The 57,671-nt window shown below is 63.7% G+C and carries 51 protein-coding genes and 1 riboswitch (1 of these 52 running past the window's edge); of the genes, 30 read left to right on the top strand and 21 right to left on the bottom strand.

The window, feature by feature from the left end:
* The 4 genes from LB551_RS27205 to LB551_RS27190 form a co-directional block, all read left to right on the top strand.
* Positions 1–1,382, top strand: the 3' portion of a protein-coding gene (locus LB551_RS27205) for an aspartate aminotransferase family protein (protein ID WP_224661122.1). 1 nt of this gene lie to the left of the window's left edge; 1,382 of the gene's 1,383 nt are visible here — the last part of the coding sequence; its start codon straddles the left edge of the window (only 2 of its three bases are visible, at positions 1–2); its stop codon occupies positions 1,380–1,382.
* 11 nt (positions 1,383–1,393) lie between these two features.
* Positions 1,394–2,794, top strand: a complete 1,401-nt coding sequence (locus LB551_RS27200) for a glutamine synthetase family protein (protein WP_224661121.1) — start codon at positions 1,394–1,396, stop codon at positions 2,792–2,794.
* Between the two features lie 87 nt (positions 2,795–2,881).
* Positions 2,882–4,114, top strand: a complete 1,233-nt coding sequence (locus LB551_RS27195) for a putative DNA modification/repair radical SAM protein (RefSeq protein ID WP_140550343.1) — start codon at positions 2,882–2,884, stop codon at positions 4,112–4,114.
* 2 nt (positions 4,115–4,116) lie between these two features.
* Positions 4,117–5,586, top strand: a complete 1,470-nt coding sequence (locus tag LB551_RS27190; RefSeq protein ID WP_224661120.1) for a UdgX family uracil-DNA binding protein — start codon at positions 4,117–4,119, stop codon at positions 5,584–5,586.
* A 9-nt stretch (positions 5,587–5,595) separates the two neighbouring features.
* Here LB551_RS27190 and LB551_RS27185 read toward each other — a convergent pair whose 3' ends face one another.
* From LB551_RS27185 to LB551_RS27170, 4 genes are all read right to left on the bottom strand, one after another.
* Positions 5,596–6,861 (bottom strand): glycerate kinase, encoded by a 1,266-nt coding sequence (locus LB551_RS27185; RefSeq protein WP_224661119.1) that lies wholly within the window; start codon positions 6,859–6,861, stop codon positions 5,596–5,598.
* A 169-nt stretch (positions 6,862–7,030) separates the two neighbouring features.
* Positions 7,031–7,537, bottom strand: coding sequence for a heme-degrading domain-containing protein (locus tag LB551_RS27180; RefSeq protein ID WP_224661118.1), 507 nt, complete (start codon positions 7,535–7,537; stop codon positions 7,031–7,033).
* Between the two features lie 74 nt (positions 7,538–7,611).
* A complete protein-coding gene (guaD, locus tag LB551_RS27175; protein ID WP_224661117.1) occupies positions 7,612–8,925 on the bottom strand; it encodes a guanine deaminase in 1,314 nt (437 codons plus the stop codon).
* A 2-nt stretch (positions 8,926–8,927) separates the two neighbouring features.
* Entirely contained in the window at positions 8,928–10,145 is a 1,218-nt protein-coding gene (locus tag LB551_RS27170; RefSeq protein ID WP_224629208.1) for a urate hydroxylase PuuD, read from the bottom strand.
* 138 nt (positions 10,146–10,283) lie between these two features.
* Between LB551_RS27170 and LB551_RS27165 the strand changes: the two genes are divergently transcribed.
* From LB551_RS27165 to LB551_RS27155, 3 genes are all read left to right on the top strand, one after another.
* Positions 10,284–11,204, top strand: coding sequence for a LysR family transcriptional regulator (locus tag LB551_RS27165; protein WP_140550348.1), 921 nt, complete (start codon positions 10,284–10,286; stop codon positions 11,202–11,204).
* A 108-nt stretch (positions 11,205–11,312) separates the two neighbouring features.
* Complete coding sequence (locus tag LB551_RS27160; protein WP_224661116.1) at positions 11,313–12,296, top strand: LLM class flavin-dependent oxidoreductase; 984 nt, start codon at positions 11,313–11,315, stop codon at positions 12,294–12,296.
* Complete coding sequence (locus LB551_RS27155; RefSeq protein WP_224661115.1) at positions 12,293–13,552, top strand: LLM class flavin-dependent oxidoreductase; 1,260 nt, start codon at positions 12,293–12,295, stop codon at positions 13,550–13,552. Before LB551_RS27160 ends, LB551_RS27155 begins: the two co-directional genes overlap by 4 nt.
* Positions 13,553–13,565: 13 nt before the next feature.
* On the opposite strand, the gene xdhC is transcribed toward LB551_RS27155, so the two are convergent.
* The 4 genes from xdhC to uraH form a co-directional block, all read right to left on the bottom strand.
* Positions 13,566–14,495: a xanthine dehydrogenase accessory protein XdhC gene (xdhC, locus tag LB551_RS27150; RefSeq protein WP_224661114.1), complete on the bottom strand. Its 930-nt coding sequence runs from the start codon at positions 14,493–14,495 to the stop codon at positions 13,566–13,568.
* 61 nt (positions 14,496–14,556) lie between these two features.
* On the bottom strand, positions 14,557–16,902 hold the full coding sequence (gene xdhB / locus LB551_RS27145) for a xanthine dehydrogenase molybdopterin binding subunit (protein ID WP_224661142.1): 2,346 nt from the start codon (positions 16,900–16,902) through the stop codon (positions 14,557–14,559).
* The gene (gene xdhA, locus LB551_RS27140) at positions 16,902–18,383 is read right to left on the bottom strand and encodes a xanthine dehydrogenase small subunit (protein ID WP_224661113.1); all 1,482 of its coding nucleotides are present in this window, start codon (positions 18,381–18,383) and stop codon (positions 16,902–16,904) included. The genes xdhB and xdhA overlap by 1 nt, the downstream gene beginning before the upstream one ends.
* 3 nt (positions 18,384–18,386) lie before the next feature.
* The gene (uraH, locus tag LB551_RS27135; protein ID WP_224661112.1) at positions 18,387–18,761 is read right to left on the bottom strand and encodes a hydroxyisourate hydrolase; all 375 of its coding nucleotides are present in this window, start codon (positions 18,759–18,761) and stop codon (positions 18,387–18,389) included.
* A 201-nt stretch (positions 18,762–18,962) separates the two neighbouring features.
* Between uraH and puuE the strand changes: the two genes are divergently transcribed.
* The 14 genes from puuE (at position 18,963) to LB551_RS27065 (ending at position 35,188) form a co-directional block, all read left to right on the top strand.
* A complete protein-coding gene (puuE, locus tag LB551_RS27130) occupies positions 18,963–20,387 on the top strand; it encodes an allantoinase PuuE (protein ID WP_224661111.1) in 1,425 nt (474 codons plus the stop codon).
* A gap of 10 nt (positions 20,388–20,397) precedes the next feature.
* A complete protein-coding gene (locus LB551_RS27125; RefSeq protein ID WP_224661110.1) occupies positions 20,398–21,261 on the top strand; it encodes a bifunctional allantoicase/(S)-ureidoglycine aminohydrolase in 864 nt (287 codons plus the stop codon).
* On the top strand, positions 21,258–21,764 hold the full coding sequence (locus LB551_RS27120) for an ureidoglycolate lyase (protein WP_224661109.1): 507 nt from the start codon (positions 21,258–21,260) through the stop codon (positions 21,762–21,764). Before LB551_RS27125 ends, LB551_RS27120 begins: the two co-directional genes overlap by 4 nt.
* A complete protein-coding gene (locus LB551_RS27115; RefSeq protein ID WP_224629228.1) occupies positions 21,761–22,354 on the top strand; it encodes a nucleoside deaminase in 594 nt (197 codons plus the stop codon). Before LB551_RS27120 ends, LB551_RS27115 begins: the two co-directional genes overlap by 4 nt.
* A gap of 93 nt (positions 22,355–22,447) precedes the next feature.
* Positions 22,448–24,433, top strand: coding sequence for a CocE/NonD family hydrolase (locus LB551_RS27110; protein ID WP_224661108.1), 1,986 nt, complete (start codon positions 22,448–22,450; stop codon positions 24,431–24,433).
* Between the two features lie 153 nt (positions 24,434–24,586).
* On the top strand, positions 24,587–26,173 hold the full coding sequence (locus LB551_RS27105) for an ABC transporter substrate-binding protein (RefSeq protein ID WP_140550359.1): 1,587 nt from the start codon (positions 24,587–24,589) through the stop codon (positions 26,171–26,173).
* Between the two features lie 15 nt (positions 26,174–26,188).
* Entirely contained in the window at positions 26,189–27,148 is a 960-nt protein-coding gene (locus tag LB551_RS27100; protein WP_140550360.1) for an ABC transporter permease, read from the top strand.
* Positions 27,149–27,159: 11 nt separating this feature from the next.
* On the top strand, positions 27,160–27,984 hold the full coding sequence (locus tag LB551_RS27095; RefSeq protein ID WP_140512801.1) for an ABC transporter permease: 825 nt from the start codon (positions 27,160–27,162) through the stop codon (positions 27,982–27,984).
* On the top strand, positions 27,984–29,639 hold the full coding sequence (locus LB551_RS27090; protein ID WP_224661107.1) for an ABC transporter ATP-binding protein: 1,656 nt from the start codon (positions 27,984–27,986) through the stop codon (positions 29,637–29,639). Before LB551_RS27095 ends, LB551_RS27090 begins: the two co-directional genes overlap by 1 nt.
* A gap of 114 nt (positions 29,640–29,753) precedes the next feature.
* Positions 29,754–31,337 carry an ABC transporter substrate-binding protein gene (locus tag LB551_RS27085; RefSeq protein WP_224661106.1) on the top strand — a complete coding sequence of 528 codons (1,584 nt, stop codon included), beginning with the start codon at positions 29,754–29,756 and terminating at the stop codon, positions 31,335–31,337.
* Positions 31,338–31,407: 70 nt separating this feature from the next.
* The gene (locus LB551_RS27080; RefSeq protein WP_224661105.1) at positions 31,408–32,259 is read left to right on the top strand and encodes an alkaline phosphatase family protein; all 852 of its coding nucleotides are present in this window, start codon (positions 31,408–31,410) and stop codon (positions 32,257–32,259) included.
* 274 nt (positions 32,260–32,533) lie between these two features.
* Positions 32,534–33,100: a sigma-70 family RNA polymerase sigma factor gene (locus LB551_RS27075; protein ID WP_140550364.1), complete on the top strand. Its 567-nt coding sequence runs from the start codon at positions 32,534–32,536 to the stop codon at positions 33,098–33,100.
* On the top strand, positions 33,097–33,765 hold the full coding sequence (locus tag LB551_RS27070; RefSeq protein ID WP_224661104.1) for an anti-sigma factor: 669 nt from the start codon (positions 33,097–33,099) through the stop codon (positions 33,763–33,765). Before LB551_RS27075 ends, LB551_RS27070 begins: the two co-directional genes overlap by 4 nt.
* Positions 33,755–35,188 carry a S8 family serine peptidase gene (locus LB551_RS27065; protein ID WP_224661103.1) on the top strand — a complete coding sequence of 478 codons (1,434 nt, stop codon included), beginning with the start codon at positions 33,755–33,757 and terminating at the stop codon, positions 35,186–35,188. Before LB551_RS27070 ends, LB551_RS27065 begins: the two co-directional genes overlap by 11 nt.
* Before the next feature lie 79 nt (positions 35,189–35,267).
* Here the strand turns inward: LB551_RS27065 and LB551_RS27060 are convergent, their stop codons facing one another.
* Both LB551_RS27060 and LB551_RS27055 read right to left on the bottom strand, forming a co-directional pair.
* Positions 35,268–36,614: an NAD(P)/FAD-dependent oxidoreductase gene (locus LB551_RS27060; RefSeq protein ID WP_224661102.1), complete on the bottom strand. Its 1,347-nt coding sequence runs from the start codon at positions 36,612–36,614 to the stop codon at positions 35,268–35,270.
* Positions 36,615–36,775: 161 nt separating this feature from the next.
* Positions 36,776–37,804 carry a LacI family DNA-binding transcriptional regulator gene (locus LB551_RS27055; protein WP_224661101.1) on the bottom strand — a complete coding sequence of 343 codons (1,029 nt, stop codon included), beginning with the start codon at positions 37,802–37,804 and terminating at the stop codon, positions 36,776–36,778.
* A gap of 363 nt (positions 37,805–38,167) precedes the next feature.
* On the opposite strand from LB551_RS27055, the gene LB551_RS27050 reads away from it, so the two are divergent.
* From LB551_RS27050 to LB551_RS27030, 5 genes are all read left to right on the top strand, one after another.
* Positions 38,168–39,523: an ABC transporter substrate-binding protein gene (locus LB551_RS27050; protein ID WP_224661100.1), complete on the top strand. Its 1,356-nt coding sequence runs from the start codon at positions 38,168–38,170 to the stop codon at positions 39,521–39,523.
* Between the two features lie 265 nt (positions 39,524–39,788).
* Positions 39,789–40,802: a carbohydrate ABC transporter permease gene (locus tag LB551_RS27045; RefSeq protein WP_224661099.1), complete on the top strand. Its 1,014-nt coding sequence runs from the start codon at positions 39,789–39,791 to the stop codon at positions 40,800–40,802.
* Between the two features lies 1 nt (position 40,803).
* Positions 40,804–41,958 (top strand): carbohydrate ABC transporter permease, encoded by a 1,155-nt coding sequence (locus LB551_RS27040; protein ID WP_224661098.1) that lies wholly within the window; start codon positions 40,804–40,806, stop codon positions 41,956–41,958.
* 4 nt (positions 41,959–41,962) lie between these two features.
* A complete protein-coding gene (locus tag LB551_RS27035) occupies positions 41,963–43,627 on the top strand; it encodes an alpha-glucosidase (protein ID WP_140550372.1) in 1,665 nt (554 codons plus the stop codon).
* A 25-nt stretch (positions 43,628–43,652) separates the two neighbouring features.
* Positions 43,653–44,765, top strand: a complete 1,113-nt coding sequence (locus tag LB551_RS27030; protein ID WP_224661097.1) for an ABC transporter ATP-binding protein — start codon at positions 43,653–43,655, stop codon at positions 44,763–44,765.
* Positions 44,766–44,861: 96 nt separating this feature from the next.
* On the opposite strand, the gene LB551_RS27025 is transcribed toward LB551_RS27030, so the two are convergent.
* The 4 genes from LB551_RS27025 to LB551_RS27010 form a co-directional block, all read right to left on the bottom strand.
* Positions 44,862–45,098 (bottom strand): DUF680 domain-containing protein, encoded by a 237-nt coding sequence (locus LB551_RS27025; RefSeq protein ID WP_140550374.1) that lies wholly within the window; start codon positions 45,096–45,098, stop codon positions 44,862–44,864.
* 71 nt (positions 45,099–45,169) lie between these two features.
* Positions 45,170–45,376: a DUF680 domain-containing protein gene (locus tag LB551_RS27020; RefSeq protein WP_140550375.1), complete on the bottom strand. Its 207-nt coding sequence runs from the start codon at positions 45,374–45,376 to the stop codon at positions 45,170–45,172.
* Between the two features lie 69 nt (positions 45,377–45,445).
* Entirely contained in the window at positions 45,446–45,652 is a 207-nt protein-coding gene (locus tag LB551_RS27015; RefSeq protein ID WP_140501222.1) for a DUF680 domain-containing protein, read from the bottom strand.
* 70 nt (positions 45,653–45,722) lie between these two features.
* Positions 45,723–45,920, bottom strand: a complete 198-nt coding sequence (locus LB551_RS27010) for a DUF680 domain-containing protein (protein ID WP_140643974.1) — start codon at positions 45,918–45,920, stop codon at positions 45,723–45,725.
* Positions 45,921–46,400: 480 nt separating this feature from the next.
* A riboswitch (cobalamin riboswitch) is annotated at positions 46,401–46,603 on the top strand.
* Positions 46,604–46,733: 130 nt separating this feature from the next.
* On the opposite strand from LB551_RS27010, the gene LB551_RS27005 reads away from it, so the two are divergent.
* Together LB551_RS27005 and LB551_RS27000 are read left to right on the top strand one after the other, a co-directional pair.
* Entirely contained in the window at positions 46,734–47,981 is a 1,248-nt protein-coding gene (locus tag LB551_RS27005; protein ID WP_224661096.1) for an aromatic ring-hydroxylating oxygenase subunit alpha, read from the top strand.
* Between the two features lie 19 nt (positions 47,982–48,000).
* Positions 48,001–49,101 (top strand): hybrid-cluster NAD(P)-dependent oxidoreductase, encoded by a 1,101-nt coding sequence (locus tag LB551_RS27000; protein ID WP_224661095.1) that lies wholly within the window; start codon positions 48,001–48,003, stop codon positions 49,099–49,101.
* Positions 49,102–49,224: 123 nt separating this feature from the next.
* Here LB551_RS27000 and LB551_RS26995 read toward each other — a convergent pair whose 3' ends face one another.
* The 6 genes from LB551_RS26995 to LB551_RS26970 form a co-directional block, all read right to left on the bottom strand.
* A complete protein-coding gene (locus LB551_RS26995) occupies positions 49,225–49,926 on the bottom strand; it encodes a ferredoxin reductase (RefSeq protein WP_224661141.1) in 702 nt (233 codons plus the stop codon).
* Between the two features lie 113 nt (positions 49,927–50,039).
* Complete coding sequence (locus LB551_RS26990) at positions 50,040–50,651, bottom strand: molybdopterin-dependent oxidoreductase (protein ID WP_224661094.1); 612 nt, start codon at positions 50,649–50,651, stop codon at positions 50,040–50,042.
* Positions 50,652–50,813: 162 nt separating this feature from the next.
* Entirely contained in the window at positions 50,814–52,361 is a 1,548-nt protein-coding gene (locus LB551_RS26985; protein WP_224661093.1) for a DegQ family serine endoprotease, read from the bottom strand.
* A 196-nt stretch (positions 52,362–52,557) separates the two neighbouring features.
* Complete coding sequence (locus tag LB551_RS26980; RefSeq protein WP_224661092.1) at positions 52,558–53,277, bottom strand: MBL fold metallo-hydrolase; 720 nt, start codon at positions 53,275–53,277, stop codon at positions 52,558–52,560.
* Positions 53,278–53,365: 88 nt separating this feature from the next.
* The gene (locus LB551_RS26975) at positions 53,366–54,532 is read right to left on the bottom strand and encodes a diphosphate--fructose-6-phosphate 1-phosphotransferase (protein WP_224661091.1); all 1,167 of its coding nucleotides are present in this window, start codon (positions 54,530–54,532) and stop codon (positions 53,366–53,368) included.
* Positions 54,533–54,642: 110 nt separating this feature from the next.
* A complete protein-coding gene (locus tag LB551_RS26970; RefSeq protein WP_224629275.1) occupies positions 54,643–55,410 on the bottom strand; it encodes a L,D-transpeptidase in 768 nt (255 codons plus the stop codon).
* On the opposite strand from LB551_RS26970, the gene LB551_RS26965 reads away from it, so the two are divergent.
* Both LB551_RS26965 and LB551_RS26960 read left to right on the top strand, forming a co-directional pair.
* A complete protein-coding gene (locus tag LB551_RS26965; protein WP_224661090.1) occupies positions 55,409–55,771 on the top strand; it encodes a hypothetical protein in 363 nt (120 codons plus the stop codon). The two genes, LB551_RS26970 and LB551_RS26965, sit on opposite strands and share 2 nt — an antisense overlap.
* Before the next feature lie 147 nt (positions 55,772–55,918).
* Positions 55,919–56,542, top strand: a complete 624-nt coding sequence (locus LB551_RS26960) for a LysE family translocator (RefSeq protein ID WP_224661089.1) — start codon at positions 55,919–55,921, stop codon at positions 56,540–56,542.
* A 111-nt stretch (positions 56,543–56,653) separates the two neighbouring features.
* Here the strand turns inward: LB551_RS26960 and LB551_RS26955 are convergent.
* Positions 56,654–57,671 (bottom strand): autotransporter outer membrane beta-barrel domain-containing protein (locus tag LB551_RS26955; RefSeq protein WP_224661088.1); only part of this gene is annotated, 1,018 nt, incomplete at its 5' end.

The following is a 57,671-nucleotide window of genomic DNA, read 5'->3' as shown; positions in this document are numbered from 1 at the left end:
TGCACAGCAGCGACACGTCGAAAACGTCCATTGGCGGCGTCAGCCGCGACCGCATTGCCGCATTGCGGGACACCGAAGGCGCCGCCTTCCGCAAGGCGCGGCCGAAATCGCAGGCCAAGGCCGGCAACGGCATGCCCGGCTTCTTCGGCGGGGTGCCGATGCACTGGATGAACGACTGGCCGACGCCGTTTCCGATCCTGGTCGAGAGCGCCAGAGGCGCTACGATCACCGACATCGACGGCAACAGGCTCGACGATTTCTGCCTCGGCGACACCGGATCGATGTTCGGCCATTCGCCGCCGGCGGTAGCGCGCGCCATTCGCCGGCAGGCTGGGCGCGGCCTGACATACATGCTGCCTTCGGAAGAAGCGCTCGCCATCGGACCGCTGTTGCAACAGCGCTTCGGCCTGCCGTTCTGGCAGATCGCCACGACGGCGACCGATGCGAACCGCTTCGCGCTGCGCGTTGCCCGCGCCGTCACCGGGCGGGAAAAGATCTTGGTCTTCAACGGCTGCTATCACGGCTCGGTCGACGAGACGATGGTGCGGCTGATCGACGGCAAGCCAGCCAACCGGCCGGGATTGGCCGGCGAATTCCGCGACCTGACCCGCACCGCCAAGGTCATCGAGTTCAACGACGTTGCCGCGCTGGAGGCGGCGCTCAGGGACCAGGATGTCGCCTGCGTCATCACCGAACCGGTGCTGACCAATTCCTGCATGGTGCTGGCCGATCCCGGTTTCCACGAGGCGTTGCGAAAGCTGACGCGCGCGGCGGGCACGCTGCTTCTGATCGACGAGACGCATACGATCTCGACCGGCCCAGGCGGCTATACCGAGAAATACGGACTGGAGCCGGATTTCTTCGTGCTGGGCAAGCCGATCGCCGGCGGCGTGCCGGCAAGCGTCTGGGGCATGAGCGACGAGGTCGCCTCGCGCTACGCCGACTACAACAGGGCGAAAGAGCCGGGTTATTCCGGCATGGGGACGACGCTCTCGGCCAACCCGTTGCAATTCGCGGCCATGCGCGCCGCCCTCGAAGAGGTAATGACCAAAGAAAATTATGACCGCATGGAGCATCTGGCGCGGCGGCTCGATGCCGGGCTGACCGCGGTCATCGACCGCTACCGCCTGCCATGGCATGTCGCTCGCGTCGGTGCCCGCGTCGAATTCATCTGCACGCCTGGCCCGCTGCGCAATGGTGCCGAAGCGGAAGCCGCGCATGCGCCGGAACTCGAAGCCGCCATCCATGTCGCGCTGGTCAATCGCGGCGTGCTGATTGCGCCCTTCCACAACATGATGCTGATCTCGCCGGCGACGTCAGGCGCCCAGGTCAACCGGCTGATCACCGCCTTCGGCGCAGTTGCGGCAGAGCTTGCGGCATGAGAAAAGCGGCCATGGATAGTGCCACCGTGACCTCACCTTCCGGCTCCTCGCCCACCGAAGCGCAGGCCTTTCTCGACGCCCATCCCGAGATCGAGGCCTTCGACATCGTGCTAACCGATGCCAACGGGGTCGGCCGTGGCAAGATCGTGCGCCGGCACGAGCTGAAAGCCATCTTCGAAGGCGGCCGACACATGCCGATCTCGATCCTCGGCCTCGACATCACCGGCGAGGACGTGCACGAAACCGGACTGATCTGGACCACCGGCGACGGCGATCTGCGCGCCTGGCCAATCCCGGGTACCCTGGTGCCGCTCCACGGCACCAACCCGCCGCGCGGCCAGGTATTGATGGCGATGTATCATCTCGACGGCGCACCGATGGCATCGGACCCACGGCTGGCGCTGGCAAGGCAGGTCGACATATTGGCGTCCAAGGGGCTGTACCCGGCCGGCGCCTTCGAGCTCGAATTTTTTCTCCTCGCCAACGAGCGCGACAGCGACGGCAAGGTGCAGCCGGCGCGCGCCGTGCTGGACGGCCGCGTCTCGGGCAAGACCGAGGTCTACTCGGTCGACCATCTGCACGGCATGGAGCCGCTGTTCTCCGACATCTATGCCGCGGCCAAGGCACAGGGCATTCCGGCGGAGACCGTGATCTCCGAATATGCGCCCGGCCAGTACGAGTTGACGCTCAACTACCGCAAGGATGTGATGCGGGCGGCTGACGACCTCGTCATGCTGAAACGGCTGGTGCGGGCGCAGGCGCGCCGCCATGGCGTCACCGCTTGCTTCATGGCCAAGCCGATCGAGAAATATGCCGGCTCCGGCATGCATTTCCACGTCTCGCTGCAGGACAAGGCCGGCCGAAACGTTTTTTCGGAGGCCGGCGGCGAGAGTTGGTCGCTGCCGCTGCTGCGCGGGCTGGGCGGCCTGATCCAGACCATGGCGGAATCGATGCTGGTGTTTGCGCCGCACGCCAATTCCTGGCGGCGCTTCGTCTCGCAATCCTATGCACCTGTGGCGCCGACCTGGGGCGTCAACAACCGGTCGGTGGCGCTGCGCGTGCCGGCGGGCGACGCCAGGAACCGGCGCATCGAGCATCGGCCTTCGGGCGTCGACGCCAATCCGTATCTGATTGCGGCAACCGTGCTTGCCGGCATCGTCAAAGGCCTCGACGAAGGCCTCGATCCTGGCCCCGAGACGACCGGAAACGGCTATGAGGCGGCGGTGACGCGCACGACTATGCCGGTCGACTGGCGCGCGGCGATCGAGGCGGCCAGAGCATCCAGCTTCCTCAAAGGTGCGCTTGGCGAGGATCTGCACCGCACCTTCGTGGCGATCAAGCAGTCCGAATACCTGCGCGTCGCGCGCACGGTCAGCGAGCTGGACTATCACCTCTATCTGCACGAGGTCTGATGCCATGATGATCGCGCGGCGATCACTTTTTCGCCGCCGCCCTCAAATTAGGTGGCGCAGCGCCGTTTTGGAACATATCATGAACGTATGAGCGCGCTCACCATCCGCGAAAAGCTTGCGATCCTGTCCGATGCGGCCAAATATGACGCTTCCTGCGCCTCATCAGGCGCGGCGAAAAAGGATTCGCTGAAATCCGGCGGCATCGGCTCCACCGAAGGCATGGGCATCTGCCATTCCTACGCACCCGATGGCCGCTGCATTTCGCTGTTGAAAGTCCTGCTCACCAATTTTTGCATCTATGATTGCAGCTATTGTATCAACCGCTCTTCCTCCAATGTGCGCCGCGCCCGCTTCAGCATCGACGAGGTGGTCAAGCTGACCATGGATTTCTACCGGCGCAACTATATCGAGGGCTTGTTCCTGTCCTCAGGCGTCATCCGCTCGCCTGATGAAACCATGGGCGAGATGGTCGAAGTGGCGCGGAAGCTGCGGCTGGAAGAGAAGTTCTCGGGTTATATTCACCTGAAAACCATCCCGGAGGCTTCGACGGAACTGATCGAGAAGGCAGGCCTCTATGCCGACCGACTGTCGATCAATGTCGAACTCCCCACCGATGAGGGTGTGAAGCGACTGGCGCCCGAAAAGAAGCCGGAAACCATCCGCCTTTCCATGGCCAGGCTGCGCCGGAAGATGGAAGAAAAAGCCGAGCCGACGCTGACGAAAAAGCACGAACGTTTCGCGCCGGGCGGCCAGTCGACGCAGATGATCATCGGCGCCGACAAGACCTCCGACGACGGCATCCTGCACACCAGCGCCCGGCTCTACGGCAGCTATCACCTGCGGCGGGTCTATTATTCGGCCTTCAGCCCGATCCCGGATTCCTCGTCGTCGCTGCCGCTGCAGAAGCCTCCGTTGATGCGCGAACACCGACTTTACCAGGCCGACTGGCTGATGCGGTTCTATGGGTTCTCGCAGCCCGAAATCCTGGCCGGCAGCCGCGACGGCATGCTTGACCTCACGATCGACCCGAAGCTTGCCTGGGCGCTGCGCAACCGAGGACGCTTTCCGGTCGACGTCAACCGCGCCGATCGCGAGTTGCTGCTGCGCGTTCCAGGTCTCGGCGCCAAGGTGGTCGCAAAAATCCTGGAGACGCGCCGCCACCGACGGCTGCGGCTCGAGGATGTCGGCCGGCTCTGCCATTCCATCGCCAAGCTCCGGCCCTTCATCGTCGCAGAAGGCTGGTCGCCAGGCGCGCTGACCGACAAGGCCGGCCTGCGCGGCAAGATCGTGCAATCCTGCGAACAACTGGCGCTGTTTTGACCATGCAGCCCGGTGAACTCGATCTCACCCGCCACAGCGTTTGGCTCGAAAGCGAGACCGACTTCGCCGGCTGGCGCGACGCGGCGCGACGGCTGGCACTGAACGAGGTCAGGCCCGAGGACATCAGCTGGCATGTCGCAGCCGGTTCCGATCGGCCCTTGAGCGATTTGCCAAACGTGCCGCAGGGCGCACAACTCGTGGTTCCGCGCGATTTCATCGGCCATGCCGAAACCGCCTTCTGCCATTCCGACCCCGGCCGGTTTGCCTTTCTCTACCGGCTGCTGTGGCGGTTGCGCACTGAACCCAAGCTTCTGGCGATTGCATCGGATCCCGACATCAGGCGGCTTGAGACCATGGAAAAGGCGGTGCGGCGCGACAGCCACAAGATGCATGCCTTCGTCCGCTTCCGAAAGATCGGTGATGGCGACGAAGAGCACTACGTCGCCTGGTTCGAGCCCGATCATTACATCGTCGAGCGCAATGCCGATTTCTTCGTGCGGCGTTTCACCGGCATGCACTGGACGATTCTGACGCCCTATGCATCCGCAGACTGGGATGGCGAGAGGCTCGCGATCGGGCCGGGGGCGGTCAAGGGCGATGCGCCCGCGCAGGACGACACCGAAGCCCTGTGGCGCACCTATTTCGAGAACATCTTCAACCCGGCGCGGCTCAAGGTGAAAGCCATGCAGAAGGAGATGCCGAAGAAATATTGGCGGAACCTTCCCGAGGCCTCGCTCATTCCTGATTTGATCGCAGGAGCGGACAAGGCCGCTATAGCCATGATTGCCAGAATGCCGACGGCACCCGCGCCGCACCACGCCAAGATTCAGGCGCGGCATTGGCCAAAGCGTCAGCCGGCCGGCCTCCCGGAGGATGACGACGCCAAGACGATTGCCGAACTGCGCGAAGCGGCGAAAGGCTGCCGTCGCTGTCCGCTCTGGCGGGACGCGACGCAGACCGTGTTCGGCGAAGGGCCGGACGGCGCCAAGGTGATTTTCGTCGGCGAGCAGCCCGGCGATCAGGAAGATCTCGCCGGCGCTCCTTTCGTCGGCCCGGCCGGAAGAGTGTTCGACGCCATACTGGACGACGCCGGAGTCGACCGCCAAAAAGTTTACGTCACCAACGCGGTCAAGCATTTCAAGTTCGAGCCGCGCGGCAAGCGTCGCATCCATTCCAAGCCGAACGCGGGTGAGGTTCAGGCGTGCCGCTGGTGGCTCGACCGGGAGTTCGGACTGATCAAACCGAACCTTGCCGTGGCGCTTGGCGCAACGGCGGCATTGTCGCTGCTGGGCAAGGCGATTCCGGTGACGAAGATCCGCGGCCAGGTGATCGAGCGGGAAGATGGCATGCGTGTGTTCATCACCATCCATCCCTCCTTCATCCTGCGCATCCGTGACCGTGCGGACAAGGAGGCCGAGCAAGAACGGTTCCTTGACGACATGAAGCAGGTGAAGCGGCTGATGGCTGCCTGATCCGAGCGATTAGCGGATCAGGATCGCCCGGAGATCGTTGACATTGGTGCCGGTCGGGCCAGGCACGAACAGATCGCCGACCTCGTTGAAAGCCGTCCAGGCGTTGTTGCCCGCCAGCATCGCCTTGGCGTCGATCCCGGCCGCGCGCATGCGCGAGACCGTGGAACCATCGGCGAAGGCGCCGGCATTGTCCTCCGAGCCGTCGATGCCGTCGGTGTCGGCGGCCAGGGCGTGAATGCCTTTGACATCATTGATGCCGATGGCGAAGGCGAGCAGGAATTCGGAGTTGCGGCCGCCTTTCCCCTTGGCACGCAGCGTCACCGTGGTCTCGCCGCCGGACAGGATCAGCACCGGCTTTGAGAAAGGCCGGTTGCGTGTCGCCACTTCGCGCGCGATGGCGGCGTGAACCCCGCCCACCTCGCGGGCTTCGCCTTCGATGGCATCTGAGAGAATGACAGCCTCGATGCCCTGTCGGCCCGCTTCCGCTGCGGCTGCTTCGAGCGACACGCCGGCGGAGGCGATCAGATGCACCTCGTTGCGCGAAAAGCGCTCATCCCCGGGAACTGGTGCATCGGCGGCCGGTGAATTGATATGCGCCATGACCGAGGCCGGCAGGTTCATGCCGTAGGCTGATATCGACGCCAGCGCATCCGCCCGGCTGCCGGTGTCGGGAACGGTCGGGCCGGAGGCGACCAGCGCCGGATTGTCGCCGGGAATATCGGAAACCACCAGCGACACCATTTTTGCCGGCCAGGCGGCGGCGGCCAGCCGGCCTCCCTTGATGGTGGAAAGATGCTTGCGGATGGTGTTCATCGCCGCGATCGGCGCGCCCGACGCCAGCAGCGCCTCGTTGACGGCGATCTCGTCGGCCAATGTCAGGCCGGTTGCGGGTGACGGCAGCAGCGCCGAACCGCCGCCGGAAATCAGCGCCACGACCAGATCGTCTGATGTCAGCCCTTGCACCTTCTCAAGCAGCCGCCGCGAAGCTTCGAGCCCGGCGGCGTCCGGCACCGGATGCGCCGCCTCGATGACCTCGATGCGCTCGCATTTCGCGCCATAGCCGTAGCGGGTGACGACCAGTCCTTCGATCGGGCCGTCCCATGCTTTCTCGAAGGCCGCCGCCATCTGCGCCGAGCCCTTGCCGGCGCCGATGACGATGGTGCGGCCCTTGGGCCTGACCGGCAAATGATCGCGGATGGTGCGCTCCGGATCGGCGGCGGCGACGGCCGCCTCGAAGATTGAAACGAGAAAGGATTTGGGGTCGAACAAGGTCATCCTTTGGCGCCATCGGCGTCTTTCGAATTGAGCAAATGTCGGCGCTGCCCCTCACCGTCTCCCCGTAAAGAGACGGGGAGAGGGGGTCGCCGGCGCTGGTGAGCATTCCTTCTCCCCGTCACTATACGGGGAGAAGGTGCCGTCAGGCGGATGAGGGGCGGCGTCAACGTCACGATTTTTCCTCGGGCGGCAGCGAAAACTCGCGCTTGTCGATGCCCAAATGATCACACAGAGCATCGACCACCACGCCATGATCCTCGCGCTCCGGCAGGCCAGAGACGGCGATTACGCCGATAACCCCGACGCCCTTGACCGTGATGGGAAAGCCGCCGCCGGCCAGGACGTAGTCGGCACTATCCAACCCCTCGCCGATCTTGAAGGTGCGGTCGGGGCGCTGCTGTTCCAGCACCATGCGATAAGTGCTTTTCAGGAACCGCCTGACGACATTGATCTTGCGCCGCGCCCAGTCGGGGTTGGAAGCGTTCGAGCCCGGCATTGCGGCATAGAACAGCGGCCGGTCGAAGGTCCTGATATCGACGATGATCGGGAGATTTTCGGCGAGCGCCCGGTCGCGGATCGCGGCGCCGATACTGAACGCGACCGCCTCGTCGAAGGCGGGAAAGACAAGGACTTCCTCCTGTCTCTTGATCAGAGCGATGTCTTCGGCAACGGCCATGTCGTTCCCCTGTCAACGTCGCCGCACGCTTTGACCGATGGTTGCCGCTGGGTCAAGGAACTTGTCGACACATCCTAAATCGCTATGTCGCTCTTGGCAGCCCGTCCCGACACATAGACTTCGCGCACGGCGCGGTCATCGCCCAGCGTCTGCAAAAGAAAGAGTTCCTGCGCCAGCGTCTCGGCGGTCTCCATCCTGAGCCGCATTGCAGGCGTCGCTCTGGCATCCAGCACAACGATATCGGCGTCGGTGCCTTCATCCAGCGTGCCAATCTTGTCGGCCACCGACAGCGCTTCGGCATTGCCGCGCGTGACCTGCCAGAAGGACTGGAACGGGTTCAGCTTCTCGCCGTTCAGCGCGATCACCTTGTAGCCCTCGTCCATGGTGCGCAGCATGGAATAGTTGGTGCCGCCGCCGACATCGGTGGCGGCGGCGATCCGGAGGGCTTTATCGCGGGTGCGGTAGCGCTGATAATCGAAGAGGCCGGAGCCGAGGAACAGGTTCGAGGTCGGGCAGAACACGGCCACCGAGCCGCTGTCCGAAAGCGCGTCCGCCTCCCGCTCCGACAGATGGATACAATGGCCGAGCAGGCTCTTTCTCCCCAAGAGCCCGTAATGCTCGTAGACGTCGGTGTAGTCGCGCGACCACGGATAAAGCTCCTGCGTGAAGGCGATCTCGGCATGGTTTTCCGACAGATGCGTCTGGATATGCAGGTCGGGATGTTCGCGGCATAACGCGCCGGCCATCTCCATCTGCTCCGGCGACGAGGTGATCGCGAAGCGAGGGGTGATGGCATAAAGTTGCCGGCCCTTGCCGTGCCACTCCCTGATCAGCGCCTTGCTGTCGTCATAGCCCGATTGCGGCGTGTCGAGCACGCCATCGGGCGCATTGCGATCCATCATCACCTTGCCGGCGATGTTGAGCATGTTGCGGTCATGCGATTCGGCGAAGAAGGCTTCGGCGGACGCCTTGTGCACCGAGCAGTAGGCGACCACCGTCGTCGTGCCGTGGCGCACCATCTCGTCGAGGAACAGCCGTGCGACGCGCCGGCCATGCTGCGCGTTGGCGAATTTCGTCTCTTCCGGGAAGGTGTAGGCGTTCAGCCAGTCGAGCAGTTCGGCGCCGTACGAGGCGATGATCTGCATCTGCGGGAAATGCACATGGGCATCGATGAAGCCCGGCAGCAGCAGATGCGGCCGGTGATCAATCCTTCTCGCTGCCTCGCCTGCCTGCCTTTCAACATCGACGTAAGCGCCGGCGGCGACGATCCTGCCGTCGCGGATCAGCAGGCCGCCATCCTCCTCGTAGCGCCAGGCGGAATGATCATCGATGGTTTCGGGCCAGCGCACGAAGGACAGCGTGCGGCCACGCAGAAGCGTCGATGTCATGCCTATTTCCCCGCGCCTTCGAACCAGGCCACCAGCAGCGCCCGTTCCTTGTCTGTGATCTGGCTGACATTGGCGGGCGGCATGGCATGGCTGCGGCCGGCCTGCAGATAGATCTCGCGGGCATGCTCGGCGATGTTGGCGTCGGTATCCAGCATCACGCCCTTGGGCGCATGGTAGATGCCCTCATAGACCGGCTCCTGGGCATGGCACATCGAGCAGCGGCCGAGCACGGTGTCGCGCACCGCCGGGAAATGGGCCGAGGCGACATAGATTTGCGCCGAGGCGGACGCCTTCGGTTCGCCGGTCAGCACCTTCGGCACGGTGGACAGCCAGACGATAACGAGGAACAGGACAAGGGCGCCGAGCCAGGTCCAATGCGGGTTGCCGGCGCGCTTGTGAACGGTGTTGAAGTAGTGGCGGATCAGCACGCCGATGATGAACACCAGAGAGGCGATGATCCAGTTGAACTCGGTGCCGAACGCCAGGGGATAATGGTTCGACAGCATCAGGAACAGCACCGGCAGCGTGAGATAGTTGTTGTGAAGCGAACGCTGCTTGGCGATCTTGCCGTATTTCGGATCCGGTTTGCGGCCGGCGATGAGGTCGGCGACGACGATCTTCTGGTTGGGGATGATGACCATGAAGACATTGGCCGACATGATCGTGGCGGTGATGGCGCCCAGATGCAGGAAAGCGGCGCGGCCGGTGAACAGATGGGTCAGCCCCCAGGCGATGAACACCAGCACGCAATAGAGCACCAGCATGAGGCCGGTATCGCTCTTGCCCAGCGGCGAACGGCAGAGCAGGTCATAGACCACCCAGCCGACGCCGATCGTCGCCATCGACAGGAGGATGCCGACCGGTACAGACATCGGCAGCACGTTGGGATCGATCAGGAACAGGTCGGCCCCGGCATAGTAGACCACGCACAGCATGGCGAAGCCGGACAGCCAGGTGGCGTAGGATTCCCATTTGAACCAGGTGAGGTGTTCCGGCATCTCGGCCGGCGCGACCAGGTATTTCTGGATGTGATAGAAGCCGCCGCCATGCACCTGCCACTCCTCGCCGAAGGCGCCGGCAGGCATGCCCGGTCGCTGGCGCAAACCGAGATCGAGCGCGACGAAATAGAAGGACGAGCCGATCCAGGCGATGCCGGTGATGACGTGCAGCCAGCGCACGGCAAAGCTCAGCCAGTCCCAGAAAATTGCGAAATCCATCATTGAAGTCGTCCCTGCCGATGAAGCGACTTTACGGTGTGGCGCGCAAACGGAAAGAGGCGAGGTGTGCGATGACTTTCAAAAAAAATTGGAAAATACTAGGTTGCTCGCACGCCGCTTGATTGAAAGCCACTGAACCGCATGGCCTATCTCGACAACATCGCCGTCTTCGTCCGCGTGGTCGAGCTCGGCAATCTGTCGGCGGCCGGGCGCGACATGCGCATTTCGCCGGCGGTTGCTTCCAACCGCATCAAGGAGTTGGAGAAGCACCTTGGTGTGCGGCTGTTCAACCGCACGACACGACAATTGATGCCGACCGAGCATGGCACGGTGTTCTACACCGGCGCCAAGCAGGTGCTGGAGGCGATCACCGAGGCGGAGGCCGCGGTCTCGGCCCTTTCCGGCCAGCCGCGCGGCACCATCCGCGTGACCGCGCCGCTCGGCCTCGGCCGCCGGCTGGTGGCCTCGGGCATTCCCGATTTCCACGACAAATATCCTGATATCGAGGTGCGGCTGAGGCTCTCGGACCACAATGTCGATATCATGAAAGAGGGCATCGACGTCGCCTTCCGGCTCGGCATCATCGAGGATTCCAGCCTCAGGATGCGCGGCATCATGGAATGCGAGCGGGTGCTGGTCGCAGCGCCCAAATATCTGGAGGCGCGCGGAGAGCCGGCCGAGCCGCAGGAACTGATCAGCAGGAAGCACGATTGCCTGATGCTGCGCTATTCCGGCGCGCGCGAATATGTCTGGACCTTGCAGACGCCGAACGGGCCGCAGAAATTCGAGGTGCACGGGCCTTATGATACGGACGATGGCGACGTGCTGACCGGCTGGGCGCTGTCGGGGCGCGGCATCATCAACAAGCCGCGCTTCGAGGTCGAGCCGTTCATCCGCGACCGGCGGCTGAAGATCATCCTGGCCGCCACGCCGCCGACGCCGGTGCAGTTCGCCGCCGTCTATCCGCACAAGAAGCTGCAGGACCCGAAGGTGCGCCTGCTGCTGGATTTCATGGCCGAGCGCTGCCAGCGGCTGATCAAGGATATACTGGCTGGCAAGTGAGCAGCTCCTGGCCCAGTCGAAAGGGTTGCCTTGCGCGAAGCCGAACTTAGGTTCGCGGATGCCGCCTCATGGTCGATGGGCTTTGCGCCGACTGACGAGCTAACCGCAATGCATCTCACCGTTTCGCTCAACATTGCCTCCACGGCCGGGCAGGCCGGCGCGCTCACCTTCAGCGACTTGGCCGGCTTCGCGCAGCGGGCGGAAGCGGCCGGGCTGGATATGATTGTTCTCGACGATACGGCGCCGGACAGTGGCGGGTCTGGCAGCTCGTTCGAAGCGACGACGCTGCTTGCCGCACTGGCGACGGTGACGAGCAGGATCGGGCTGGTCGCCACGGCCTCGACGGTTGCCCACCAGCCCTACAATCTGGCGCGCCGGTTCGCCTCGCTCGATATCATCAGCCACGGCCGAGCCGGTTGGAACGCGACGATGGCGCAGGCGCCGCGCGAGGCGGCCAATTTCAGCCGGCCGGATGGATTTCCCAGCGACGATTTTCGCCGCCGCTCCGAGGAATATATCGGCATCGTCCAGGGTTTGTGGAACGGCTGGGAGGCGGACGCGCTGCTGTTCGACAAGAACAGCGGCCGCTTCCACGATCCCGGGAAAATGCACCTGCTCGACCACAAGGGCGAATTCTTCGCCGTGCGCGGACCGCTGAACGTGGCGCGTTCGCCGCAAGACACGCCGGTGCTGGTCCTGTCCGGCCTGGCGGCAGGCGACTTCGACATTGCCGCGCGCACAGCCGATGTCATCCTGCTGGACGAAAGGCGGGCAGCGCCGCGCAAGGCACGCCATGACGAATTCAGGCGCCGCGTTTCCGCGTCCGGGCGCGAACCGGATGCCGTGAGGATATTGGCTGACATATCCCTCGCCGCCAATGGCGTCGGCGGGCTGGCCGACAGGATGGAGGAAGAATTCCGGGCGAACAATTGCGACGGATTCAATATCCGGCTGTCCGCGCATATTTCAGCGCTCGACGATTTCACCGATCGCGTTCTGCCGGAGCTGCGGCGGCGCGGTCTGTTTCGACAGAGCTATGGGGGCACAAAGCTGCGCTCGCATCTGGGACTCAGCGGGGGAGGCGACCGATGACCGCGCGCCAGATGAAGCTTGGCGCGTTTCTGTGGGCGACAGGCCACCATATAGCCGCCTGGCGGCACCCCAAGGCCCATGTGAAGGCCGGGATCGACATCGATCACTACATCGCGCTGGCGCGCACGGCGGAAGCGGCGAAATTCGACCTGCTGTTCTGCGAGGATGCGGCCGGCCTGCGCGAAGCGGACGTCAACATCGCCAGTCAGACCTCGCGCTCGATCGGCTTCGAGCCGATCAGCCTGCTTTCCGCACTCGCCGTCCAGACCAGTCGCATCGGCCTCGTCTCCACCGCTTCGACCAGCTACAACGAGCCTTACGGGCTGGCACGAGCCTTCCTGTCGCTCGATCATCTGAGCGGCGGGCGCGCCGGCTGGAACTTGGTCACGTCGGCCAGCCCGATCGAGGCCGCCAATTTCGGCGCGACTGGCTTGCGGCCGCATGCCGACCGCTACGAGCGCGCGCGTGAGTTCGCACGGGTGGTCACCGCGCTCTGGCGCGGTGCTCCCGGCGGAGCTTCCGGCCATGACGGCCAGAGCTTTTCGGTGCGCGACCCACTCGATTTGCCGCATTCGCCCCAGGGCGCGCCGGTCATGGTCCAGGCCGGCGCCTCGGATGTTGGGCGCGACCTCGCCGCCCGCACCGCCGATGTGGTGTTCACGGCCGCGCAGACTTTCGCGGAAGCGAAGGCTTTCTACGACGATCTCAAGGGCCGTCTGGCGGCCTACGGACGCGAACCGGACGACATTAAGATCATGCCCGGCGTCGCCCCGGTGGTGGCGCAAACTGAGGCCGAAGCGCGGACGAAATACGAGGAGCTGCAGGAGCTGATCCCCGACGACGTCGGCGTGGCTCTGCTGTCCAGCTATCTCAGCATCTCCGATCTTCGGCGCTATCCGCTCGACGGGCCACTGCCCGAACTGCCGGATAGCGAAGGCATGAAAAGCCGGCAGGCCCTGGTCATCGAGCAATCGCGCCGCGACGGCCTTTCCATCCGCGAGCTTGCTCGCCATTTCGCCGGTGCACGCGGCCATTGGCGCATCGTGGGCACGCCGGCCCAGGTCGCGGACGAGTTGCAGGCGCGGTTCGAGGGCGGTGCCGCCGACGGCTTCAACGTCATGCCGTCCTACTTCCCCGGCGAACTCGATGCCTTTGCCACGCTGGTCGTCCCGGAGCTGCAGCGGCGCGGCCTGTTCCGCAAGGATTACGAAGGCCGCACGCTGCGCGACCATCTGGGCTTGAAACGACCGGTGTAGGCACGACGTAGCCTTAGCCAGCCATGATCCTATCATGCGGCCGTTCGGCATTTGGCGCGGCGCCGCGATTGACCAGAGCGGTCATGATTTCGGCTGCCGCGAGCGCGGCAATGACAGGCGGGCGCTTGTCCTTGACGGCATCGCCGCCGATCGGCGAGATGAGGCGGGCAAATTCCGCCTCATTGCCGTCAGCCGATTTCAGGAACCAGTTCCTGAACGTCGCTTTCTTGGTCTTCGAGCCGATCATGCCGACATAGGCGGTGTCGCCACGCTTCAGAGCTTCGGCGACAATCAGGAAGTCCAGCGCATGATCATGGGTGAGGATGGCGAAGGCGCTGCCTGCGGGCGCGTTGCGCACCTCGGCTTCAGGCATCGGGGTCAGCCGCGTCTCGACGGCTTGCGGCATTCCTTCAAGCGCGTCGGCCCGTGTTTCGATGACGACGGCGCGCACAGGGAGAAGGACGAGCGCGGAGGCCAGCGCCTGGCCGACGTGACCACCTCCGAAAATGTAGACACGAGGCAGTTCAGCCTGCTCGACTTCCGCGGCCGAAATCAGTTCCTGTGCCAACGTCGCATCGACGAGGCGGATCGACACTTCGACGCGCCCGCCGCAGCATTGGCCGATCTCCGGGCCGAGCGCCACGTCGAGGATCACGCCGGCATCGGGGCGGGTCTCTTCACCCTCTCCCTTCTTGGGAGGGTCGGACGTCGTCGTCCGGGAGCCTGCGAAAGCCGCTCCCCCAGCCAGCATCTGCCGTGCCTTGTCGATGGCCATATATTCGAGCTGGCCGCCGCCGATCGTGCCTGATATCGCCGCTTGCGAGACGAGCATGAAGGCGCCCTTCTCGCGTGGCGTCGAGCCTTTGGTGCCGGCCACTTCAACCAGGGCGACCCGGCCAGCGCTGGCGAGAAAAGCTTTCAGGCTTTGCACTTTCGCGTTCATTTTCACATTCCCTGTCGGGAAATATAGGCTTTTTCGGCCCTTTTTACACGTTTTGCCGGATTCAGGCCTTCGCCTCGCTCTTCAGTCGCTCGATTGCCATCAGCACGCGTTCCGGTGTCGCAGGCGCATCGAGACGCGGGCAGATCTTGTGATCGGCAACGCTGGCCACCGCGTCTGACAGCGCATGCAGCACCGACATGCCGAGCGGGAAGGGCGGCTCGCCGACCGCCTTGGAGCGATGGATCGTCGGCTCACCGGCCTCCGGCCAGTCGGCCAGCGTTACGTTGAAGATCTTTGGCCGGTCCGACGCCAGCGGGATTTTGTAAGTCGATGGCGCATGCGTGCGCAGCCGGCCCTTGTCATCCCACCAGAGTTCCTCGGTCGTCAGCCAGCCCATGCCCTGGATAAAGCCGCCCTCGACCTGGCCGAGGTCGATGGCGCGGTTCAGCGAGCGGCCGGTCTCGTGCAGGATGTCGGTGCGCTCGACCACATATTCGCCGGTCAGCGTGTCGACCGAGACTTCCGAACACGAGGCGCCATAGGCGAAATAATAGAAGGGACGGCCCTCGCCCTTGTCGCGGTCCCAGTGGATCTTCGGCGTCTTGTAGAAGCCGGCCGCCGAAAGCTGGATGCGAGCCATATAGGCCTGCTTGACGAGGTCGGCGAAAGGTATCTCCTGGTTGCCGATGCGCACCCTGTTGGGCAGGAACAGCACCTGGTCGCGCGGCACCTGGTATTTCTCGGCGGCGAAATCGGTCAGCCGGTCCTTGATCTGGCGGGCGCCGTGCTGCGCCGCCATTCCGTTGAGGTCGGTGCCGGACGACGCGGCGGTGGCCGAGGTGTTCGGCACCTTGCCCGTGGTCGTCGCGGTGATCTTCACCTGGTCGAGATCGATCTGGAACTCTTGCGCCACCACTTGCGCCACCTTGACGTTGAGGCCCTGCCCCATCTCGGTGCCGCCATGGTTCAGATGCACCGAACCGTCGGTGTAGACATGCACCAGCGCGCCGGCCTGGTTGTAGTGGGTAGCGGTAAACGAGATGCCGAACTTGACCGGCGTCAGTGCGAGGCCACGCTTGATGAGGCGGCTGTTGTTGTTGAAGGCCGAGATCTCGCGCCGGCGCCTTGCATAGCTGGCGCTTTCTTCCAGTTCAGCGACGATGCGGTGGATGATGTTGTCCTCGACCACCTGATGGTAAGGCGTGACGTTGCGGTCGGTGGTGCCGTAGAAATTCCGCTTGCGGATGTCGAGCGGGTCCTTGCCTAGGGCGAACGCCACCTCTTCGATGATGCGCTCGGCGCCGACCATGCCTTGCGGGCCGCCGAAGCCGCGAAAGGCGGTGTTCGAGACCGTGTTGGTATAGAGCGGCGCCGACTGCGCATGCACCGCCGGCCAGAAATAAGTGTTGTCGCAGTGGAACAGCGCGCGGTCGGTAACAGGGCCGGAAAGGTCCGCAGAAAAGCCGCAGCGCGCCGCGAACATGAAGTCGACGCCGAGGATATTGCCCTCATCGTCGAAGCCGGCTTCATAGTCGATGAGGAAATCGTGCCGCTTGCCGGTGGCGATCATGTCGTCATCGCGATCCGGCCGGATTTTCACCGCCCGGTGATGCTTCTTGGCGGCGATCGCGGCCAGCGCTGCAAACTGGTTGCCCTGCGTTTCCTTGCCGCCGAAGCCGCCGCCCATGCGGCGCATTTCCACAGTAATGGCGTTGCTCGGCACGCCGAGGGCATGACCAACCATGTGCTGGACTTCGCTCGGATGCTGGGTCGAGGAATAGATGGTGACGTCCTGATCCTCACCCGGAACCGCCATCGCGATATGGCCTTCGAGGTAGAAATGCTCCTGGCCGCCGACGCGCATCTTTCCTTTCAGCCGGCGGGGGGCCTGACGGATCGCAGCAGCCGCGTCGCCGCGTTTCAGCGTCAGAGGCGGCGTGACGAGTTTGTCCTTGCTCGGATCGAGCGCGCCGATGTCGGTGACGAAAGGCAATTCCTCGTATTCGACCCTTGCCAGCCTCGTGGCGCGCCGCGCCTGCTCGCGCGTCTCGGCAATCACGCAGAAAATCGGCTGGCCGAAAAACTGCACCTTGCCGTCTGCGAGTATCGGCTCGTCATGGCGGCCGGTCGGCGAAATATCGTTCTCGCCCGGCACATCTTTTGCCGTCAGCACATCGACGACGCCCGGCGCGGCGCGCACCGCCGAAAGGTCCATCTGGACGATGGTGGCATGGGTCGCCGTGGAAAGGCCGAGGCAGCCATGCAGCGTGCCCGCCGGTTCGGGCATATCGTCGATATAGACGGCGCTGCCGCTGACATGCTTGTGCGCGGAATCATGGCGCTGGTCGGTGGCGACGCCGCCGACGATCTTCTCGGCCTTTAGATTTGATGCGGCGTGCTTGTTCATCATGCCGCCTCGTTGCGCGACACCTGGAATGGTGCCTTGGTGCCGGTGGTTTCGACAAAGAAACGCAACAACAGGTTTTTCGCCGCCAAAGCCCGATATTCAGCGCTTGCCCGCATGTCGGTGAGCGGCGTGAAATCCCTTACATATTCGGCCATCGCCGCTTCTACCGTTTCTTCGGTCCAGGGCTTGCCGAGCAGAGCCCTCTCGACCGCCGCCGCCCGCTTCGGCGTCGCCGCCATGCCGCCATAGGCGATGCGGATATCCGCAACCGTGCCGTCCTTGGCCAAGACCAGAAAGAACGCGCCGAGTGCGGCGGTGATATCCTCGTCGCGGCGCTTGGTGATCTTGTAGACGGCGAACTTCGTTTCGTTTGCCGGCACCGGTACATGCACGGCCTCGACGAACTCGCCGGGCTGCCGGTCCTGCTTGCCATAGGCGATGAGGAAATCCTCGAGCGGGAGCGTGCGCCGCTTGCTTCCACGGCGCAGCGTCAGCCGCGCGCCGAGCGCAATGAATGGCGGCGGCGTGTCGCCGATCGGCGAGCCGTTGGCGATGTTGCCGCCGATCGTGCCCATGTTGCGCACCTGTTCGCCGCCGATGCGATCGAACAATGGCCCGAGCGCCGGGATGCGTTTAGACAGCATCGCGAAGGCATCGGAATAGGTCACGCCGGCGCCGATCGAGATCACGCCGTTGTCCTCGGCGATGGCGCACAGCCCGTCGAGATTGCCGATGAAGATGACGGGCGAAATATCGCGCATGTGCTTGGTCACCCAGAGACCGACGTCGGTCGAGCCGGCGACGATGGTGGCGCCCGGTTCCTTGTCGAGCACGGCGGCGAAATCGTCCACGTCAGCCGGCACGACGAGCCGCGCCTTGCCGGCGCCGATCTCGATCCGTGCCCCGTCGCGCATCGCCTCCAGCCTGGCCGTGATCGACCGACGCTCCAACGCCAGCGGATCCTGCTGCGCTTTGCCGTAGCTGGAGATGGCGCGGGCCGCTCGCATGATCGCCTCATAGCCGGTGCAGCGGCAGAGATTGCCCTGCAAGGCCTTTTCGATAGCCGCGTCCGACGGGTCCGGCGATTTCATCCACAGGCCGTAGAGCGACATGACGAAGCCCGGCGTGCAGAAGCCGCATTGCGAGCCGTGGAAATCCACCATCGCCTGCTGCACCGGGTGCAACTGGCCCGGCGCTCCACGGAGATGCTCGACCGTCACGACATGAGTGCCGTCCAGAGAACCCAGGAAGCGGATGCAGGCGTTGACGCTTTCATAGACCAGTTCGCCGGCGGAAAGCCTGCCGACCAGCACGGTGCAAGCGCCGCAATCGCCCTCCGCGCAACCTTCCTTGGTGCCGCGCAGCGACCGGTCGAGCCGCAGCCAGTCGAGCAAGGTCGCGTCAGGCGCCACGGACGACAGTACGACCTCCCTGCCGTTGAGGATAAAGCGGATGTCGTTGCGGATCTTGACCTCGGCCACGTCTCAGCTCCCCCTGTAAGTCGAATAGCCATAGGGCGAGACGAGCAGCGGCACATGATAGTGCACGGCATCCGCCATGCCGAAGCGGATCGGCACGGTGTCGAGAAAGGCCGGCTCGGGCAGTTTCGTTCCCTGGCGCCGCAGATAGTCGCCAGCGGCGAAAACCAGCTCGTATTCGCCGGTCTGGAAATCCGCGCCGGCCAAAAGCGGTGCGTCGCAGCGGCCGTCGGCGTTGGTGGCGACCGTCTTCAGATGCGTCCTGGTAGAACCATCGATACGATAGAGCGCGATCGACAATCCCGCCGCGGGCTTGCCTGTCGCGGTGTCCAGGACATGGGTCGTCAGACGCCCCCCATCGGCTTTCGACGTTTCTGCCATTGCCCGCCTCCCATTCCAATACGAACAAACCGGCCGGTACAGCCAAACATTACTGATGAATTGTGCGCCAATTAAAGGCGATGCATAAGTCCCGGTCGAGCGGAGTGCGACAAAAACACTTTCAAAAATTTTCGGGGGAATGCGAGAAGCACCCTTTCGATATCCTGATCATACTTCGGGCGATGCCCCGCGGGAGGGACGATGCGTTACACCAGAGACATGCGCGGTTACGGAGCCAATCCGCCGGATCCGAAATGGCCCGGCGGCGCGCATGTGGCCGTGCAATTCGTCGTCAACTACGAAGAAGGCGGCGAGAACTGCGTCCTGCATGGCGACAAGGCTTCGGAAGCCTTCCTGTCGGAAATCGTCGGCGCGGCTCCCTGGGCCGGCCAACGCCATTGGAACATGGAATCGATCTACGAATATGGGGCGCGGGCCGGCTTCTGGCGGTTGCTTCGCCTGTTCACCGAGGCCGAGGTGCCGGTGACCTGTTACGGCGTCGCCACGGCACTCGCCCGCTCGCCCGACCAGGTGACGGCGATGCAGGATGCCGGCTGGGAGATCGCCTCGCACGGGCTGAAATGGATCGACTACCGCGACCACAGCGCCGAGGACGAGCGCCGCGACCTCAAGGAGGCGATCCGGCTGCACTACGAAGTGACAGGCGCGCGTCCGACAGGCTGGTACACCGGCCGGACGTCGGTCAACACTGTTCGGCTGGTGGCAGAGGAAGGCGGCTTCGACTACGTCTCCGACACTTATGACGACGAGCTGCCCTACTGGTTCGCGGATGAGGGGACCGACAGGCCGCAGCTCATCATCCCCTACACGCTCGATGCCAACGACATGCGCTTCGCCACGCCGCAGGGCTTCAATTCGGGCGACCAGTTCTTCGCCTATCTGAAGGACAGTTTCGACACGCTTTATGCCGAAGGCAAGGCTGGGCGGCCGCGCATGATGAATATCGGCCTGCACTGCCGCCTTGTCGGGCGGCCGGGGCGGGCGGCGGCGCTGAAGCGCTTCGTCGACTATGTGAAGTCGCACGACAGGGTCTGGCTGGCGCGGCGCATCGACATCGCCAGGCATTGGCGCGAGACCCATCCATACAAGCCGCCGGTGCTGCGCCCTTCGAGGATGGAATTCGAAGCCTTCGTGCATGCTTTCGGCGGCGTTTTCGAACATTCGCCGTGGATAGCCGAGCGCGCCTACGAGCTGGAACTTGGCCCGGCGCACGACAGCGTCGGCGGTCTGCACAATGCGCTCTGCCGCGTCTTCCGCGCCGCAAGCGAAACCGAGCGGCTCGGCGTGCTCAACGCCCATCCTGACCTTGCCGGGAAACTGGCAACGGCCAGGCGGCTCACGGCTGAATCGGCCAGGGAGCAGGCTTCGGCCGGCCTCGATGAGCTGACCGACAAGGAGCGCGAGCTGTTTTCCAAACTTAACGCCGCCTACGTCACCACCTTCGGCTTCCCGTTCATCGTCGCGGTGAAGGGCAAGACCAGGCAAGAAATCCTGGCGGAGTTCGAAAGGCGCATCGGCAACAGCCGCGGCGTCGAATTCGAGACCGCCTGCAAACAGGTCGAGCGCATCGCGCTCTTCCGCCTCAAGGACATGCTTCCGCAATAGGTTTGAACCCATGGATACGATCAGGATGCCCGAGCGAACCTATTATGCTCCACATGGCGGCCATTCCGGCCAGAGTGAGCTTCTGACCGGCCGCGCCGTCTTCACCGAGGCCTATGCCGTCATCCCCAAGGGCGTGATGCAGGACATCGTCACCAGCGCCCTGCCATTCTGGGACAAGACCCGCGTCTGGATATTGTCGAGGCCGCTGTCGGGCTTTGCCGAGACGTTTTCGCAGTACATCGTCGAGGTCGCGCCCGGCGGCGGCAGCGACCGGCCGGAACCCGATGCCGGCGCCGAGGGCGCCTTGTTCGTGGTCGAAGGCGAACTGACCGTCCTGCTTGCCGGCGAAAGACATGTGTTGCAGCCGGGCGGCTTCGCCTTCCTGCCGCCGTCGAGCGGCTGGACCGTTCGCAACGAGGCCAAGGCCGATGTCCGTTTCCACTGGATTCGCAAGGCCTACGAGGTAGTCGACGGTCTCGAGGTCCCGCAAGCCTTCTTCACCAACGAGCAGGACATCGGGCCGACGCCGATGCCCGGTACCGACGGCCGTTGGGCGACGACGCGCTTCGTCGATCCGGCCGACATGCGCCACGACATGCACATGACCATCGTCACCCTCGAACCTGGTGCGGTCATTCCCTTTGCCGAGACCCATGTCATGGAGCACGGGCTCTATGTGCTGGAAGGCAAGGCCGTCTACCGGCTCAACCAGGACTGGGTCGAGGTGGAAGCCGGCGACTATATGTGGCTGCGCGCCTTCTGTCCGCAGGCCTGCTATGCCGGCGGACCGGGAAAATTCCGCTATCTGCTCTACAAGGACGTCAACCGGCACGCCAAGCTCGGCGGTGCCGAGATCGCGGGGCGTGCGCCGTGACCCGCATCGTCGCGCGGCCGTTGACCCGCGAGGGCTTTGCCCCGTTCGGCGATGTCATCGACATGGGCGGCGACAACCATTACCCGATCAATGGCGGCAAGGCCGAGCGCTACCATGATCTGGCGACCGCCGAGGCGGTAGGGCCGAACGCCCGCGTGCTGATCTCGATGGTGCGCGGCACGCCTTACGGATTGCCGCTCACGCTGCGCATGGTCGAGCGTCACCCGCTCGGCAGCCAGGCCTTTATCCCGCTGTCGCCACGACCGTTCCTGGTCGTCGTCTGCCATGACGGCAAGGACGGTCCGGGGGAGCCGCATGCCTTCATCACCGCGCCCGGGCAGGGCATCAACTACCGCCGCAATCTCTGGCATGGCGTGCTGACGCCGATCGGCGAGCCCCAGGATTTCCTGATCGTCGACCGTGGCGGCGACGGCTCCAACCTCGAAGAATTCCATTTTTCGCACGCCTACGAGATTCATCTCGCCGACGAGACCCTGCGATGACCGACATTTCGTTGATCGACCGCCTGCTCGATGTTATCGAGCACGACATCGTGCCGAAGACGGAGGAAGGCGTCGCCCATGGCAACAAGCTGTTCGGCGCGGCGATCCTGAAGAAAGGCGACCGCTCGCTGGTGCTGGCCGAAACCAACAACGAGATCGAAAACCCGCTCTGGCATGGCGAAGTGCACTGCCTGAAACGCTTCTACGAAATGCCCAAAGCCGAACGTGTCGACACGAAGGACGCCATCTTCCTGGCCACGCACGAACCCTGCTCGCTCTGCCTGTCGGCGATCACCTGGACCGGCTTCGACAATTTCTACTACCTTTTCTCTCATGAGGACTCACGCGACAGCTTCGCCATCCCGCACGATCTGAAAATCCTGAAAGAGGTCTTCACCCTCGATCCCGGCGGCTACAATGCCGAGAACGCCTATTGGAAGAGTTTTTCCATACCCAGGCTGGTGCGGGCACTGCCCGAGGCGGAACGCGCGCGGCTGGAGGCGCGCATCGGCAAGATTGCAGCACTTTATGACGCGCTCTCTGGCGACTATCAGGCGAACAAGGCCGAGAATGACATTCCGCTGAACTGAGGGCACCAAGCAGCGGTACAGGTCGCATATTTCGCTGCTCCAGTCGCGAATGGCGATTGAAAATCGCCGCGTAGCGGGGCGTTATGCCAGCCCATGAAAACCGTCACCGAATTTCCCCGCAAGGTCGTCGAATTCCCCGATATGGGCATCGTCATGCCCGATGGCTGCCGGCTGTCGGCGCGGATTTGGATGCCCGAGGACGCCGGCGACGATCCGGTGCCTGTCATCCTCGAGCACCTGCCTTACCGCAAGCGTGACGGCACCATCTTTCGCGACCAGCTGACGCATCCCTATTTCGCCGGCCACGGCTATGCCTCGATCCGTGTCGACATGCGCGGCAATGGCGATTCCGAAGGGCTGATGGATGACGAATATTCCGAGCAGGAATTGCAGGATGCCTGCGACGTCATCGCCTGGGCGGCGGCCCAACCCTGGTGCAACGGCAATGTCGGCATGATGGGCATTTCCTGGGGCGGCTTCAACTGCCTGCAGGTGGCGGCCATGCAGCCGCCGGCGCTCAAGGCGGTGATCAGCCTGTGCTCGACCGTCGATCGCTACGCCGACGACATCCATTACAAGGGCGGCTGCCTGCTGCTGGAAAATTTCGGCTGGGCCTCGACGATGCTGTCCTATTCGTCACGGCCGCCGGACCCGCTGATCGCGGGCGACAACAGATGGCGCGACCTGTGGCTGACACGGCTTGAGAACCAGGCCTTCCTTTTGCCGCTGTGGCTCAGCCACCAGCACCGCGACGCCTACTGGAAACGCGGCTCGATCTGTGAGGACTTCTCCGCCGTCAAAGCCGCGGTGCTGTCGATCGGTGGCTGGCATGACGGTTACCGCAACACCATCTCGCATCTCGTCGCCAACATCGAGGCGCCGGTCAAAGGCATCGTCGGCCCGTGGATCCACAAATACCCGCATTATGCCGCGCCCCAGCCGGCAATCGGCTTCCTGCAGGAAGCGCTGCGCTGGTGGGATCGCTGGCTAAAGGGCATCGAGACCGGCGTCGAGGCCGACCCGGCCTACCGCGCCTATGTGATGGACAGCGTGCGGCCAGCGCGCTGGCACCCGGAACGGCCGGGCCGCTGGGTGGCGGAGCGGAAGTGGCCTTCGCCCGACATCAAGACGCAAACGATCGAATTGGTCCCGGCGGGCGGTAAATCCGCCACCATCGCTTCGCCGCAAAGCTGCGGGCTGGCCGGCGGTGAGTATTTCCCGTTCACCTTCGGCCCGGAATTGCCGGGCGACCAGCGCCCCGACGACGCGCTGTCGGTGTGTTTCGACCAGCCGGAACTCGCCGAGGCGATCGACATCGTCGGCGCGCCGGAAGTCGAGGTCCGGCTATCCTGCGACCGCCCGCAGGCCAACATCGCGGTGCGGCTTTGCGACGTGCATCCCGATGGCGCCTCCGAGCTGATCTCCTATGGCGTACTCAACCTCACGCATCGCCTCTCGCACGAATTCCCGCAAGCGCTTGTCCCCGGCGAGAGCGTTTCCGCACGCGTCGTGCTCGACCAGTGCGCCTATCGCGTGCCGGCCGGCCACCATTTGCGCATAGCCGTCTCGAACGCCTATTGGCCCATGATCTGGCCCTCGCCGGAGCCGGTCCGCCTAAGCCTGTCGGCGGCGACGCTGAAGCTGCCGCTGCGCCCGCTGGCGACAAGCGACGAGGTCACGTTCGCTGCGCCGGAGGCCGCTTCTCCCTGGGCAACCGAGACCATCCGCCCGGCCAATTCGGAACGCCGCGTCGACCGCGACGAGAAGACCGGCATCGTCACGCTTTCCATAGAAGACGATTTCGGCGAGGTGCGCGATCTTGCACATGGCCTGGCGAACGGCAGCATCGCCCGCGAGACCTGGACGATCCACCCGGACGATCCGTTGTCGGCCGGGGGACGCACGCATTGGACGCAAACCCTGTCGCGAAGCGGATGGTCGGTGCGCACCGAAACATCGGCCGAAATACGCTCGGACGCCAAAAACTTCATCGTAAGCGCCCGAATTGAAGCTTACGAAGGCGAAAAACTCGTCTTCGAACGCGATTTCGAACAGGCGGTTCCGCGCTCGCTTGTTTGAGCGGCAAGGCATTGGTCCAATTGCGACGTGCCATTTACGCCACGGCATGTCGCATTCGGTCTTGCTTACCGCTTTCCCTTGCGGTCATTATTCCCCTCACAAGAAACAAGAAAACGACCACTAAGGTCGAACCAACAGAGTGAGGAACTCAAAATGTCAAACGAACTGGAATTCCTTAGCCGACGTGTCGCTTCAGGCAAGCTCAGCCGTCGTGATTTTCTCGGCCGGGCGGCAGCGCTCGGCGTCACCGCGACCTTCGCCAACTCGCTGCTTTCGAGCGCGGCGCGAGCAGCCGGCCCGGTCAAGGGCGGCACGCTCAAGGCAGGCCTGGTTGGCGGCGAGTCCACCAACAGCCTGGATCCAGCCCTGTTCATGACGCAGGTGCCGTTCGCTTTCGGCAAGATGTGGGGCGAACTGATCGTCGAGCTTTCCCCCGAGGGCAAGCTCGAGAACCGCATCGCCGAGGAGATCGGCTCGTCCGACGATGCCAAGGTCTGGACGCTGAAGATCCGCGACGGCGTCGAATTCCACAATGGCAAGACGGTGACAGCCGAAGACGTCGCCGCCACGCTCGAGCGCCATTCGGACGAGAAGTCGAAGTCCGGCGCGCTCGGCTACATGAAAGGCATCGAAAGCATCAAGGCCAGCGGCAAGGAAGTGGTGCTGACGCTGAAGGAGGCCAATGCCGATCTGCCCTACCTGCTCAGCGACTACCACCTGATCGTCCAGCCCAATGGCGGCAAGGACAAGGCCGATGCCGGCATCTCGGCGGGCCCCTACAAGGTCACCACCAACGAGCCCGGCGTGCGCCATGGCGGCGAGCGCTTCGCCAATTACTGGCAGGGCGACAAGATGGGCCATGCCGACCAGATCGAGATCATCGTCATCAACGACGCCACGGCGCGTACGGCAGCCCTGCAGGGCGGCCAGGTCAACATGGTCAACCGCGTCGAGCCGAAGATCGTCGACCTGATCAAGCGCGTGCCTGGCGTCACCATCCGCAACCATGCGGGACCGGGCCACTACGTCTTCATCATGCACTGCAATACGGCGCCGTTCGACAACAACGACCTCAGGATGGCGCTAAAGCTGGCGATCGACCGCGAAGAAATGCTGAAGAAGGTGCTGCGCGGTTACGGTTCGCTCGGCAATGATTTCCCGATCAATGCCTCCTACCCGCTGTTCACCGAGATCGAGCAGCGCACATACGATCCGGACAAGGCCAAGTTCCACTACAAGAAGTCGGGGCATGACGGCACGGTGCTGCTCAGGACCTCCGACGTCGCCTTCCCCGGCGCCGTCGACGCGTCCCAGCTTTTCCAGCAGAGCGCCGCCAAGGCCGGTATCAAGATCGAGCTCAAGCGCGAGCCGGGCGACGGCTACTGGAACGAGGTCTGGAACAAGCAACCCTTCTGCGCCTCCTATTGGGGCGGACGCTCGACCCAGGACCAGATGTACTCGACCGCCTACCTGTCGACCGCCGACTGGAACGACACGCGTTTCAAGCGCCCGGATTTCGACAAGATGGTGCTGGCGGCGCGCGCCGAGCTAGACGAGGCCAAGCGCAAGGCGATGTATCACGACATGGCCGTCATGGTGCGCGACGAAGGCGGCCTGATCCTGCCGATGTTCAACCAGTTCATCGACGCCACCGGCGCCAAGGTGGGCGGCTGGGTGGACGATCCGCACCAGGAGTTGATGAATGGCTACGCCCTGGCAAAGTGCTGGCTCGAAGCCTGAGCCGGCCTTGCCCAGATGTCCTCACCTATCGTGAAACTGGTGGCCCAGCGCGTCGCGCTGGGCATCCTCCTTTTGTTGGCCGTCTCGGTCCTGATCTTCGCCGGCACACAGATCCTGCCCGGCGACGTCGCGCAAGCCATCCTGGGGCAGTCGGCGACACCGGAATCGCTCGCCAATCTGCGTGAGCAGCTTGGTCTCAACGACCCGGCCTATATCAGGTATTTCCGCTGGCTCGGCGGCGTTTTGACCGGCGATCTCGGGACCGCCATGTCGAGCGGACAGGACATCGCGACATCGATCAAAGGCCGGCTGTGGAACACGCTGTTCCTCGCCTTCTGGGCGGCGATCGTGGCCATTCCCCTAGCCTTAACGCTTGGCCTGATCGCGGTGCGCTACCGCAATGGCTGGGTCGACAAGCTGATCTCGGGACTGGCGCTCGCCTCGACCTCCTTCCCGGAATTCTTCATCGGCTACTTGCTGGTCTTCTACTTCGCGGTTCAGCATCAGTGGTTCCCCGCCATCTCGACCGTTTATGACGGCATGCCTTTCGGTGAACGCATGCAGGCGATCGCGCTGCCGGCGGCGGCGCTGACGCTGGTGGTGCTTGCCCATATGATGCGCATGACGCGCGCGGCGATCCTAAACGTCATGCAATCGGCCTATGTGGAGACCGCCGAGCTTAAGGGGCTCTCGGCTTTCGCGGTCATCCGCAAACATGCCTTCCCGAACGCCATCGCGCCGATCATCAACGTCGTCATGCTCAACCTCGCCTATCTGATCGTCGGCGTGGTCGTGGTCGAAGTGATCTTCGTCTATCCCGGCATGGGGCAGTATCTAGTCGATCACGTCACCAAGCGCGATGTGCCGGTGGTGCAGGCGGTCGGACTGATCTTTGCCGCCGTCTATATCGGCCTCAACATCGTCGCTGATATAGCGGCAATCGTCGCCAATCCGCGCCTGAGGCACCCCAAATGAAGAGGGCGGGCATGCTCGACATCAAACGCATCCCCGTGCCCGCACTGGTCGGCCTGGTGCTGACGGCCCTGTTCGTGTTGGCGGCCATCTTCGCGCCCTGGCTTGCGCCGCACGGCAATGGCGAGATCGTCGGGGACGTCTGGGAACCGATGTCGGCGGCGCATTGGCTGGGCACCGACAACCTTGGCCGCGATCTGCTGTCGCGCATGATCTATGGTGCGCGCATCACCCTGTTCATCGCAGTGCTCGCCACGGCGTTGTCCTTCTCGCTTGGCGCCATTCTCGGCTTTTCGGCGGCGGTGTTCGGCGGCTGGTTCGACACGCTGCTGTCGCGCCTCGTCGATCTCCTGATGTCGATCCCGACGCTGATCATGGGCCTTGTCGTGCTCTCGGTGCTGCCGACAAACCTGGTGACGCTGATCCTGGTGATGGGCATTCTCGACTCGACCCGCGTCTACCGCCTGTCGCGCGCGGTCGCAGTCGACATCAACGTCATGGACTATGTCGAAGCCGCCAAGCTGCGCGGCGAAGGCAGCGCCTGGATCATCTTCCGCGAGATCTTGCCCAATGCGCTGTCGCCGCTGGTCTCGGAACTCGGCTTGCGCTTCATCTATGCCGTACTGTTCCTGTCGACGCTCTCCTTCCTTGGCCTCGGCGTACAGCCGCCGGATGCCGACTGGGGCGGCATGGTCAAGGAAAACAAGGACGGCATCGTCTTCGGCATTGCCGCGGCGCTCATACCGGCGGCCGCGATCGCGGCGCTTGCGATCTCGGTCAATCTCGTCGCCGACTGGGTGCTCAACCGCACGACAAGCCTGAAAGGAGGACGCGGATGATGGCCGACAGCAAAGCGAAGTCCAGCCCGCTCCTCGATATCCGCAACCTGCGCATCGAGGCCATGGTCTATCCACCGGGGGAAGCGCCAAGGACCATCACGCTCGTCCATGACGTCTCGCTGACGCTGGAGAAGGGCAAGGTGCTCGGCCTGATCGGCGAATCCGGCGCCGGCAAGTCGACCATCGGCCTGTCTTCGATGGGTTATGGACGCGGCGGCGTGCGCATCACCGGCGGCGAGGTGCTCCTCAACGGCCGCGACATCCTCAAGGGCGGCAAGGAAGGTTTCCGCAAGCTGCGCGGCCGCGAGGTCTGCTATGTCGCGCAGTCGGCGGCAGCGGCTTTCAACCCGGCGCACAGGCTGATGGACCAGGTTGTCGAAGCCACCCTCCTGCACGGCAGGGCGACGCGCGCGGAGGCCGAGAAACGCGCCGTCGCGCTGTTCAAGAAGCTGAGCCTGCCCAATCCCGAAACCATCGGCGAGCGTTTCCCGCACCAGGTGTCCGGCGGCCAGCTGCAGCGTGTGATGACGGCGATGGCGCTGTGCTCGGAACCGGACCTGATCGTCTTCGACGAGCCGACGACCGCGCTCGACGTGACGACGCAGATCGACGTGCTGTCGGCGATCAAGGACGCCATCCGCGACACGCATGTGGCCGCGCTCTACATCACCCACGACCTCGCCGTCGTCGCCCAGGTGTCGGACGAGATCATGGTGCTGCGTCACGGCCGGCTGGTCGAATGGGGCGGCACCCGCCAGATCATCAAGGAACCGCGCCAGGAATACACCAACGCTCTGGTGTCCGTGCACGAGATCGAACACGCCGAGCAGAAACCCGGCGCCTCGCCATTCCTGTCCGTAAAGAACGTCACCGCCGCCTATGGCGGCGGCCATGTCAAGGTGCTGAAGAACGTCTCCGTTGATATCTATCCCGGCCAGACGCTGGCAGTGGTCGGCGAGTCCGGCTCCGGCAAGTCGACGCTGGCGCGCGCCATCACAGGGCTCCTGCCGCCTGAACAGGGCACGGTGACCTTCGACGGGCGCCCGCTTGCCAACCGGCTTGCCGACCGGCCGAAGGAGGACTTGCGGCAGCTGCAGATGATCTACCAGATGGCCGACGTGGCCATGAACCCGCGCCAGACCGTCGGCACCATCATCGGCCGGCCGCTCGAGTTCTATTTCGGCATGCGGGGACGTGAGCGAGATCGGCGCGTCGCCGAATTGCTCGACGAGATCGAGATGGGCAAAGGCTTCATCGACCGCTATCCGGCGGAGCTGTCGGGTGGCCAGAAGCAGCGCGTCTGCATCGCCCGCTCGCTCGCCGCCAAACCGAAGCTGATCATCTGCGACGAGGTGACCTCGGCGCTCGACCCGCTGGTGGCCAACGGCATTCTCAAGCTTTTGTTGAACCTGCAGCAGCATGAGAAGGTCGCATATCTCTTCATTACCCACGACCTTGCGACGGTAAGGTCGATCGCCGATTCGATCGCGGTGATGTATCGCGGCGAGGTGGTCCGTTACGGTTCCAAAAGCAAGGTGCTCACACCGCCTTTCGATGCCTATACCGACCTCCTGTTGTCCTCGGTTCCGGAAATGGAGATCGGCTGGCTGGAAAAGGCGATCAAGGGGCGACGCATGGCGAGCGCCGGGAACTAGCCAGCAGTTCGCCAGTCAAGGAGATGACGAACGTCATCCTCATGCAACACTGGAGGGCCACACGTCCTTCGGACGGCATCGCCTGTGTGCGGTTGTTTCAAAAAGGGGTAGGACATGAAGACTGAACTCGACCATCTCGCTGAACTCGCCGGCCAGGGCCGGATATCGCGGCGTGACTTTTTGGGCCGCACCGCGGCATTGGGCGTGTCGGCGGCGCTGGCAACGACGCTAGCCGGGAAAGCCTTCGCACAGACCCCGGTCAAGGGCGGCATTCTCAAGGCCGGCCTGCAGGGCGGCGAATCCACGAACAGCCTCGATCCGGCGCTGAACCTCAGCCAGGTCACCTTCAGCTTCGGCAAGCAGTGGGGCGAATATCTGGTCCGCCTCACCCCCGACAACAAATTGGTCAACCTGATCGCCGAGGACATCGGCGCTTCCCAAGATGCCAAGACCTGGACGATCAAGATCCGCGACGGCATCGAGTTCCACAATGGCAAGACGGTCGGCGCGGAGGATGTCGCGGCCACCATCGAGCGCCACGCCGACGAGAAGTCGAAGTCGGGCGCACTCGGCATTCTCAAGAACATCAAGGGCATCAAGGCCAGCGGCAAGGAGGTCGTCGTCACGCTCGCCGATGCCGATGCCGACTTCCCCTATCTGATGGCCGACTATCATCTCGTCATCCAGCCCAATGGCGGCAAGGACGATCCGAACGCGGGCATCAGCGCCGGCCCCTATAAGGTGACCGTCAACCAGCCGGGCGTGCGCCATGGCGGCGAGCGCTTCGCCAATTACTGGCAGGGCGACAAGGCGGGCCATGCCGACCAGGTCGAGATCGTCGTCATCAACGACGCAACGGCGCGGCTGGCGGCGCTGCAGGGCGGCCAGGTGCACATGATCAACCGCGTCGAGCCCAAGGTGGTCGATCTCGTCAAGCGCATCCCCGGCGTCAGCATCGAGAACGTTTCGGGCAAGGGCTATTACCCGTTCAACATGTTCTGCGACACCGCGCCCTTCGACAATGGCGATCTCAGGATGGCGCTCAAGCTCGCCATGGACCGCGACGAGATGCTGGAAAAGATCCTGCGCGGCTATGGTTCGGTCGGCAACGACTTCCCGATCAACGAGGCCTATCCGCTGTTTTCGGCCATAGAACAGCGCAAGTTCGACCCGGAAAAGGCTGCAGCGCTCTACAAGAAGTCGGGCCACAGCGGCTCGATCCTGCTGCGCACCTCCGACGTCGCCTTCCCCGGGGCCGTCGATGCGGCACAGCTCTATCAGCAGAGTGCCGCCAAGGCAGGCATCAAGATCGAGATCAAGCGCGAGCCGGGCGACGGCTATTGGTCGGAGGTCTGGAACAAGCAGCCTTTCTCGCTGTCTTACTGGGGCGGGCGTGCCACGCAGGACCAGATGTATTCCACCGGCTATGTGTCGAGCGCCGACTGGAACGACACGCGTTTCAAGCGGCCCGAGTTCGACAAGATGCTGTTTGCCGCGCGCGGGGAGCTCGACCAGGACAAGCGCAAGGCGATCTATCACGACATGGCCGTGCTGATGCGCGACGAAGGCGGATTGATCGTGCCTTTCTTCAACCAGTTCATCGACGCCGCCACCAACAAGGTCGGCGGCTTCGCCAAGAGCCCGATCGGCGAGATGATGGACGGCTACGCACTTGGCGAATGCTGGCTGAACGCCTGACGTCAGGTCCCTGCCGAAAGCGCCGCGCGTCCGTGCGACACGCGGCGCGCTCGTTTCACCCGACAATCGCATGGAGCAGCTCGTGGCGCTCAAGACCAAACTGTTGCTGATCATCCTCGACGGCGTGCCGTACCGAAACTGGCGCCGACTGATGGGCAATCTCGAAGGCTGGGTGCAGTCGGGCGAAGCGCGGGTATGGAAGATGCGTTCGGTGCTGCCGTCGACCTCGGCCTGCTGCTACGCCTCGATCCATACCGGGGTGCCGCCGCAGGCACATGGCATTCTTTCCAACGAGAACCGCTTCCGCGTGAGCCAGCCCGACATCTTCTCGGAGGTCACCAAGGCCGGCGGCACAACCGGCGCGGTCACCCACTCCTACTGGTCGGAGTTCTTCCGTTCCTACCCGTTCGACCTCGTCGAGGACATGGAGTATGACGAGCCGGGCGGGCCGATCACGCATGGCCGCTTCCACACCATGACCGGCTACAACGCGCGCAACCAGATGACGCCGAGCGACGTCGACCTGTTCGCCACGCTGACCATGCTGAGCAGCCGCCACGGCATCGACTACGGCATCCTGCACACTTGTACGCTGGACTCGATGGGCCACCGTTTCGGCCATGACTGTCATGAAATGGACCATGCCTGCTACGCGATGGACGGCATGCTGGCCGCTTTCCTGCCGCGCTGGCGCGATGCCGGTTATGAGGTGATCGTCACCGCCGATCATGGCCAGACCGACCGCGGCCACCATGGCGGCCATGATGACGAGATGCAGGATTTCGCGCTGTATTATTTCGGCGGCGGCACCGGACCGGATGCCGACACGCTGCTCGACCAATTGCAGGTGGCACCGACGGTTCTGAGCCGGCTTGGCGTGCCGGTGCCGGCGACGATGAAGGCGAAGCCTTTCCTGCGCTAGCTCCCCTTCTCCCCTTGTGGGAGAAGGTGTCGCCGCAGGCGACGGATGAGGGGTGCTCCAGAGAACACCAACGCCTCACTCCGCTGGAACACCCCTCATCCGTCTCGGCGCTAGCGCGCCGATCCACCTTCTCCCACAAGGGGAGAAGGAAAAAGCACACCTACTGGCAACGCTCATCTTCTTCGGTTAGCCTCCGCAAATTCCTTGGCGGAGGATGAACCTTTTTGGACCGATCAGCGACAGAGCAGGCAGGAGCCAGGCGGCTCGATCGGCCATGACGGCCGCGATGGAAACCGATCGCGCGCTTGTCGAGCGGGTCGCGAAGGGCGACCGGGCCGCCGTGCGGCTCCTGTTCATGCGCCACCACGCGCGGATATACCGCTTCGTGGCGCGCCAGACGGGATCGGAAATGATGGCTGACGATATCGCGAACGAGGTGTTCCTCGAACTGTGGCGCCAGGCGCCGGGTTTCGAGGGACGTTCCGAAGTCTCGACATGGCTGCTCGGCATCGCCCGCTTCAAGGCGCTGTCGCTGTTGCGCAAGAAGAAGGAAGACTGGATCGACGACGAGGCCGCCGCCGCGGTGCCCGACAGCGCCGATACACCCGAGATCGTTACCATGAAGGAGGACAAGAGCACCGCCCTGCGCCGCTTCATCGATGCCTTGCCGCATGAGCATCGTGTGGTCATCGATCTCGCCTATTATCAGGGGCAATCGGTGACCGAGATCGGCGAGGTGCTCGACATCCCGGTCGCGACCGTCAAGACGCGGATGTTTTATGCCCGCAAGAAGCTCGGCGAGGCCCTCAAGGCCGCCGGTTACGACAGGGGGTGGCCATGAGCGCCGCTGAAAAGATGTCGCGCCGCGATGAAATGGAAACGCTGCTGCCGTTCTACCTGAACGGTTCGCTGGAAGGCTCGGAGCTGGAGGCCGTCGAGGAATGGCTGGCCAACGATCCGGCGGCGATGGCGGCTCTTGGCGAGGCGGAGGCCGAATTCTCCAGCACCGCGGCCATCAATGAGGCGATCCGTCCGCCGGCCGATGCGCTGAGCCGCTTTTCCAGGGCGCTCGATGCCGAGGCTGGCCCGGCGCGCGCCGCCGCCGGTTCGTCCTGGCTGGCGCAGGTCTGGAGCCGCTTCATGGCACTGCCGGTCGGCGTCGCCTGGGCGGCGGCCGCGGCTCTGCTGGCGCTGGTCATGGTGCAGTCGTTCGTGCAGCCCGGCGGCAAGAGCGGCAATTTCGAGATCGCGGGTGCGCAGGACGAGATGGCGAAGATGCCGTTCGCGCTGGTCAAGTTCAAGCCCGACGCGAAAATGTCCGACATCGCCGCCTTTCTCGACAGCAGCGGACTGAAGATCCTGGACGGACCGGCCGCCGGGGGCGTGTTCCGGCTTGGCATTCCGGCCGCGAACGCGGCCGACTACGCCAGGCAACTCGGCCTTGTTGCCGCCCAGCCTTTCACCGACACCGTGATCGAGGGAAGGAAACCGGCCGATGGCGGCTGAGGCGGTCATTCGATTTGCGGCCATCCTTGCGGCGGCGATGACGATCGCCACCGGGCCTGCGTCGACGCAGGGCAACGACACCAATGCCAACCGGGGAAAGATCGACTGCCGCGACGGCGCCAATGCGGCAGGCCCCGACTGTGCCAAGGACGGCAATGCCGGCGGCAACAGTGGCGGCGCGGCGGACGCCGTGTTTCTTCCCGGCCTGATCGTCGATCTGTTCCCCAATCCGGCCGCTCCCGCGGCACCGGTGCCGACGCCACGGCCGGACCCGGCAACGCCGCCCGCCGGCACCCAGGCCGGACCGCCTTCGGGCGGGCCGATCGTCTCGCCGAGCGATCTCATCGCCGTTCAGCCGCCACGCGCCGTGGCCGGCGATTTCGTGCCCGACGAGGTGCTGGTCACCGTCGATGGCGATGCGGGCGCCGTGCAGCAGATCGCCGCTTCCTTCGGCCTCGATGTGCGCTCGCAGCGGCAATCGTTTCTGCTCGGCACCACACTTGTGCGCTTCGGCATTCCCGACGGCCGCCCGGTCGGCGTCGTGCTGGCGCAGCTTGCCGCCGACGGCCGCACGCAGCGGCGCGAGCCCAACCATATCTATTCGCTGCAGCAGGCGGCGGGTATCGTCAACTATGCGTTCGAGCGCATCGCGCTCGAACCCAGCCAGGCGAGCGGCGAGAACGTCCGCGTCGCTGTCATCGACACCGGCATCGACGAGACCAATCCGGCACTGGCCGGGGTCATCGCCGGCCAGTTCGACGCCATGCCCGACGTGGCGGTCGAAAAGCGCGATCACGGTACCTCGATCGACGGGCTGATCGCCGGCGTCGGCGCGCTCAAGGGCATGGCGCCCGGCGCCAGGATCTATCACGCACGTGCCTTCGAAGGCGGCAAGTCGACAATGGACGCCATCCTCGCTGCGCTCGACTGGGCGGCAAGCCAAGACGTTCGCATCATCAATATGAGTTTCGTCGGTCCGAAGAACGACCTGCTCGGCGTCGCCTGCCGCAATGCACGCGCGCTCGGCATGGTTCTTGTCGCCGCCGCCGGCAACAACGGGCCCAAGGCGCCCTATGGCTACCCGGCCGCCTTCGACGGCGTCATCGCGGTGACCGCGACCGATGCCAAAGACGGGCTGATGCCGCAGGCCAATCGCGGCGCCTATGTCTTCATCTCGGCGCCGGGCGTCGAGATGGTGGCGCCGAGCGGCGCGGGCTCGGATGTGGTCACCGGCACTTCTTTTGCGGCGGCGATCGTCAGTGGTGCCATCGCCAATCTCATCCACGCCGCGCCGGACCGCTCGGCCGACGCCATCGAAAAGGCACTTGCCGCAACGGCTCGGGATCTCGGTTCGAAAGGGCGGGACGATGATTTCGGCTACGGGCTGCTGGACATCAAGGCCGCCGAGACGGCGAAAGAATGATCCTTGGCGACACGCCCCTAAATTCAGTCGACGGCTATTGCGACGGTCGAGACGGGGCGAATGCTCGACTAAACATCATCTAGAGGGCCGGACCCAACCGAACGGCGCTTCCATCATAGAAGCGTGACAGCCGAAAGCGGCTGAGATCATGCCCACTCGCGTTACCCTGAATCAGGTCGGAAACGACGCGACCTATTCCAGGTCCGATACCGAATCCGTGACCACTCATTCCCGTCGCGACGAAAAGACCGACGACTGCCCGCGCGTGGTCCACGACGGGGACGACATCGGGCATGGCGTCAATCATGCCTCCCCACCCTGCCTTCAAGCGAACTGTTTCGAACTGTGGAAAGAGGCGTCTGAAATTGCGCTCTACAGAACGGAGACCGGAGCATTCAGCGGCCGGGTTGAGCACCCGCATCCTTTCGAAAGGACTCCGGGAATCCGGGGTCCAATCGCGCGGAATCGACCAGCTGTCAGGGTAACCCGATGGAGCGTACGGAAAGTAGCGGGTTCCGAGCGGATTGGCCATGAGGGCGGGAAGGTACTTGGTGGCGTGCCGGAATGCGTCAGGCCCCAGGTAAAGCAAATTACTGCCTCCCGGGGCGAGCGTGTATCCGCCATCCTGTCGGCGCCTGAAAGCGATGTGTTCGTCCGCTGCCGCACCTGCATAGATTTCAGGCATAGGCTCCGTTGCGGCTACGGTTACCCTGACGCTGAGTTGGGGGATGGAGACGCCGTGTCTTCTCAGGAAGAGGGACGACCAGGCGCCGCCCGCGACCAGTACGCTGGAGGTTTCAATGTATCCCGCCTCGGTCCACACTCCTCTGATCCTGCCAGCTGAGATTTCGAGGGTTCGCGCGGCACAATTCTCTATGATCTTGGCGCCTTTTCGGACGGCAAGACGAGCGAGCGCAGGCACCGCCAACCAAGGCTCCGCGCGCATGTCGGAGGGCGTCGTCATTGCGCCCTTGAACTTGCGCGACATGCCCTTGATGAGTTTCGCGGTTTCGTCCGCGTCCAGGAGGCGAGTGTCGAGCCCATGGATCTCGGCGATCTTCATGAACTCTTCGAAACCGGCCATGTCCTTGTCGGAGTTCGCCAGATAGGTCACACCTGTCTGATCCAGCCCGATGTCTTCGCCGCATTCCTCAGCCAGTTGCCGCCATAGGCGAAAAGCCTCGATGACAATTGGCAGTTCATCTGCGTCGCGCCCCTGCTTTCGAATCCAGCCCCAATTTCGGGACGATTGTTCGGCCGCAACGCGGCCTTTTTCCAGCAGCGTGACCGGAATGTTCCGCTTCGCCAGAAAAAGAGCCGTCGTTACGCCGATGATGCCGCCACCAATGATGACCACCTCCGAACGCTTCGGTGGTGGGCCAGGATGTTGGATTGGATCCATTTCGGAGAACGGGAATATCGGCAAGTGGGCACCCAGGAGAGCTGGTTGATGGCTTTGGCTTATTGGTTGCCACCCTCTAAAAGCCAAAGCAAGCGCGGTGCAGGCAGACCACTATCCATGACACTGCAACCGATTTTCCGGCAACGCCCGCAAGCGGTCTAACTCGGCCCCCGGAGCGACTGGCTCTATCCCAGGGCAGGCGCTCCGGCGACCGATCCCCTGACCACCAGATCGACCGGCCAGACCTCGCCGCGCGGGCCCTCCTCCAGCCCCGATATCCGTGCCGCCAGGCGCTCGGCGATGCGGGCGCCGGCGAGCCGGATCGAGGAGCGCGTCGTCGACAGCGGCACGGAAAAATTCTCCGGCTTCAACCAGGGAAAGACGTCGTCATGAGCGATCAGCGAGACGTCGCCGGGGATGCTCAGGCCGAGATCGCGCACAGCGCGCACGACGCCCAGCGCCATGATCAGGCTGGAGCAGGCGATCGCGGTGGGCGCGCCGTCCTGTTCGAGCAGGCGCCGGGCGGCGCGATAGCCGTTCTCCTCGGTCATGGCGACGGAACAGACATGGCGTTCGCCCAGGGTCAGGCCGCTCGCGGCGAGCGCCCGGCGCACGCCTCGCTCGCGATGTACGGCGAAGGTTTCGCGGTCATCGCCATTGATCAACGCCAGCCGCCGGTGGCCGAGTTGGACGAGCAGTCGCGCTGCCTCGTGAAAGGCGCCCTCATTGTCGATGTCGAGATAGGGATAGTCGAAATCGAAACCTTCGCTGCGGCCATGGATGATGAAGGGTATACCGAGCGTATTGACCAGCGCCACGCGCCGGTCGGCCGGCGTCGGCGAGGAGATGTAGACGGCGTCGACCTGGCGGTTGGCGACGATGCGCCGGTAAGTCGTCTCCTGGTCGTCGGCGTCGGCGGGAGACAGCACCAGGTCGAGCTCGTGCGAGCGCGCATAGTCGCCGAGGCCGGACAGGAATTCGACGAAGTGCGGGTCGATGTCGACGGCAGCACCCGTCGGCAAGACATAGCCGATCATTCCGGACTTGCCGGTCGCAAGCCGGCGCGCGCTCGGATTGGGGCGATAGCCATGGCGCTTGGCGGCGTCCATGACGCGCCGGCGCGTCTCCTCGTTGACCTCGGGATAGCCGTTCAGCGCCCGGCTTACCGTGGTCTGCGAAAGCGCCAGCATATGCGCGAGCTGCTTCAGGTTCACGAGAGGCCTCCATTCCTCAAAGCGCTTTTAAATTGAATCGACCCAAGTCTTGCAACAGGCTCGGCACATCATGACGACCATAGGCGGGCTTGGGGCAGGTTTGAAACATAAATTGCTGCTGCATTGCCAAAAAAGCGTGCTGCGGCGCGATATTCCAGGCAACGTATACCGGGATTAAATCGATTAACTTGTCACACCTCTTGACTTCAGGACGATTCAATGGCGAGATCGAAAAAGCCAAAGCGCTTTGGAAGACTCTTCGAAAGGTTGCGGTTCCTTTCCGACTGAGTCACAGTCCTGCGGCGTCGGTGGGCGGAATGGAGGTTCCGTCCGGTGTTTGTGACCCACTGGGAGGGAATACCGATGAAGAACATGCTTTTGCTGGGCGCCGCGCTTGCCGTGTTCGCCCTCGGCGCGCCCGCGCAGGCCGAACTGAAGTTCAAGCCGGGCGAGGACAAGCGTTTCAACTGGGCAAACTACGAAGAGCTCAAGAAAGTCGACCTCAAGGGCGAGACATTGTCGATCTTCGGGCCATGGCGCGGCGAGGACGAGGCCCTGGTTCGCGGCGTACTCGATTATTTCTCGGAAGCCACCGGTGCCGAGATCAAATATTCCTCCTCGGAAAATTACGAGCAGCAGATCGTCATCGATACGCAGGCCGGCAGCCCGCCCAACATCGCCGTGCTGCCGCAACCCGGCCTGATCCAGGATCTCGCTTCCAAGGGTCTCCTGACGCCGCTCGGCGATGACACCGCCAAATGGGTCAAGGACAATTACGGCGCCGGCCAGTCATGGGTCGATCTCGGCACCTTCAAGGACAAGGACGGCAAGCCGGGCTTCTTCGCCTTCCCCTACAAGGCCGACGTGAAATCGCTGGTCTGGTACTCGCCCGACAATTTCGAGGAAGCCGGCTACAAGGTGCCGAAAACGCAGGAAGAACTCGCCGACCTCGAGAAGAAGATCATCGCCGACGGCGGTACGCCATGGTGCATCGGGCTCGGATCGGGCGGCGCCACCGGCTGGCCGGCGACGGACTGGGTGGAAGACCTCATGCTGCGCACGCAGTCTCCGGAAACCTACGACAAATGGGTGAAGAACGAGATCCCGTTCAACGACCCGGCAGTGGTCAACGCAATCGATATCTTCGGCAAGATCGCGACCGACGACAAGATGGTCGATGGCGGCGCCAAGGCGGTTGCGGCGACCGATTTCCGCGACAGCCCCAAGGGCCTCTTCGCGGTGCCGCCGAAATGCTACCTGCACCATCAGGCGTCGTTCATCCCGACCTTCTTCCCGGAAGGCACGAAGATCGGCCAGGATGCGGATTTCTTCTACTTCCCGCCCTACGCGTCCAAGCCCGAACTGGGCACTCCCGTGCTCGGCGCCGGAACGCTGGCGATGATCACCAAGGACTCGAAGGCCGCCCGCGCCTTCATCGAATTCCTGAAGATGCCGCTCGCTCATGAGATCTGGATGGCCGAAGGCGGTTTCGTCACCCCGTTCAAGGCGGTCAACAAGGATGCCTATGCCAGCGATGCGCTGCGCAAGCAGGGCGAGATCCTGGCCAACGCCTCGACTTTCCGTTTCGACGGGTCGGACCTGATGCCGGGCAAGATCGGCGCCGGCGCCTTCTGGACCGGCATGATCGACCTGGTCGGCGGCAAGTCGGCGCAGGACGTCGCCACCGACATTCAGAAGAGCTGGGACGCGATCAAGTAAGAGCCGCACCCGCGGAGGCCTAGGCTTCCACCTCCCGAGCGGATCCGGGCCAAACTGGCCCGGATCCGACCGGCCCATCGCAACATCCCAGCCCGGCCGACCGGGACGGATCAGGTTCCAGTCGTGACGGCGTAGACATTCCGGCATGCGGCGGGCACGGAGCCACACGCTTCCCTGCCTGCTCGCGCTCAAACAACGAGATCGGCGCGCGGCGCAATCGCAAGGATCGTTTCCATCCTGGCGGGTCGTGCAGGGAGAGGGACCCATGGCGGCTCAGATTTTCTCGGCCATATTCGTCATCATCATCGGCGTCGGCGGCTGCGTCGCCTATTTCTGGGGCGCCAACAAACTGCTCGACGTCACCTTTCCCTCGCGCGGCGTCGCGGGGGCCGCCGCCGTCGACAATCTGCGCCGGCAGGGGCTGATCCGGCCCTGGCTGTTCGTCGGCCCGGCGATGATCATCCTGACCATCTATCTCATCTATCCGGTGGTCGAGACGCTGCGGCTGTCCTTCCTCGATCGCGGCGGCGTCAATTTCGTCGGCCTGGCCAACTATCAATGGGCCTTCGGCGACCGCGAGTTCCGCAATTCGATTCTCAACAATGTGCTCTGGCTGGCCGTAGTGCCCGCCGCCTGCACCTTCCTTGGCCTGATCATCGCCGTGCTTACGGACAAGATCTGGTGGGGCACGATCGCCAAGAGCCTGATCTTCCTGCCGCTGGCGATCTCCTTCGTCGGCGCCAGCGTCATCTGGAAATTCATCTATGAGTATCGCGGCGAGGGCCAGACGCAGATCGGCATCCTGAACGCCATCATCCAGCATTTCGGCGGCCAGCCGCAGGTCTGGATATCGCTGCCGTTCTGGAACAATTTCTTCCTGATGGTGATCCTGATCTGGATCCAGACCGGCTTTGCCATGGTCATCCTGTCTTCGGCGCTGCGCGGCATTCCGGAAGAGACGCTGGAAGCCGCCGTCATCGACGGCGCCAATCCGTTCCAGATCTTCTGGAAAATCATGGTGCCGCAGATCTGGGGCACCATCGCCGTGGTCTGGACCACAATCACCATCCTGGTGCTCAAGGTATTCGACATCGTGCTGACCATGACCAACGGCCAATGGAACAGCCAGGTGCTGGCCAATCTGATGTTCGACTGGATGTTCCGCGGCGGCGGTGATTTCGGCCGCGGCGCGACAATCGCCATCATCATCATGATCGCGGTCATTCCGATCATGGTCTGGAACATACGCCAGGCCAACAAAGAGACGGGAGGACATTGAGATGACCGTCGCGACCGGAAACTCCTTCGCCAGCCGCTTCGGCGTTCACATTGCCGTGCTGGTCTTCGTTGCGATCTGGACCATGCCGACGCTCGGCATTCTGGTATCGTCGCTGCGCGACAAGGACCAGATCATCGCCTCGGGCTGGTGGAACTCGTTCGCCAGTTCCAGCCAGACCGAAGCCGGACGCTTGCCGCCCGCCTCGGCGCAGGTCGAGAAGGATGGCAAGTTCGTCCTCCAGGGCAACATTTTCGGCGATCGCGCGGCGCGCGAGATCAGCGCCTTCGGCGTCAAGTCGGCGGCACCGACGCAATTTCCGGCCGGCACATCGGCCGATCTCGGCGAGGGCGTTACCTTGCAGCTCAATGCCGACGGCAGCTTCGTCATGACCTCGCCCAAGGCGTTCGAGGGCGACCGCGGCCAGCGCGTCTACTATGCCTCCTCGGCGCCGCCGAAATTCACCACCGACAACTACAGGACCGTGCTGTTTTCGGAAGGCATCGGCCGCTCCTTCATGAATTCGCTGACCGTCACTATCCCGGCGACCGTCATCCCGATCCTCATCGCCGCCTTTGCGGCTTACGCTCTGGCCTGGATGCGCTTTCCCGGGCGCGCGCTTCTGATCGCGGTCATCATCGGCCTCTTGGTGGTGCCGCTGCAGATGTCGCTGATCCCGCTGTTGAAGCTCTATAACGGCGTCGGCGCCTTCTTCGGCGTGCCCTCCAAGACCTATCTCGGCATCTGGCTGGCGCATACCGGCTTCGGGCTGCCCTTCGCCATCTATCTCTTGCGGAGCTACATTGCCGGCCTGCCGCGCGAGATCATGGAATCGGCGCGCATCGACGGCGCCAGCGATTTCGAGATCTTCGTCAAGATCGTGCTGCCGCTGTCATTTCCCGTGCTGGCGTCCTTCGCCATCTTCCAGTTCCTGTGGGTATGGAACGATCTCCTGGTGGCGATGGTTTTCCTTGGCACGGAGGCGGATCAGATCGTGCTGACCGCCAAGCTCAATGCCTTGCTCGGCTCGCGTGGCGGCGACTGGGAGATCCTGACGACGTCGGCTTTCGTGACCATCATCGTGCCGCTGATCGTGTTCTTCTCTTTGCAGCGCTATTTCGTCCGTGGGCTGCTCGCAGGCTCGGTGAAAGGAGGCTGAAACCATGCAATCCGCTTTGAAAGCCAGTTCGAGGCCCGATCTCGCCGTCGATAGCGACTGGTGGCGAGGTGCCGTGATCTACCAGATCTATCCACGCAGCTATCAGGACTCGAATGGCGACGGCATCGGCGACCTCAAGGGCATCATCGGCAGGCTTGCCTATATCGCCGCGCTCGGCGCGGACGCCATCTGGATCTCGCCCTTCTTCAAATCGCCGATGAAGGATTTCGGCTACGATGTCTCGGATTATTGCGACGTCGACCCGATGTTCGGCACGCTGGCCGATTTCGACGCGCTGACGGCGGAGGCGCACAGGCTGGGGCTGAAGGTGATGATCGACGAGGTGCTGTCGCACACCGCCGACATCCATCCCTGGTTCAGGGAAAGCCGATCGAATCGCAGCAATCCGAAAGCCGACTGGTATGTCTGGGCCGATCCCAGCCCGGACGGCACGCCGCCCAACAACTGGCTGTCGATCTTCGGCGGATCGGCCTGGCAATGGGACACCAGCCGCCAGCAATACTACCTGCACAACTTTCTCGCGGAACAGCCGGACCTCAATTTCCACAACGGTGAAGTCCAGGACGCGCTGCTCGACGTCACCCGCTTCTGGCTGGAGCGCGGTGTCGACGGGTTTCGCCTCGACACGATCAATTTCTACTTCCACAGCCAGGGGCTGGAAAACAACCCGCCGCTGCCGCCGGAACAGCGCAACGACCAGACCGCACCCGCGGTCAATCCCTACAACTACCAGGACCACATCTACGACAAGAGCCGTCCGGAGAACCTCGGCTTCCTCGAACGCTTCCGCGCCCTGCTCGACGAATATCCGGCAACGGCCGCGGTCGGCGAGGTTGGCGATTCACAGCGCGGGCTGGACGTTGTCGCGGCCTATACAGCCGGCGGCAAGCGCGTGCACATGTGCTATTCCTTCGATTTCCTGGCGCCGGAAAAGATCAGCGCCGCGAAGGTCCGTTCGGTGCTGGAGACCTTTGGCAAGGTTGCCAGCGACGGCTGGTCGTGTTGGGCCTTCTCCAATCACGACGTGATGCGCCCGGCTTCGCGCTGGGCCGCCAACGAAGCCGACCCGACCGCCTATCTCAAGGTTATCTCGGCATTGCTGATGTCCTTGCGCGGCTCGGTCTGCATCTATCAGGGCGAGGAATTGGGGCTCGGCGAAGCCGAATTGCGGTTCGAGGATCTGCAAGATCCCTACGGCATCCGCTTCTGGCCGGAATTCAAGGGCCGCGACGGCTGCCGCACGCCGATGGTGTGGGACGGCAACGCCAGGAATGGCGGCTTCTCCCAGGCAAAGCCGTGGCTGCCCGTGCCGGCCAAGCACCTGTCGCAAGCCGTCAATGTGCAGCAAGGCGACGAGCATTCGCTGCTCGAACACTACCGGCGTTTTCTCGGCTTCCGCCGCGCCCATCCGGCGCTGGCCAAGGGCGATATCAGCTTCATCGCAAGCCAGGGCGACACTGTCGCCTTCACGCGCCGCGCGGGCAACGAGCAGATCGTCTGCGTCTTCAACCTGGGATCGGGGCCGGCGGAGGTTGACCTTGGCGGCCGATCGCTGCAACCTTTGCCCGGACACGGATTTTCGGGACAGGCGAGCACCAGCTCCATCCGTCTCGGCGGCTACGGCGCCTGGTTCGGGCGTATCGACTGAATTCTAGGGACCACTGGAGAGAAACATGGCCGATGTCACGCTGAGGCAAGTGAAGAAATCATACGGCAATCTCAATATTCTGCACGGCATCGACCTCGACATCAAATCGGGCGAGTTCATCGTTTTCGTCGGTCCGTCGGGCTGCGGCAAGTCGACATTGCTGCGCTCGATCGCCGGGCTTGAGGAGATCACCTCGGGCGAGCTCAGAATTGCCGGCGAGGTCGTCAACGACGTGCCGCCGTCGAAGCGCGGCATCGCCATGGTGTTTCAGTCCTACGCGCTCTATCCGCATATGACGGTCTACGACAACATGGCGTTCTCGATGAAGATCGGCAAGGAAAGCAAGGCCGAGATCGACAAGCGCGTGCGCCAGGCGGCAGAGATCCTGCAGCTGACCAACTATCTCGACCGCCTGCCCAAGGCGATGTCGGGCGGCCAGCGCCAGCGCGTGGCCATCGGCCGCGCCATCGTGCGCAACCCGAAAGTGTTCCTGTTCGACGAACCGCTGTCGAACCTCGACGCCGCGCTGCGCGTCGCCACCCGCATCGAAATCGCCAAGCTCAAGGAATCGATGCCCAACACCACCATGATCTACGTCACGCACGATCAGGTGGAGGCGATGACGCTGGCCGACCGCATCGTGGTGCTGAAGGAGGGCCATATCGAGCAGGTCGGCACACCGATGGAGCTCTACAAGAAACCCGGCAATCTGTTCGTTGCCCAGTTCATCGGCTCGCCGGCCATGAACATCCTGCCGGCGACCATCGACAAATCAGGCAATCCGACCGTCATCAGTCATGTCGGCGGCCGCAAGGCTACGGTGCCGATCACGACGCCGGCCTCGGCCAAGGGCGCCTCGATGAGCTTCGGCGTGCGGCCGGAGGACCTGACGATCGCCAGCGGCACGGACTATCTCTTCGAAGGGACGGTGGACTATGTCGAGCAGCTCGGCGAGGTGCAACTCGTCTATGTCGACATCGGCCGCGCCGACCTACCGCTGGTGACCAAGCTGCCGGGCAATGTCGAGGTCAAGCGCGGGGCGACGCTGCGGCTGAGCGCCGACGCCGGAGACCTTCATATCTTCGACGCGGATGGGCGATCCTTCGCGCTGCACGAGACGGAAGCGAAGGCGGCCTGAGAGCAGGCCATGAATTGCATGAATTAATTGCCGGCCACGCAAAAACAGGAGCGGCGAGCAAAGCCCGCCGCTCCTGTTTGATATCAGCTTCGGCTGTTAGTGGCCGAAGAGATTCCGGTCACTGCCCTGAGGGGCGGACTTCTGTACGTCACCCGAGGAATTGAGCAGCTTGTAGACGGGCGAACCGCTGTCGCGGATCGAAGCCGTGTGCGACTTGTCGACCGAGGTGACGGCAGGCTGGTTGGCACCATTGGAGCCGTAATTGTCGCTGGCGGCCAAAGCGCTGCCGGAAACGGCCAGAACGGCGGCGGCGGCAAGGATGATCTTCTTCATTTCAAGTCTCCTGAATTCTCAAATTCCACCGCAGTGGCGGGCTTACCCGCCAGCTGCTGAAGGATCGGCTGTTAGTTGTTGCCGAAGAGGTTACGATCGGCACCCTGAACAGGGGCTTGAGCAGCCGGAGTCGACGTCCTGGTCGAAGCGGTGTACGAGCTGTCGGTCGACGTGGCCGCGGGCTGATTGGCGCCATTGGAGCCATAATTGTCGCTGCCGGCGAAAGCGCCGCCCGAAACAGCCAGAACGGCGGCGGCGGCAAGGATGATCTTCTTCATTTCAAGTCTCCTGAATTTTCGAATTTCGCCAGGACGGCGGAAGACCCGCCGTCAACTGGAGATCGGCTGTTAGTTGTTGCCGAAGAGGTTGCGGTCGGCACCCTGAACAGGCGCCTGGGCAGACGGCGCGGACTTCTGGACCGAAGCCGTGTGCGCGTTGTCGACCGAGGTGACGGCAGGCTGGTTGGCGCCATTGGAGCCATAGTTGTCGCTGCTGGCGAAAGCACTGCCCGAAACGGCCAGAACGGCGGCGGCAGCAAGAACGATCTTCTTCATTTCAAGTCTCCTGAATTCTCAAATTTCGCCAGGACGGCGGAAAAGCCCGCCGTCAACTGGAGATCGGCTATTAGTTGTTGCCGAAGAGGTTGCGATCGGCGCCCTGGACAGGCGTCTGGGCAGCCGGTTCCGACTTCTTGGTCGAAGCGGTGTACGAGCTGTCGACGGCGGTGGCCGCAGGGGCATTCGAACCATAGTGGTCGCTACCAGCGAAGGCGCTGCCGGAAACAGCCAGAAGGGCGGCGGCAGTGAGAATGATCTTTTTCATTTTTGATACTCCAGTATTTTTCCCGTCCGTCTAGCGGCGTGTCTTGGGAGGAAATCGCGTCGTTCGGACAGCCCCGATGTGGGAAAGCCATACCGCCATTTCCAATCACGAAGTTTTTCCGCGTGGACCAAGTTTCCACCACTTGAAATTGTGCCAGGGCCTTCTACATTCGTTTTTTTCCGTTTACTATCAGATAGTTAGGTAAACTGATCGTGCGATCACCAACTGTGTCGAAGGCGCAGTGTTCACACCGTCCTGCACGCATCGTCAACAGAAACGAACCGTTCGGTTCGATTTTAGAGGGCGCTAATAGTCACTTTTCGAAACCGTTAACCTTTTTTGGCTCCGCCACGAGTTGAATTCCGAGGCGGCGAGCCGAGCCTTTCTGCCCCTTCAACGACGGCCGCACCGTTTCCAATGCGTGTCGCGCGGCATTGATGCGATGTCGTTTTCATGCCGACGACAAGTCGGCGATCATGGTTAGATCCTGCCATCTCGGGTGCCGCCACGTGACGACGAGGCGGAGAATTGGGAAGCCGGTCAGAATCCGGCGCTGCCCCCGCAACGGTGGTGGAGTTCAGGTCGCGACGGGAGACCACTGGGCAAAGGCCTGGGAAGGTGTCGCGACAGTCCGCAAGGACAGCTCCAGAGCCCGGAAACCAGCCTGAGATGTTGGACTCGACTGATCGCGGCGGGCGGTCAAGAGGCGGATGGTGCATGTCCGGCGCAAGCCGGCGCGCGGCTTGATCCTTCCTCTCTCCCCTCCGTTCAGTCCTTCAATGCGAGGACAGGACTTCAATGCGAGGACAGGACATGGATGCGCGCAACGACATGCTGAAACGGCTGCAAGGCCGCAGGGACGGCTTCTCACTCGAGCAGCCCTTCTATACCGACGCCGAATACTTCAAGCTCGATATGGAGCTGATCTGGTACCGCGACTGGCTGTTCATCGGTCATGATTGCGAACTGCCCAGGCCCGGCAGCTTCATCACCGTGCAGATCGGCGACTATCCTGTGGTGCTGGTGCGCGACCAGAAGGGCAACATCAACGCCTTCCACAATTCTTGCCGCCATCGCGGCAGCCGCGTCTGCAACACCGACAAGGGCACGGCGGCGAAGCTCGTCTGCCCCTACCATCAGTGGACCTACGAACTGGACGGCAGGCTGCTGTTCGCCAGGCAGATGGCCGAGGGTTTCGACAAGAGCCAGTTCGGCCTGAAGCCGGTCGCCTACGAAAGCGTCGGCGGCTACATCTTCATTTGCCTCGCCGACGAGCCGGCGGATTTCGTGCCGATGCGGACGATGATCGAACCCTATTTGCTGCCGCATCGGCTGCGCGAAGCAAAGGTCGCCTTCGAGAGCACCATCGTCGAGAAGGGCAATTGGAAGCTGGTCTGGGAAAACAACCGCGAATGCTATCATTGCGCCGGCAACCATCCGGAGCTCTGCAAGACCTTTCCTGAGGCGCCGACCGTGACCGGCGTGCAAGGCGCCGACAGCGACCCGGAGATGCTGGCTCACTGGGCCAAATGCGAGGCCGCCGGCCTGCCGAGCAGATTCCGCATCGACCCGGCCGGGCAATACCGTGCCACCCGCGCGCCGCTGCTGCGCGATGCCGTCAGTTACACGCTGACGGGAAAACGCGCGGTCAAGAAGAACTTGTCCGACAGCGTTGCCACCGACCGCATCGGCTCGTTGCTGCTCTATCACTATCCGACGACCTGGAACCACATCCTCGGCGACCACGCAGTCACCTTCCGGGTGCTGCCGATCAGCGCCACCGAGACCGCGGTGACGACCAAATGGCTGGTTCACAAGGACGCGGTCGAGGGTGTCGACTACGATCTCGCCGAGCTCACCCATGTCTGGACCGAGACCAACGACCAAGACCGCCGCATCGTCGAGGAAAACGCCTTCGGCATCCTGTCGCCGGCCTATGAACCCGGCCCCTATTCCGAACTGCACGAAGGCGGCGTCATCCAGTTCGTGGACTGGTACGCGCGTTTCATCGGTCCGCGCCTCGCCGAAGGCGGCCGGCCGGCCCTGCGCAGCGTTGCTTGAGAGGTGAGGGATGAATGCGATGACGGATCTCGGCCTCTATCGCCATCTCGATCAGATGACGCCCTGGAACGACAGGCTCCAGGTGCTGGAAGTGATCGGCGTGAGCGATGAGGCGCCTGATGTAAAGACCTTCACCTTCCGCTCCGATAACCAGACCTGGTTCCGCTACAAGCCGGGCCAGTTCGTGACGCTGGAACTGCCGATAGCGGATGGGCCGCTGATGCGCACCTACACGCTGTCGTCTTCGCCCTCGCGGCCGTTCTCGATCGCGGTGACGGTGAAGGCGCAGGCCGGCAGCACCGGCACGCGCTGGATGTTCGACCATTTGAGGCCCGGTTCGCACGTCAAGGCCTATGGGCCGGCCGGAGACTTTTCGCTGCACAGCCACCCGGCAGCCAAATATCTGTTCATCTCGGCCGGCTCCGGCGTGACGCCGATGATGTCTATGCTGCGCTGGCTGAACGACTGCGCGCCATGGACCGATGTCGGCTTCGTCAATTGCGCGCGCCGGCCCGAAGAGATCATCTTCCGCAAGGAACTGGAATTGCTCGGCAGCCGCATGCCAGGCCTGTCGCTCGGCTTCATGATCGAGGAACGGTCGAGCCGGGAGGGTTGGTTCGGCCATATGGGCCGCATCGACGCCATCCGGCTGCCGCTCTTGGCGCCCGACTTCCGCGACCGGGAAATCTTCTGCTGCGGCCCCGACCCCTTCATGCGTGCCGTGCGCGGCATGCTCGAAGCCGCCGGCTTCGACATGGCGAAATACCATCAGGAAAGCTTTGCAGCGCCTCTGACGGAGGAAATTCCGGCGCCGTTCGCCTCGCCGGCTGGAGACGGCGCGGCCATTCCTGTCGAAGCCGCGACGCCGGTCCGGTTCTTGCTTTCGGATGTCGATGCCGCATGCGTCGCCGGCCAGACGGTGCTGCAGACGGCGCGCGCCTCGGGAGTCAGAATCCCCGCCGCGTGCGAATTCGGCCTGTGCGGAACCTGCAAGGTCAAGAAGGTCTCGGGCGACGTCGAGATGAGCCACAATGGCGGCATCCTCGATCACGAGATCGAGGATGGCTTCATCCTCGCCTGCTGCTCCAAGCCGCTTTCGGCGCTTGACATCGAGGCGTGACCGGCGGCGAAGCCGCTTCTTCTTGCCAGGAGGGTTTCGGATCCTCGCCGCTGCAAAGGCTGAGACGGGCGAGAATCCAGCCCGCGGGCAGCCGCAGCCAAGGAGCGGCGCCAGGCGGACATCTCAGACGCCGTAGCGTTCCGTCCGGATGACATCCGCCGGAACGCCGGCATCGATCAGCGCCTGGGCGGCGGCGGAGACGAATGCATTGGAGCCGCAGACAAAGGCGAGGCCGGGCGGCCGGCGCAGCCGCGCCATGGATCGCACCATCATGGCGACGTCGACCCGCCGGGAATAATCCGCCGGGCGGCGCGCAGCCTCACGCGTCAGGGTCAGCACAAGGTTGAAGCCGTTGCCGCGATCGTCGAGGCCGATCAATTCGTCACGAAAGATGACTTCGTCCCACACGCGCGCCGAAAAGACGAGGACGACGGGCACTGTCGATCGTCGCGCGGCGCGATGGCGGACCATCGACATCAACGGCACGACGCCGGAGCCGCCGCCGACCAGCAGGAGCGGTCCCTCATCGTCATCGGGCCAGATGAAATGTCCGCCGAGCGGGCCGCGCAGCTCGATCTCGTCGCCCACCGCGGCGACCTCGTGGAAGAAGGGCGAGACCTCGCCGTCCTCGAGCCTTTCGATCGCCAGTTCGATCACCGGACCGGCCTCCGGCGCGGAGGCGATGGAATAGGCGCGGCGCGCCTGATAGCCGTCGGGCGCGGTCAATCTGACATCGACATGCTGTCCGGCCCGGTAGGCAAACGGCCGCGACGGCTCGAAGAAAAAGCTGGTGACACGCGGCGTGCGCTTTTCGACGCGGACGATCCTGGCTGTCTGCCCAGGCGACCCCGTCTGCCCAGGCGACTCCGTCTGCCCAGGCGACTCCGTCTGCCCAGGCGACTCCGTCTGCCCAGGTGATTGTACCGATGGCACCTCGCTCATGGATCGTCCGTATAGCGCTGTTCGCGCCACGGGTCGCCATAGATGTGATAGCCGCGCAGTTCCCAGAAGCCGGGCTCGTCGCGTTCGGTGAATTGCAGGCCATTCAGCCATTTGGCCGATTTCCAGAAATAGAGATGCGGGACGAGCAGCCGCGCCGGGCCACCATGGTCCGGCGTGATCGGCTTGCCTTCATAAAGCAGCGCCACCATCGCCTTGCCCGCGGTGAGGTCCTTTGTCGGCACGTTGGTGGTGTAGCCGTCGAAGGACAGCGCCAGGGTGAAGGCGGTCGGCGGCTCGATGCCGGCATCGGCAAGGATATCGTCGACCAGGACGCCCTGCCAGGGCGTGTTGAACTTGGTCCACGCGGTCACGCAATGGATGTCGCGCGTCATCTTGCTCAGCGGCAAGGCGTTGAACTCGGCCCAATTCCACTTCTTGATCGGGCGCGGTCCGTGCTTCAGCGTGAACGACCAGTCCTCGGTGCGCAGGTGCGGCGTCGGTCCCGCCGACAGCACCGGAAATCCTTGCTCGAGATACTGGCCGGGCGGGATGCGCGCGTCGCCATCCGTCGGTGGACGCCGCCCTGAAAAGAAACCTCGCGTGACCATTGCGGCAATTCCCCTGCATCGTCGGATATCGAGCCTTGTGTCGGCCTTATGCAGTGTTCTCGAAGAAGCGGTGGCGGGCAACCTTTATCTTGATGGGCGCGGCAGGCTCGTCGAGGCGACGACCGAGCCTGCCGCCCCCGCCTTTACCTCAACGGCCATATTTCAGCCATTGGCGAAGGGCACGGCGACATAGATCTGGGCGTCGCCTCGTTCCACCAGCAGCAGCACCGATTTGCGGCCTGACTTGCCGGCCTGCGCGATCGCTTGGGTTACCTGTTTCGCGCTCTTGACCGGAGCCTGGTTGACGGCGACGATGACATCGCCCGGCTGGATGCCGGCAGCCGCTGCCGGCTTGTCGGGGTTGACGCTGGCGACCACCGCGCCATGCTCGTTGTCGGCGAGGTTCATCTGCTGGCGAATGTCGGGCGTGATGTCCATCAGGCCGAGGCCTATCGCCGGCGCGCGTCGGCCCTGCTCGGCGCCCAGCGCGCCGGAGTCGTCGGTCGATGCCGACTTCACATCGTCGCCGTTGCGCCCGACCTCGACGGAGATCTGCATGGCCTTGCCCTTGCGCCAGACCTCAAGCGATTCCTTGGCGCCGGGCGAGACGTCCGCCACCGCCCGTGACAGGTCCTTGGGATCCTTCACGTCCTGACCGGCGAAGCTGGTGATGACGTCGCCGGTTTCGATGCCGGCGCTTGCCGCGGGCGAGCCGTCATTGACTCGCGAAACAAGTGCGCCACCGGCATGGTCGAGGCCGATAGCATTGGCTACATCGGGCGTTACCGGCTGAATCTCGACGCCGAGATAGCCGTACTGGATGGAGCCGTCCTTCATCAACTTGGCGACCACCTTTTCGGCCTGGTCGGACGGAATGGCGAAGCCGACGCCGACGCTGCCGCCATTGGGCGAATAGATCGCCGTGTTGATGCCGACGACATGGCCGCTCACATCCACCAGCGGACCGCCGGAGTTGCCGTGGTTGATCGGTGCGTCGATCTGGATGAAATTGTCGAACGGTCCGCTGTGCAGATCGCGACCGCGGGCCGAAACGATGCCGGCGGTGACCGTGGTGCCGATGCCGAAAGGGTTACCGATCGCCAGCACCTGGTCGCCGGTCATCAGCCTGTCGGAATCACCCCATTTGATGGTCGGCAATGGCTTGCTCGCCTTGACCTTGAGCACGGCGAGATCGTTCTTGGCGTCGCGGCCGACGAGCTTGGCCGGAAGCTCGGTTCCGTCGTCGAGCGTCACCTTGATCGAGGAAGCGCCGTCGACGACGTGATTATTGGTGACGATGGTGCCATCGGCACTGACAATGAAGCCGGAGCCGAGCGCTTCGGACCTCGGTCCCTGCCGCTGCGGCGGCGTCTTTGGCATCGGCATGCCCTGATCGCCGAAGAACTGGCGGAAATAGTCGTCGAAGGGCGAGTTGCCATCGAAGGGCGAAGCGTCGCTCATTGCTTCCGACTGTGTTTTCATGACCGTGGTGACGGTCACGACAGCCGGCTTGGCCGTGGCCACGACCGGAGCGAACGAACCGTTGGGAGCCGTTATCCCGGGAACCGGGGTTTGGGTGGTCGCAACCGCGTTGCTCGTGGCGGCACCGCCGGAATTCTGAGCGAATGAGACGACAACGGGGGAGATGATCAGCGCGGCGCCCAGCAGGGCGGCGACGCGATGTCTGCGAAGAATATCGAGAGGTGACATGGTCGTTCTGTCCGGGCGAGAGTTGATCCTGGGCCGCGGATGGTTCTGGGAAACATCCGTCGGCTGTCGACAGCCGGATTGCCTGTCTCGCCGCGCATGGCAGCCGGCCGGATCGACAAACCAGCATCTAGGGTGCGGATTGGCTCGGATTTAGGGTTTTCGGGCGACCTTACGAAGATTTAATTTTAGAGCCGGCTTATGGACCAGCCGCTCGGCTGAGATAGGCCGAGGCGATCTCGCGCATGCGCTCGCCGTCGAAACTCGGGCCGTGACCGCCATGGCCGATGCGGATCGGCAGGTCGAGCAGCCGCCGCATGGTGAGGCGATAGACCGACTTGTCGGAGTCCGGCAGGTCGTCGATCAGCCGGTCGTCATAGATGGCGTCGCCGCTGAAGAACAAGCCGTCTGCTTCGTCGAACAGCGCGATCGAATCCGGCGAATGCCCGGGCAGATGCAGCACGCGGAATTGGCGGTCGCCGAGATCGACGACGTCGCCCTCATCGAGGGTGCGCGTCAGCGGCGCTGGCGGGATCTTGTAATCCGCAGCCTTCCAGCCCGGCGCCGGCAGTTGCGAGACGGCGCCGTCGAGGTCATGGAACATGTAGGCGTAGGTCGCCGCCTCATCCATGCTCTCGAATTGCGCGGCGCTCATCCTCGGTCCCGCGCGCAGCGGGAATTCATGCAGCGAGCCAACATGGTCGAGATGGATGTGGGTGGCGACGACGATGAGCGGTTTGCCGGCCCGGGTTTCGATCTCCGGCGCCAGCGGGCGGATGCCCATGCCGGTATCGACCAAAAGGTCGGCATCACGGCCGGTGAGGTGCCAGATGTTGGCGCGCACATAGGCATGCACGAACGGCTCGGTCAGCATGGTCGTCTTGTCGTCGACGATGCTCCTGCTGAACCAGTTCTCCATCAGAAGCTGGCCGGCATCAAGTGTGAGCCCGGCATCAAGTGTGAGCCTGGCATCAGGTGTGAGCCTGGCATCAGGTATGATCCCGGCATCAGACGAAGGGCTTTCCGACCTTGTATTTTTCCGGCACCAGCCGCTTCAGGTAAGCCATGCCGGCGTCGGACAAATGGTTGGCGTCCGGCTTCATGAAGTCATCGGGCATGTGACGGGTCTTGCCGGCCACGTTCTTTAGCGGCACCTTCTTCAGCACGGTTTTGGTGCCGTCATATTGCAGCGCCACGGAGCCGCCGCCCTGTTCGGCCACGGTGACCGCGAAAGCCCCCGCGTCGAACGCCTCTTGCGCGTCGACGGCGCTGATGGCGCCGACATAGCCGCGCGGCATGTAGCCCAGCGCATCGACGCGGGCCCGCTTGCCCGGCAGCCCTTCGGCGAGCGCCCGCTCGAGTGCTGCCGGCAGGTCGCTGCCCGACAGCTTGACGTTGCCATGCTGGTCGCGCTCCAGCTTTTCCGGTGGCACCAGGCTTTCAACCAGCGCCTTGCCGTCAGCGGTGCTGACTCCTTCCGAGACGGCGACGATGCAGCGCTTGTGACGGTCGAGCGTGGCGCGCACGTCCTCGATGAAGGCGGCGGCCGAGAACGGCCGCTCCGGCACGTAGACGAGATGCGGACCGCTGTCGGAATCGAGCTGCCAGGCCGCGGCCGCGGCCGTGAGGAAGCCGGCGTGCCGGCCCATGACGATGCCGACATAAATGCCGGGCAGAGCGCGGAAATCGAGATCGACGGACAGGAAAGCGCCGGCGACGAACTCGGCCGCCGAAATGAAGCCAGGCGTGTGGTCGTTCTCCTCTAGATCATTGTCGATGGTCTTGGGTGCATGGACGAAGGCGATCTTGCCGCCGGCGGCATCGGTCAGGATCTGCTGCGTGCCCGACGTGTCGTTGCCGCCGATATAGATGAAGGCATCCGCGCCGGCCTTCCTCAGGCCGTCGAGGACGACCTCGCAATAGGCTGCATCCGGCTTGTCGCGCGTCGAGCCAAGGGCCGCGCTCGGCGTTCCGGCGATCAGCCGCAGGCGGTCTTCCGGGACGGCGGAGAGATCGACATAATTGCCGTCGCGGATACCGCGCACGCCATGGATGGAGCCCAGGACCTTGGCGCCGGGATGCCGCTTGCGGATCTCCAGCGTCGCTCCGACCACGGTCTGGTTGATGACGGCCGTCGGGCCGCCGCCCTGCGCGATGACGAAAGTTCCGGCCATTGGTGAAATTCTCCCGGGCGATTGAATTTCAGGCACCTTCGCCTGTCTTTGGCCATCGCGCAACGGCAGAAACGACCGGCCACGCCGGCGGCCGGGAGGTGAGGCATTAGCTAGACGACGACGACCGGGTTCTTCTTGGAAACGCGGCTGTAGAGGTCGATGATGTCCTGGTTGATCAAGCGCACGCAGCCCGACGACATGGCCTGGCCAATGCTCCACCATTCGGGCGAACCATGGATGCGGTAGCCGGTGTCCTTGCCGTCCTGATAGATATAGAGCGCGCGCGCACCGAGTGGGTTGGTGAGGCCGCCGGGCTGGCCGCCCTGCCATTTTACCAATTCCGGTTTGCGGGCGATCATTTCCGGCGGCGGGGTCCAGGTCGGCCATTCCCTTCCGTACTGGATGTTGGCGCGGCCGGACCATCGGAAGCCGTCCTTGCCGATGCCGACCCCGTAGCGGATGGCATCGCCCCCCGGCTGGACAAGATAGAGCATGCGCTCGTTGAGATGAACGACAATGGTGCCGGGCGCTTCGCCCGTCTGGTCGACGACGATCTGGCGGCGGAATTCCGGCTTGATCTTGAGGTAGGGCACCTCGGGCACATTGAAGCCGCCGTCGCTCAGGGATGCGTACATGAGGTCGGGGCTGGTGATGTTCTTGTCGACGCTGATGCTCGGCCGGATCGGCCGCAGCGAACCGGTGACCGTGTCGTCGAGCTCGAGCGCCGGCAGGCCGCCGCCCGAAGTCGAGCAGCCGGCGGCGCCGAGCAAGGCCAATGCCCCCGCCCCGGATAAAACGGCGCGGCGGGAGAGAAGACTATCGGTTTCGATTGCTTCGCCGTTTCGCGGCGGCCTCAGACCTTGCGGCAACTCACGCATGTACCCAAACCCTACGCTGTCGGCGGGAAGCACCGTCCGGCCGAATGACGGGCATTTTCATCATTCATGGTTGATAAAGCGTGAAGGCCTTGCCCTGCCTGCATTTGCGGGCTGGCTGGACGCCGTTGCGCCCTTCCGTGATCGCCAACCAGCGTCGCCTGCACAAAATCACCTCGGTCGGGTCATAATCCCGGCACCGGTGCTTCCTACCTCTCCTGGTGACCAGCGAGGGGGCTCCATGTGCAAGACCTTAAAAACCGACATCAAGCTTTTTGCCGCGGCCATTGTCGCGGCTGCCACAGTTCTCGGTGCCAATGTCAGCCTTGCCGATGTCGTGGCCATGCTGGGCGGCGCGAAGTGACGCCGAGTTGCCATTGGCGGCATTGAATGCCGGCGGTTTCAGGAATATGCGAGGCGGTTCTCCGTCCGGCGTTGCGTGGAACAAACCTCTTTACATTCTCCCGGGCCCAAGGATTTATCCTCTTCTTTGAGCTCAAGGGAGACGAGCATGTCCTTCGAAAACTGGGCCGCCTTCGCTGCCGCCTCGACCATTCTCCTTGTCATTCCGGGACCGACCATCCTTCTGGTCGTGTCCTATGCGCTCGGCCAGGGCTGGCGCACCGCACTGCCGATGGCTGTCGGCGTGGCGCTGGGCGACTTCACGGCGATGACCTTGTCGATGCTGGGCATCGGCGCCCTGCTGGCGGCTTCGGCCACCGTCTTCACGATCCTGAAGCTGATCGGCGCGGCCTATCTGGTCTATCTCGGCGTAAAACTGTTCCGCGCCGGCGGCGCGCTCAAGGCCGAGCCGCGCACCGATGCCGTGTCCTCCGCCAGGATGACGGGTCATGCCTGGCTGGTCACCGCGCTCAACCCGAAAAGCATCACCTTCTTCGTCGCCTTCCTGCCGCAGTTCCTCGACCGGCACGCCGATTTTTGGACGCAGATGCTGATCTTCGAGACGACCTTCCTGGCGCTCGCCTTCGCCAATGCCTCCGGCTACGCGCTGATCGCGTCGCGGGCGCGCAACCTTGTGCGCAACCCCAGGGCGATCCGCGTCTTCAACCGCACAGGCGGCACGCTGCTGGTCGGCGCCGGCATCGCCACGGTGGCAATGCGTTCTGGGAGTTGAGATCGAGTTGGATTCGCACTGGCGCGGCGTGGGGGGGGCCCCTCACCTTCCTGCCGGCGGATGAGGGGCAGCGCCGACTTTACGCACGAAAACAGCGCGCAGCTTGGCGCCTCACCACTTGATGCTGACGCCGAGATTGCCTTCCAGGATGCGCCGCTTGTCGCCGCCGAGGTTGGTGGTGTAGTCGCCGGTGGCGAAGAGACTGACCTTGTTCGTCACCTTGGCGATCACGCCGCCGCCGAATTCGAACGAGGTCGAACGGCTTTCGGTCGCGATGTCGGTGGTGTCGAAGTTGACGTGATCCGTGCCACCGAAACCGTGCCAGAGATTGGCCTTGAGGTAGGGTTGCAGCGCGGTGCCGTTCAATGTCGTTTCGCCCTGCAGGCGCAGGCCGAGGCGCCCGGTGACATTGTTGTCGAGATCGAAGGAAACCGACGCGAAGCGATCCTCGGCATCGTCGAGCGACAGATGCTGCCAAATCAGTTGCGCCTGCGGTTCGAGCGTCCAGCCTTGCGCCAGCGCGATCGGGTAGCCCCCTTCCAGCGAAGCGGTGACGCCGGTTCCCTTGACATCGATGCCGATGTCGCGGGTCGAGGTGGCATCGCCGCTGAAGAAAGTGGCCATGACGACGCCGTCCAGGTACCAGCCCCCGGGACCGATACGGGTCCAGTAGCCGCCGACACTGGTGCCGCCGAGATCGATGTCGCCGACGCCCAGATCGTTCTGCCCCAGCGCCTGGCCGCGCACATCGCCGTTCATGCTGGTATAGGCGATGAACAGGCCGGCACGATCGACGCCCCCTGACGCGGTTTCCCGGCCAAACACGTCGAAGCCGCCCTGGAAGCCGAACAGGGTGCCGTCGAAAGACGGCGAAACAGTTCCCGACCAACCCATCTTCGCGTCCTGGCCGTAGATGCGGCCCCAGACCGGAGAGAGTTCGGTGTTCGACAACAGGCTCTGTTCGCCACGCCGCTCATGGAACGTGCCAAGCGTCGTCATCGCCAGATGCTCGGCCACAGGCGGCACCGCCGAATAGACCGGCACCTCGACGCGATAGAGCAGGATTTCCTCCCCTGCCGCGGGCGTCGGAAGATCGGGCACCACAGTCGGGACCGGCGGGGGCGGGGGC

Origin of the sequence: Mesorhizobium sp. BR1-1-2 (genome assembly GCF_020165435.1) — a bacterium.
GTDB lineage: Bacteria > Pseudomonadota > Alphaproteobacteria > Rhizobiales > Rhizobiaceae > Mesorhizobium.
This window is presented reverse-complemented; position numbering and strand designations above follow the sequence as displayed.

What these genes read in the sequence shown, in the direction of transcription:
- LB551_RS27200 (WP_224661121.1), top strand. Translation starts at nt 1,394, where the DNA reads ATGGATAGTGCCACCGTGACCTCACCTTCCGGCTCCTCGCCCACCGAA.
- LB551_RS27195 (WP_140550343.1), top strand. Translation starts at nt 2,882, where the DNA reads ATGAGCGCGCTCACCATCCGCGAAAAGCTTGCGATCCTGTCCGATGCG.
- LB551_RS27190 (WP_224661120.1), top strand. Translation starts at nt 4,117, where the DNA reads ATGCAGCCCGGTGAACTCGATCTCACCCGCCACAGCGTTTGGCTCGAA.
- LB551_RS27185 (WP_224661119.1), bottom strand. Translation starts at nt 6,861, where the DNA reads ATGACCTTGTTCGACCCCAAATCCTTTCTCGTTTCAATCTTCGAGGCG.
- LB551_RS27180 (WP_224661118.1), bottom strand. Translation starts at nt 7,537, where the DNA reads ATGGCCGTTGCCGAAGACATCGCTCTGATCAAGAGACAGGAGGAAGTC.
- guaD (WP_224661117.1), bottom strand. Translation starts at nt 8,925, where the DNA reads ATGACATCGACGCTTCTGCGTGGCCGCACGCTGTCCTTCGTGCGCTGG.
- LB551_RS27170 (WP_224629208.1), bottom strand. Translation starts at nt 10,145, where the DNA reads ATGATGGATTTCGCAATTTTCTGGGACTGGCTGAGCTTTGCCGTGCGC.
- LB551_RS27165 (WP_140550348.1), top strand. Translation starts at nt 10,284, where the DNA reads ATGGCCTATCTCGACAACATCGCCGTCTTCGTCCGCGTGGTCGAGCTC.
- LB551_RS27160 (WP_224661116.1), top strand. Translation starts at nt 11,313, where the DNA reads ATGCATCTCACCGTTTCGCTCAACATTGCCTCCACGGCCGGGCAGGCC.
- LB551_RS27155 (WP_224661115.1), top strand. Translation starts at nt 12,293, where the DNA reads ATGACCGCGCGCCAGATGAAGCTTGGCGCGTTTCTGTGGGCGACAGGC.
- xdhC (WP_224661114.1), bottom strand. Translation starts at nt 14,495, where the DNA reads ATGAACGCGAAAGTGCAAAGCCTGAAAGCTTTTCTCGCCAGCGCTGGC.
- xdhB (WP_224661142.1), bottom strand. Translation starts at nt 16,902, where the DNA reads ATGAACAAGCACGCCGCATCAAATCTAAAGGCCGAGAAGATCGTCGGC.
- uraH (WP_224661112.1), bottom strand. Translation starts at nt 18,761, where the DNA reads ATGGCAGAAACGTCGAAAGCCGATGGGGGGCGTCTGACGACCCATGTC.
- puuE (WP_224661111.1), top strand. Translation starts at nt 18,963, where the DNA reads ATGCGTTACACCAGAGACATGCGCGGTTACGGAGCCAATCCGCCGGAT.
- LB551_RS27125 (WP_224661110.1), top strand. Translation starts at nt 20,398, where the DNA reads ATGGATACGATCAGGATGCCCGAGCGAACCTATTATGCTCCACATGGC.
- LB551_RS27115 (WP_224629228.1), top strand. Translation starts at nt 21,761, where the DNA reads ATGACCGACATTTCGTTGATCGACCGCCTGCTCGATGTTATCGAGCAC.
- LB551_RS27110 (WP_224661108.1), top strand. Translation starts at nt 22,448, where the DNA reads ATGAAAACCGTCACCGAATTTCCCCGCAAGGTCGTCGAATTCCCCGAT.
- LB551_RS27105 (WP_140550359.1), top strand. Translation starts at nt 24,587, where the DNA reads ATGTCAAACGAACTGGAATTCCTTAGCCGACGTGTCGCTTCAGGCAAG.
- LB551_RS27100 (WP_140550360.1), top strand. Translation starts at nt 26,189, where the DNA reads ATGTCCTCACCTATCGTGAAACTGGTGGCCCAGCGCGTCGCGCTGGGC.
- LB551_RS27095 (WP_140512801.1), top strand. Translation starts at nt 27,160, where the DNA reads ATGCTCGACATCAAACGCATCCCCGTGCCCGCACTGGTCGGCCTGGTG.
- LB551_RS27090 (WP_224661107.1), top strand. Translation starts at nt 27,984, where the DNA reads ATGGCCGACAGCAAAGCGAAGTCCAGCCCGCTCCTCGATATCCGCAAC.
- LB551_RS27085 (WP_224661106.1), top strand. Translation starts at nt 29,754, where the DNA reads ATGAAGACTGAACTCGACCATCTCGCTGAACTCGCCGGCCAGGGCCGG.
- LB551_RS27080 (WP_224661105.1), top strand. Translation starts at nt 31,408, where the DNA reads ATGGAGCAGCTCGTGGCGCTCAAGACCAAACTGTTGCTGATCATCCTC.
- LB551_RS27075 (WP_140550364.1), top strand. Translation starts at nt 32,534, where the DNA reads ATGACGGCCGCGATGGAAACCGATCGCGCGCTTGTCGAGCGGGTCGCG.
- LB551_RS27070 (WP_224661104.1), top strand. Translation starts at nt 33,097, where the DNA reads ATGAGCGCCGCTGAAAAGATGTCGCGCCGCGATGAAATGGAAACGCTG.
- LB551_RS27065 (WP_224661103.1), top strand. Translation starts at nt 33,755, where the DNA reads ATGGCGGCTGAGGCGGTCATTCGATTTGCGGCCATCCTTGCGGCGGCG.
- LB551_RS27050 (WP_224661100.1), top strand. Translation starts at nt 38,168, where the DNA reads ATGAAGAACATGCTTTTGCTGGGCGCCGCGCTTGCCGTGTTCGCCCTC.
- LB551_RS27045 (WP_224661099.1), top strand. Translation starts at nt 39,789, where the DNA reads ATGGCGGCTCAGATTTTCTCGGCCATATTCGTCATCATCATCGGCGTC.
- LB551_RS27040 (WP_224661098.1), top strand. Translation starts at nt 40,804, where the DNA reads ATGACCGTCGCGACCGGAAACTCCTTCGCCAGCCGCTTCGGCGTTCAC.
- LB551_RS27035 (WP_140550372.1), top strand. Translation starts at nt 41,963, where the DNA reads ATGCAATCCGCTTTGAAAGCCAGTTCGAGGCCCGATCTCGCCGTCGAT.
- LB551_RS27030 (WP_224661097.1), top strand. Translation starts at nt 43,653, where the DNA reads ATGGCCGATGTCACGCTGAGGCAAGTGAAGAAATCATACGGCAATCTC.
- LB551_RS27025 (WP_140550374.1), bottom strand. Translation starts at nt 45,098, where the DNA reads ATGAAGAAGATCATCCTTGCCGCCGCCGCCGTTCTGGCCGTTTCCGGC.
- LB551_RS27020 (WP_140550375.1), bottom strand. Translation starts at nt 45,376, where the DNA reads ATGAAGAAGATCATCCTTGCCGCCGCCGCCGTTCTGGCTGTTTCGGGC.
- LB551_RS27015 (WP_140501222.1), bottom strand. Translation starts at nt 45,652, where the DNA reads ATGAAGAAGATCGTTCTTGCTGCCGCCGCCGTTCTGGCCGTTTCGGGC.
- LB551_RS27010 (WP_140643974.1), bottom strand. Translation starts at nt 45,920, where the DNA reads ATGAAAAAGATCATTCTCACTGCCGCCGCCCTTCTGGCTGTTTCCGGC.
- LB551_RS27005 (WP_224661096.1), top strand. Translation starts at nt 46,734, where the DNA reads ATGGATGCGCGCAACGACATGCTGAAACGGCTGCAAGGCCGCAGGGAC.
- LB551_RS27000 (WP_224661095.1), top strand. Translation starts at nt 48,001, where the DNA reads ATGACGGATCTCGGCCTCTATCGCCATCTCGATCAGATGACGCCCTGG.
- LB551_RS26990 (WP_224661094.1), bottom strand. Translation starts at nt 50,651, where the DNA reads ATGGTCACGCGAGGTTTCTTTTCAGGGCGGCGTCCACCGACGGATGGC.
- LB551_RS26985 (WP_224661093.1), bottom strand. Translation starts at nt 52,361, where the DNA reads ATGTCACCTCTCGATATTCTTCGCAGACATCGCGTCGCCGCCCTGCTG.
- LB551_RS26980 (WP_224661092.1), bottom strand. Translation starts at nt 53,277, where the DNA reads ATGGAGAACTGGTTCAGCAGGAGCATCGTCGACGACAAGACGACCATG.
- LB551_RS26975 (WP_224661091.1), bottom strand. Translation starts at nt 54,532, where the DNA reads ATGGCCGGAACTTTCGTCATCGCGCAGGGCGGCGGCCCGACGGCCGTC.
- LB551_RS26965 (WP_224661090.1), top strand. Translation starts at nt 55,409, where the DNA reads ATGTACCCAAACCCTACGCTGTCGGCGGGAAGCACCGTCCGGCCGAAT.
- LB551_RS26970 (WP_224629275.1), bottom strand. Translation starts at nt 55,410, where the DNA reads ATGCGTGAGTTGCCGCAAGGTCTGAGGCCGCCGCGAAACGGCGAAGCA.
- LB551_RS26960 (WP_224661089.1), top strand. Translation starts at nt 55,919, where the DNA reads ATGTCCTTCGAAAACTGGGCCGCCTTCGCTGCCGCCTCGACCATTCTC.